Source organism: Streptomyces sp. NPDC021212, assembly GCF_044332925.1.
Lineage (GTDB): Bacteria > Actinomycetota > Actinomycetes > Streptomycetales > Streptomycetaceae > Streptomyces.
The window spans coordinates 395,080-450,509 of sequence record NZ_JBIRPZ010000006.1 but is presented as its reverse complement, the minus strand read 5'-3'; the positions used below and the strand labels follow the sequence as shown (position 1 = coordinate 450,509).

The following is a 55,430-nucleotide window of genomic DNA, read 5'->3' as shown; positions in this document are numbered from 1 at the left end:
GTGTTCCGGCCCGTAGGACACCGCGAAGACGGTCAGCAGGAAGAAGGGCACGCTCTCGCTGAACCGCAGCGACATGATCAGCAGCACGCTCCGCCAGTCGTGGCGCAGCACGTCGAGCAGCGGCGCCTTGGCCTTGCCCTCCTCGTGCTTGACCTGCTCGAACACCTCGGACTCGCCGAGCCGCCCGCGCATCCACAGCCCCACGCCCACCAGCACCGCGCTGCACAGGAACGGCACGCGCCAGCCCCAGGACTGGAACTGCCCGTCGGGCAGGGTGCCCATCAGGGCGAACATTCCGGTGGCCAGCAGCTGTCCGGAGAAGCCGCCGGTATTGGGCCAGGCGCTGAAGAAGCCACGGCGGTGTGCCGGGGCGTTCTCGACGACCATCAACATGGCGCCGCCCCATTCGCCGCCGACCATGAAGCCCTGGACGAAGCGCAGCACCACGAGCAGTACCGGTGCCCAGATGCCGATGGTGTCGTACGTTGGCAGAAGACCGACGGCGAAGGTGGCGGCACCCATCCCGCACAACGTCGTGACCAGCGTGGTCTTCCGGCCGATGGTGTCGCCGAGGTGGCCGAAGACGAAGCCGCCGAGCGGGCGGGCGATGAAGCCGATGCCGAAGGTGGCGAACGAGGCGAGGGTGCCCGCGAACGGGCTCAGACTCGGGAAGAAGAGATCGCCGAACACCAGCGCGCTGGCGAGGCCGTAGAGCAGGAAGTCGTAGAACTCGATGGTGTTGCCGATGAAGCTCGACAACACGGTGCGACGGAGTTGGGCGGACGTGTGGCGTGAGGTCATGTGGTTCTCCTGCTCTGGGCCTCATTGCCCGGATATCAGTTAACCGTTCACGGTTAACCGTGGCGGTGAGTATGGGATCCCGCACCACGCCTGTCAATGGGCGCACCCTTGACGCTCTGCAGGCGACTCCGTACCTTCGGTTCAACTTTTTAAAGATCAAACCCGTCGGACACCCGGAACACCCTCAGAACTCTTCAAGACTCTTCAAGGGGCGAAGAACATGAATGGTGTGCGCAGACGAACGGTCCTCGCCGCGGCCGGCGGCACGGCCATCGCGGCCAAGGCCGCGACCGGCACCGCACAGGCCCGGGAGCGGCCGGGCCCCGGCGAGGGACCCGCAGCGGAGCCCGCCCCGTACGAGGCCAGGGTCCAGGCCCTGCTGGGGCGGATGACGATCGAGGAAAAGCTGGGCCAGCTCCAGCAACTCGCCTGGACCGGCGACACCGGGCCCGGCGGCGGACAGACCGCCGAGGCGGAGAAGGCGGCCCGCCAGGGGCGGCTCGGCTCCGTCCTCAACATCTACGGCGCGAAGACCACCAACACGCTCCAGCGGATGGCGGTCGAGGAGTCCCGCCTGGGCATCCCCCTGGTGTTCGGGCTGGATGTCATCCATGGCATGTGGACCACCTTCCCCATCCCGCTGGCCCAGGCCGCGAGCTTCGACCCGGCGGTGGCCGAACGGGATGCCGAGGTGTCCGCGAAGGAGGCCCGCTCGGTCGGGGTGCACTGGGCCTTCTCCCCCATGATGGACGTCACCCACGAACCGCGCTGGGGGCGGATCTCCGAGGGCAACGGCGAGGATCCGCATCTGGCGGCCGCCTTCGCCGCCGCCAAGACCCGCGGTTACCAGGGCGATGACCTGCGGTCGAAGGACCGGCTCGCGGCGTGCGCCAAGCACTTCGTGGCGTACGGCGGCGCCGAGGGCGGGCGCGACTACAACACGGTGGACGTCTCCGAGGCCCGGCTGCGCAACCTCTACCTCGGGCCCTTCCTGGCGGCCGTGGACGCCGGGGTGGCCACCGTCATGGCGAGCTTCAACACCATCAGCGGCGTCCCCGCCCATGGCAACGCGCACACCCTCACCGACATCCTCAAGGGCGAGTGGGAGTTCGGCGGCGTCGTCGTCAGCGACTACAACGGCGTTCAGGAAATGACGGTTCACGGTTTCGCCGCCGACCACGCCGACGCCGGACGGCTGGCGCTGAACGCCGGGGTCGACATGGAGATGGCCAGCACCACCCTCGCCGACCACGGCAAGCGGCTGCTGCGCAGCGGCGCGATCACCACCGCCCGGCTGGACGACGCGGTGGCCCGCATCCTGCGGCTCAAATTCCGGCTCGGGCTCTTCGAACACCCCTACGCGGACGAGGACTCCGCGATCGAGGAGCCCACGAAGGCATCCCGGGCGGCGGCCCGCGAGACGGCCGCGCGCACCCTGGTGCTGCTCAAGAACACGCCGGCCCGGAAGGCGGACAGGGCACTCCTGCCCCTCAGCCCGTCGGTCTCCTCCCTCGCCGTCGTCGGGCCCTTCGCCGACTCCACCGATCTGCGCGGCTCCTGGGCCGGGCCGTGGGCGGACGCGTTCCCGCCGGTCACCGTTCTCGGCGCGGTCAAGCACGCCGCGCCGAAGGCCCGGGTCGGCCATGCCCCCGGTGTCGACCCGGCAGGCGAAGACACCGGCGGCATCGCGAAGGCCGCCGCGGTCGCCAAGGCGGCCGAGGTGGCGATCGTCGTGGTCGGGGAGGCCGCGGCGCTCAGCGGGGAGGCGGCCGTACGCAGCGACATCAGCCTGCCCGGACAGCAGGAGAAGCTGATCGCGGCGATCGCGGACACCGGCACGCCGTTCGTCGTGGTCCAGGTCAGCGGGCGCCCGCTGACGATGGGCGGCTGGCTGGACTCGGCGCCCGCCGTGCTCCAGGCGTGGCATCCGGGCATCGAGGGCGGAAACGCCATCGCGGACGTCCTGTTCGGCACCGTGAACCCGGGCGGCAAGCTGCCCGTGTCCTTCCCACGCTCTGTCGGGCAGATCCCCCTCTACTACAACCACGAGAACACCGGGCGCCCCTACGACCCGGACAACAAGTACACCTCCAAGTACCTCGACCTCGCCGACGGCCCGCAGTTCCCCTTCGGCCACGGCCTCGGTTACACCACCTTCGACATCGGCGAACCGAAGCTGTCCGTCAGCCGGATCACGGCCGACGCGCTGCGCAAGGGCGACACCGTCGAGGTGGCGGTCGCGGTGCGCAACACCGGAGAGCGCGAGGGGGACGAGGTGGTGCAGGTGTATCTGCGCGACCCGGTGGCGAGCCTCGTACAACCGGTGCGGCGGCTGTGCGGCTTCCGCCGGGTCACCCTCGGCCCGGGCAGGTCCACCACCGTCCGCTTCCGGCTGGGCGCCGAGGACCTGGGCTTCTGGACCCATGACCGGGACGGCACGTTCACGGTGGAGAAAGGGGAGATCCAGATCTACGCGGGAAACAGCTCTCTGGCGAGGAGTGAAAGCACCCTGGCGATCACATAGTGGGACGGCGTCCGGTCTTCTGCACAACCCGCCGGGGTTAGTTGTAGGGTGCATGCTGACAACTCCAACCCGGGAAGACGACGGAGGCACCGTGGGCGGTGTGATCACCGGCTTCGGTGTCATCGCGAGCATCATCGTCACCGGATATGTGCTCGGCCGCCGCGGGGCTTTGGGCGGGCAGGGCCGGGAGGTGCTGACCAAGCTCTCCTTCAACGTCGCCTCGCCCGCCCTGCTGTTCTCCACGCTCGCCCACGCCGACCTCTCCGTCGTCGTCTCGACCGCGCTGCTCGTCACGGCCCTGAGCACCTTCGTGGTGGCGGGCGCGTTCGTCGCGGTCGGCGCGGTGCGCAAGTGGAGCGTGGGCCGCACCACGATCGGCGCGCTGTGCGCGAGTTATGTGAACGCGGGCAACCTCGGCATCCCGATCGCCGTGTACGTCCTCGGCGACGCGTCCCTCATCGCCCCGGTGCTGCTGTTCCAGCAGCTCGTGATGACCCCGATCGCGCTCACCGTCATCGACCTCAGCCGCCCCGCGGAACACCCGCCCTCGGTACTGCGCCGGCTGACCTCCCCGTTCCGCAATCCCGTCGTGATCGGCTCCCTGTCCGGAGTCGCGGTGGCCGCCACGGGGTGGCGGGTCCCCGGGCCCGTCATGGAACCGTTCTCCCTGGTGGGCAGCATGGCCGTACCCGCCGTGCTGCTGGCCTTCGGGATCTCGCTGCCGGGCAGTGAGCTGCCCGGGCGTGGCAAGGAGCGCGGCCCGGTGCTGCTGTCGGTGGCGCTGAAGTCCTTCGGCCAGCCGGTGGTGGCGTGGGCCATCGCGGCCGGTGTCTTCGGGCTCGGCGGCGCCGCCCTCTTCGCGGCCGTCGTCACCTCCGCACTCCCCGCGGCGCAGAACTTGTTCACCTACGCCGTGCGCTACGAGACGAGCACCATCCTGGCCCGCGAATCCATCCTGCTGTCCACGGTGCTGGCCGCGCCGGTGCTGATCACGGTGACGGCGCTGCTCGGCTGAGCAGCCGGGTGGGGTTTACCCCCGGAGGCCCCGGGCAGGCGGATATTCGTGCTTCGGACCGGAGGCACGCACCGCGGGAGCAGTCTGACCGCTCCAGGGTGCGGCCACCGGTCCGTATCCCGCACGCTCCCGCATGGCAGCGACCACGGTCCCAGGCGACCCGTCAGCCCATTGCAGGAGGTGTGTGACATGACGACTGCAGCGCAACACACGGCACGTCCCCGGTCCGGCTCTTCGAAGCACCCGCATGACGATGCTCCCGACACCAGCACGGAGTTCGACGAGATGGCCCGCCTCCCCGAGGGCCCTCGCAAGGAGGCGCTGCGGCAGCGGGTGGTCGAGGCGTGGATGCCGATGGCGCGGCGCCTGGCCCGCCAGTACCGCAACCGGGGCGAATCCCTGGAGGACCTGGAGCAGGTGGCCGCGCTCGGCCTGGTGAAGGCCGTCAAGCGGTACGACCCCGAGCACGGCACGGCGTTCGCGGGTTTCGCGGTGCCGACCGTCGTCGGCGAGATCAAGCGCCACTTCCGGGACCACCTGTGGGTGCTGCACGTGCCGCGCCGGGTCCAGGAACTGCGCAACCGGGTGCGGGCCGCACACCGCGAGCTGTCCCGCTCCCTCGACGACACCACGGTGCCCACCGAGGCCATCGCCGAGCGCACCGGCCTCACCGAGAAGGAGGTGCGCATCGGCACGGAGGCCATGGGCAGCTTCACCCCGTTATCCCTGGACGCCCAGCTGACCGGCGCGGACGACGGCTACTCGCTGGCGGACACGCTCGGCGGCCAGGAGCCCGCGTACGACCGGGTGGTGGACCGCGAGGCGGTGCGCCCCGGGATCGGACGGCTGCCCGCCCGGGAGCGCCAGATCCTCTACATGCGGTTCTTCTGCGACATGACCCAGAGCCGGATCGCCGAGCAACTGGGCATCTCCCAGATGCATGTCTCCCGGCTCATCAACCGCACCTGCTCGACGCTGCGCGCCCAGGCCATGGCCGAGCCGAGCGCCAACTGAAACAGCGCGCCGCCCGCCGCTCCCCCGCGTTGCGCCGCGTTGCGCCGCTGGAACGATGTGCATCGCCTCAGCGGGTGACCGTGACGCCGTGGGGGGCGAGGGGATCAGCTCCGGGCTGCGAAGGTCGGGGCGCGCTACCCCCGGACGCCCGACGAAGGAGAACACTCATGACCACCCCCCAAGGCCCGCCCACGGTGTCCGACCTCAAGCTCCTCAGGGGCCAGAAGGCGCTGGTGACCGGCGCCAACTCGGGCATCGGCCGGGCCACCGCGATCGCCCTGGGGCGCGCCGGCGCGGACGTCGTCGTCAACTACGTCTCCGACCGGCCGGCCGCCGAGGCCGCGGTGAAGGAGATCGAGGGCCACGGTGTACGCGCCTACGCCCACCAGGCGGATGTGTCGCGGGAGGACCAGGTGGCCGACATGGTGTCCACCATGGTCGACCGGCTCGGCACGATCGACGTCCTGGTCGCCAACGCGGGTCTCCAGCGTGACGCCCCGACGGTGGAGATGACGCTTGCGGACTGGGAGAAGGTGCTCTCCGTCAACCTCACCGGTCAGTTCCTGTGCGCCAGGGAGGCGGTCAAGGAGTTCCAGCGGCGCGGTGTCGTTCCGGAGGTGTCGCGGGCGGCCGGGAAAATCATCTGCATGAGCTCGGTCCACCAGATCATCCCCTGGGCCGGCCATGTGAACTACGCGTCGTCGAAGGGCGGCGTGGCGATGATGATGCAGACCATGGCCCAGGAACTGGCGCCCGAGAAGATCAGGGTGAACGCGATCGCGCCGGGCGCCATCAAGACCCCGATCAACCGCGACGCGTGGGACACCGAGGACGCCCGTACGGCTCTGCTGGAGCTGATCCCCTACCGGCGGATCGGTGACCCGCAGGACATCGCGAACGCCGCCGTCGTCCTCGCGTCCGACCTGTGCGACTACGTCGTGGGCACCACGCTGTACGTGGACGGCGGGATGACCCTCTTCCCCGGCTTCGCGACGGGCGGCTGACCAGGGCTTTCAGGCCGCCATCGGGCGATAAGGCGCGGGCGGAGCGACGATAGAGGTGTCACTGTTCCCTCAAGGAGGTGGACGACGATGACGTTCCCCTCGGGTAACCCGGACAACTCGCGTGACGCCGGTCAGCGGAATGAGCGCCCCACCGGTGCGGGCCAGCCCTTCCCCGGTCTCCTGGGCACCCTGTCGGACGCCGCCTGGCAGGTGCTGCTGACCACGGGCCTGGTCGCGATCGTGCTCGGGCTGCTGGTGCTGGTGTGGCCGACGGCCACCCTGGCGGTGGTCGGCGCCCTCTTCGGCGTCTATCTGCTGCTCGTCGGCATATTCCAGCTGGTCGCGGCCTTCGGGGCTCATGTGCCGCGGTCGATGCGTGCCCTGAGCTTCATCAGCGGCGCGGTGAGCGTGTTCCTCGGTCTGCTCTGCTTCCGGGGTCCGGCACAGTCGATCCTGCTGCTCGCCCTGTGGATCGGATTCGCCTGGCTGCTGCGGGGCGTCATGCACACCGTCATGGCCATCCAGGACGAGGGGATCCCCGCCCGCGGCTGGCAGATCTTCCTCGGTGTCATCAGCGCCCTGGCCGGAATCGTGCTGATCGTGTCGCCCTTCGGCTCCATCGCCGCCCTCACCCTGGTGACCGGCGTCTGGCTGCTCGTTCTGGGCATCATCGAGGTCATTCACGGAATCCAGCTGCGGGCCCGGCTCGGAGGCCACGCCCCCCGCAAGGCACATCACGGCTTCCGCTTCCGCCATCAGCCCCATCCGCAGGCATAAGGGGTCACGACAGCCGCCCCGAGCGGCTGTCGCGACGCTCAGGGGGCTAGTGTGTCTGCACCCACCACGCCATCATGCCGATGGCCGCGGTGCCGCATGCATACGACGCGCCCCGCACGAAATTCGCGGCGGCGAGCCGACCGTATCGACGCCATCTACTACTCGAACGATTGTGTACCGGTGGGCGAACCTCCATCGTTTGCATGTGGAGCCCCTTTCGTGACCGTACGGACAGTAACTGTCCGTCAGGGGGAACGACGCGCTGTAGAAAGCATACAAAAGTGTGAACTTTCCCCCTGTGTCTGACTCGCCGAGAAAATAGCTTTCGACATGCTTTCAGATGCGCCGCGCGGAACGGCTCCTGACGGTGTTCAGCCCTGCCCGTGCCAGCGCAGCACCGCGCCCAGGCCGCCGGCCGGTCCGGACACTCCCTCGGGGACCAGCAGCACCTCGGTGTCGGCCGCCGCCGCGGACCGCATCAGCGCGTCGTCCGCGCGCGCCGGTTCGGGCGAGCTCACGCCCAGCGCCCGCACCTGGGCCCGCTGCACCGCCACCTGATCGACGCCGGGGCCGATCCACACCTCGTGGCGCATGTCGCCGCCCTCCTGCCCCAGCAGCAGGGTGGCCGCCTGATGGCTGCGCACCGCCTCCACCACCGCGGGCACCCCCTCCGCCGCCCCGCTCGGCGCGGTGCCGTCGTGGCCGGTCGCGGCGTGCCCGCCGGGGCGGCCGCGCCCGGCGCGGAAGAGATCCAGTACGGCTTCCAGATGGGCCCGGGCGTGATCCGCGCGGGCGTGGTCGATCTCCGCCTCCAGGAGTTCCCGGGCGGATCCGGGCGCCCGGCTGCCGTGCCGGGCCTCCACCGCCCGGTCCCGCAGCGGCTCGGGCAGCCGGTCCCGCACCGCCCTGCGCTCGCGCGGATCGCCCGCCAGGACCAGCAGCGGCGCCCCGCTGTCCGGCCACTGCCGCACCAGCTCCTCGGCGACGAGGTCCGCGGTGTGCTCCCAGCCGTTCTCGACCCGGTTCCGGTAGTGCCACTCGTACCGGTCGGCGGGCACCGACCGGTGGCCGCGGCGCCGCGGCGCCCCGCCCTCGGTGCGGCACACCGGGCGGGCGCCGCCCTCGTCGCGCAGCTCCAGGTCGGCTCCCGTCCGGTCGACGTACACCACCAGGCACGACGGCCACTCGCCGCGCAGCGAGGCCAGCGGCGCCACCCGGGGCAGCGGCGACCAGGACGTCAGAACGTCGGCCGGGGACGCGGCCAGCGGCAGGTCGAGCACCACCTCGCCGTCCGCCGCGAACAGCGCCCGTCCGGCGGACGCGGTGGCCGCCCGCTCACCGGCCAGTCTGCCCACCAGGGCCTCACGGGTGCGGGGGTCGGCGCCCTGGGCGGTCAGCTGACCGGCCACGAACCGCTCCCGCAGCCGGCGCCGCGTGGGGACGTCCTCCGTCGCACGCGAGGTGTCGAGGTAGACGCACGCCCACGGACCGGGACGATCGAACAACGGCTTCAGGAATCCAACGTCCATGACCTCCCCCAAACCGGGGAAACACACGACCCGGACGGGCGTCCGGATCGCCGCGCCACTCTCACTGCCGTCACCGCGTCGGCCACGTCGGCCACGTGGGTTGCGTCGGCCACGTGGGGCGCTTCACGAACCAAGGATCCCTCCAGCTCTCCGGGATCGCCAGGGCCGTCCGGCCGTCCGGCGACTAGAATTTGTCCCATGGCTCGCTCCAACGAGGAGGTCGAAGCCCTCCTGCGCGAGTACGCCGATCTCCTCCTGATCACGGGCGGGGACGCGTTCAGGGCGCGCGCCTACGAGAAGGCCGCACGGTCGATCGGCGGCCATCCCGCCGATGTCGCGGGGCTCGATGTGAAGGGGCTGCGGGAGATCCCCAACGTCGGCAAGTCGATCGCCGAGAAGGTCGTCGAGTATCTGCGCACCGGCCACGTGCCCGCCGTCGAGGAGGCCCGCGCCGCGATCCCGGCCGGGGTGCGGGAACTGACCGCGATCCCGGCGCTCGGGCCGAAGAAGGCCATGGTGCTGTACGAGGAGCTGAACATCGCCTCGATCGAGCAGCTGGCCACCGCGATCGAGGAACACCGGCTGCGCGACCTCAAGGGCTTCGGGCCGAAGTCCGAGGAAAACATCCTGCACGGCATCGGTCTGCTGCGGGCCGCGGGCGGCCGGGTCCCGCTCGACGAGGCCATGGGCGTCGCCGACGACATCGTGGCCGCGCTGTCGCGGGTGCGGGGCTGTGAGCGGGTGGCGTACGCCGGGTCGCTGCGCCGGATGCGGGAGACCGTGGGCGATGTGGACATCCTGGTGGCGGCGGCCGAATCGGCCCCGTTCATGGACGCGTTCACCGCGCTCCCGTACACCGCCGAGGTCATCGCGCACGGCGAGAAGAAGACCTCCCTCCGCACCACCAAGGGGCTCCAGGTGGATCTGCGGGTGCTGCCGCTCGACTCCTGGGGCGCGGGGCTGCTGTACTTCACCGGATCCAAGGCCCACAACATCCGCGTCCGCGCGATCGCGGTGCGCCACGGTCTGAAGCTCTCCGAATACGGCCTCTTCGAGACCAAGAGCGGAAAGAAGATCGCCTCGCGCAGCGAGGAGGACGTGTACGCACGGCTCGGCATGGACTGGATCCCGCCGACCCTGCGCGAGGACCGCGGCGAGGTGAAGGCCGCCCTGGAGGGCCAACTGCCCGCCCTGATCGGCGAATCCGATCTCCGCGGCGATCTGCACACCCACACCGATCTCACCGATGGCCTCGAACCGCTGGAGAACATGATCGCCACGGCGGAGCGGCGCGGCTACGCGTACTACGCGGTCACCGACCACGCTCCGAAGCTGTACATGCAGCAGATGACGAAGGACAAGATCCTCGCCCAGCGGGAGCGGCTGCGCGCCATGGACCGCGGGCGCGGCCGCCGGGACATGCGGCTGCTGCACGGCGTGGAGCTGAACATCGACGCCGACGGAGAGGTGGACTGGCCCGACGACTTCCTCGAGGGCTTCGATCTGTGCGTGGCCTCGGTGCACACGCAGTTCGGCCAGGACCGGGACACGATGACCCGGCGGTTCCTGCGGGCCTGCGAGAACCCGCACGTCAACATCATCGGCCATCCGACGACCCGGATCCTCGGCAAGCGGCCCGGGGTCGACGCCGACCTGGACGCGGTGTTCGCCGCGTGTGCCCGTACCGGCACCGCGCTGGAGATCAACGCGCATCCGAACCGGCTGGACCTGTCGGACGAGAACATCCTGCGGGCGAAGGAGTACGGCGTGGTGTTCGCCATCGACAGCGACGCGCACTCGACGCTGGACCTCGCCAATCCGCGGTACGGGGTGGGCATGGCCCAGCGCGGCTGGCTGACGACCGACGATGTCATCAACACCTGGCCGCTGACCCGGCTGCGGCGTTTCCTGCGCAAGGGATCGGGGCACCCACGCGACGTATGACCGCTACGGATTCCGCTCCCGAACCCGCCCGCCGGGCGCCCGGCGCCCCCACCCTCGCCGAGCTGGACGAGCGGGTGAGCCGGTGCCGCGCCTGTCCACGGCTGGTGGCGTGGCGGGAGGAGGTGGGCCGTACCAAAAGGGCCGCCTTCGCCGACTGGGACTACTGGGCCCGGCCGGTGCCCGGCTTCGGCCCTCCGGACGCCGCGCTCGCGGTGGTGGGTCTCGCCCCGGCCGCGCACGGCGGCAACCGCACCGGCAGGATGTTCACCGGCGATCGCTCCGGTGACTTCCTGTACGCGGCGCTGCACTCGGTCGGCCTGGCCAACCAGCCCACCGCCACCCACCGTGGCGACGGCCTCGCCCTGCGCGGGGTCCGGGTCACCTCGCCGGTGCACTGCGCCCCGCCCGCCAACCGGCCCACCCCGCAAGAGCGGGACACCTGCCGTCCGTGGCTGGAGAGGGAACTGCGTCTGCTGCGGCCGACCCTGCGCTCGGTGGTGGTCCTCGGGGCGTTCGGCTGGCAGGCCGCGCTGCCCGCGCTGGCGGCCGCCGGATGGACCGTGCCCCGGCCGCGGCCCGCCTTCGGACACGGTGCGCGGATCACGCTGGAGGCCGCCGACGGGGGCGCCCCGCTGCACGTGTTCGGCTGCTATCACGTGAGCCAGCGGAACACGTTCACCGGCCGGCTCACCCCGGCCGTACTGCACGATGTGCTCGGGGCGGCGGCGGAGGCGGCCGGGCTGCTGCCCCCACCCGCCGCGCCGCCGGCTCCCGGCTGATCGGTGCGTGGGAGAGAAGGTGAGACCCCGGGCACTGGGGCAGGAGGGCGCCCGGGGCCTCGTTCAGGGGGTGGGCGGGGTCAATTGACCCCGGCCTCACTGGCGGCGTCACCGGCTCCGGCGCCGCTCTGGTCGCCCGTACCGGCGCCCGCGCCCGCGTTGGCGGCGGCCCCGGCGTTCGCGGCGCCCGCGGCACCGGCGTTGGCAGCGCCCTCGGCACCCGCGCCCGCGTTCGCGGCACCCTCGGCACCGGCACCGGCGTTCGCGGCACCCTCGCCGCCCGCACCGGCGTTCGCGGCACCCTCGCCGCCCGCACCGGCGTTCGCGGCACCCTCGCCGCCCGCACCGGCGTTCGCGGCGCCCGCGGCACCGGCGGCGCCACCGGCATCGCCCGCGCCACCGGCGTCATCGGCGCCGATCACCGCGCCCGTGGCCTCCAGGGCACCGGTCACCGGCTGGAAGAACGTCTCGCCGCCCTGGGTGCAGTCGCCGCTGCCACCGGAGGTGAGGCCGACCGCCGCGTCCCCGGCGAACATCGCGCCACCGCTGTCGCCCGGCTCCGCGCACACGTTCGTCTGGATAAGGCCGTTGACGATGTCGCCGCCGCCGTAGTTCACGGTGGCGTTGAGGCCCGTGACCTCGCCATCGCTGACGCCCGTCGTGCTGCCGGAGCGCTGCACCTTGAGGCCCACGCTGGCCTCCACGGCCCGGCCGATCGCCTGGTTGGTGCCGTCGGCGAGCTTGACCGCGCTCTCCGGCTGGGTGTTCGCGTCGTCGTACATCACCAGCGCGAAGTCCGTCTCGGGGAACTTGGTGTCCTGGACCGTGCCCAGCGCTTGCGCACCCGCCTGGTCCGCGGTCCAGGTCTCGGACTCGTTGCCGCAGTGGCCCGCGGTCAGGAAGCCGGGGGCTCCGTCGACGCTGACGTTGAAGCCGAGGGAACAACGGGCGCCACCGCCGAAGATGGCATCGCCGCCGACGACACCGCCGGTCGCCGCGTCACCACCACCCGCGCCGCCGGCAGCCTCACCGGCACCGCCCGCGGCGTTCCCGGCCCCACCGGCGGCGGCGTCGCCCGCAGCGCCGTCGCCCGCCGCGTCACCGGCGCCCGCGCCGCCGCCGTTGGCACCCTGCTGCTCCGTGTCGCCGCCGTCGAACCGCTTGAACTCGCCCTTCGTCCGCTGGACCGACACCATGCCGTCCATCGCGTCCGTGGCCTTGGTCAGCGTGTCCCACTTGGCGCCGGTCACGGTCTTGTCCGCGGTCACCCGGACCTTGTTCGTCACCGGGTCGATGGACCAGGCGGTACCGGCCACCGAGGCGTCGCTGCTCAGCGTCTTGGTGGCGGCCTTCAGCTCGGCCATGCTGTTCTGGACGATCTTGGCGACGGCGCCCCGGGCTTCCACGGTCTTCGCCGCGTCCTCGGTCATGACGTTCATGACCAGTTGGCTCGTGTCGTTGTTGAAGTACCAGCCGGCACCGTTGTCACCGAGGTCTGAGGCGAGGCTCCTCGCGAGTTTCACTGCCGACGGGGACGAGAAGGTTTTCGCGTCCGTCGTCTTGTCCTGGCTCGCATTGGCATTGGGCAGCAAAAGGGCGGCTGCTCCGAGCGCGACAACAGCAGCTCCGGAAACGGCGAGAGTCCGCTTGTTCACACGTCGGTGGTGGCTCAACACTGACCTCCAGTAGGGGGGCGCGGGGCATGTGCGGAGCGCCTGTTGCGTTCCGCCACGCCCTTGCGCAGGGCCACCACCGAGTACGGGAGGCGTTTACTCCGTTCTCACCATGACTCACAGTGTGATGAATGGCTGCGCCGATCGATGCGGAGCGGTAGGGTCCGCCGGTTCCGCACCCTCAGCCCGCGTCGCTCCCAGCGGCCTGGGCGCGCAGTTCCCACACCTCCCCCAGGGCCATCTGCGCCGACCCCTCGACCGGGGAACCCGCCGTGGTCTCGAAGTGGTCGACATAGGCGCCGATGAACTCCTGCCAGCGGTGGTTGACCGGGTCCTCGTCCAGCGCTGCCATCACGGCGGCGAAGTCCTCGCAGTCCACGAGGTGGAAGAGGTGGCGTCCGCTGCGCCAGATCCGCCAGTTGGTGATCCCGGCCCGCCCCAGCGACTCCAGCAGATCCGCCGGAACCGTGGCATGTTCCCGTTCGTAGCCCGACTCCTGGCCCTCTTTGAGGACCGAATGCAACGCCACGCGCATCGGTGGCTCCCTTCATCCGCTGTCATCGTCGGTCATGGTCCATGGGCACAGGCCCGGAGCCACTCTGCCCCGTCCGGCTCCGGCCGCCAACGGTTCCCCGGCGGGCGATCTACGATGCCTCGCGGAGCGGCGCTACCGTCGGACGCACCGCACCCGCCGATGACGACCACGGAAGGACCCCAACGCCATGGCCAACACCCCCGTGCGCGACCGTTCCACGATCTTGGTTCTCAACGGGCCGAACCTGAACCTCCTCGGACGCCGCCAGCCGGAGATCTACGGCACCGACAGCCTGGCCGACATCGAGAAACTGGTCGCGGAGACGGCCGCCCCGCACGGGCTCACCACCGACTGCCGGCAGAGCAACCACGAGGGGCAGCTGATCGACTGGATCCAGGAGGCCCGGGAGCGGCACGCCGCCATCATCATCAACCCGGCCGGTTACTCCCACACCTCGGTGGCCCTGCGCGACGCGCTGGCGATCTGTGACGACATGCCGATCCTGGAGGTGCACATCTCCAACATCCACCAGCGCGAGCCGTTCCGGCAGCACTCCTACGTCTCCGCGCTCGCCAGTGGCGTGATCGCCGGATGCGGCATCCAGGGCTACGCCTTCGCGGTGGAGCGGGCGGCCGCGCTGCTCGCGGCCATGAAGAAGTAGGCATCGGGCCCGTCAGGCCCGGATGACACGGACACCGGCCTCGGTGTACGGGGCGATGGCCGCCTCGGTGGCGCCGGTGTCCGTGACCAGCACCTCGATCTCGTCGAGCGCACAGATCCGGGCGAACGCCCGGCGGCCCAGCTTGGAGCTGTCGGCCGCCACGACCACCCGGGCCGCGCGACCGGCCATGAGGCGATTGATGCCGGCCTCGCCCTCGTGGTGGGCGGCCGCGCCCCGCTCGGGGTCCAGCGCGTCCACGCCCAGGACGGCCAGATCGAGGGAGACCTCGGCCAGCACCCCGGTGGCCAGCGGGCCCATCAGCTCGAACGACTGGGGGCGGGCCACCCCGCCGGTGAGCACGATCTTGATGTGCGGGCGTACCGCCAGCTCATGGGCGATGTTCAGGGCGTTCGTCACGACGGTGACGACCGGGCCGCCGCCCTCGGAGCCGGACAGTTCGCCGCGGGTGGCGATGGCGCGGGCGATTTCGGTGGTGGTGGTCCCGCCGTTGAGGCCGACGACCGCACCGGGCTCGACCATGCGGGCGACGGCGGCGCCGATCCGCTGCTTCTCCGACGCGCGCCGGGCGGTCTTGTAGCGCAGCGGAAGGTCGTACGACATGTTGTGCGCGACCGCGCCGCCACGGGTGCGGGTGAGCATCTGCTGCCGCGCGAGCTCGTCGAGGTCCCGCCGGATGGTGGCGGCAGACACCGCCAGCTCGGCGGCGGCCTCGTCGACCTCGACCTTGCCGTCCCTGGCCAGCAGCTCCAGCAGGGCGTTCCAGCGCTCGGGCCGTTTCACGCCGTCTCCTCGACCCCCGTCGTACCGTCGCGGTTCACCCTACCCCGGGTGTGCGCACCCTGGACTTCGCTGCAATATCGTGCGCATTATCAGGCCGTAAGAAGCATCTTCGAGCATTTCTTCAGTCCGCTGGAAGCCGAGCCGGGGAGCCCCATGAGCCACACCGAGAACGAGATCGCGAGCCAGCCCGACTGCTGGCGCCGCGCCATCGAACTGGCCCGGGATCCGGACGGTCCGGTGCGCGAGGCGCTGCCCCGGACCGGTGAACGGGTCGCCGTCGTCGGCTGCGGCACGTCGTGGTTCATCGCCCAGGCGTACGCGACGCTGCGCGAAGCCAGGGGGCAGGGCGAGACGGACGCGTTCCCGGCGTCGGAGATGCCGACCTGGCGCGCCTACGACCGGGTGCTCGCACTGTCCCGGTCGGGCACCACGACCGAGGTGCTGTCTCTGCTCGGCCGGATGGACGGCGGGGTGCGCACCACCGTCATCACCGCGGTCCCCGGCTCCCCGGTCACCGGCCTGGCGGACGCGGCGGTCGTGCTCGACTTCGCGGATGAGCGGTCGGTGGTGCAGACCCGCTGGGCGACCAGTGAACTGGTCCTGCTGCGCGCCCATTTGGGGCATCAGCTGGACGGTCTCGTCGAGGACGGGGCGTCGGCGCTCGCCGCGCCGCTGCCCGACGGGCTCGCGGAGGCGGGCCAGTTCACCTTCCTCGGGCGCGGCTGGACGTACGGCGTCGCGCAGGAGGCCGCGCTCAAGATGCGCGAGGCCGCGGGCGCGTGGACCGAGGCGTATCCGGTGATGGAGTACCGGCACGGGCCGATCAGCGTCACAGGTCCGCGCAGCGTGGTGTGGTGGCTCGGCGAGGGCCCGTCCGGGCTGGCGGAGAAGGAGGTCACCGGGCCCGGTGGCCGACTCGTCGGCTACGGTCGCGACCCGCTGGCCGAACTGGTGCTGGTGCAGCGGCTCGCGGTGGCGATCGCGGGGCGCCGCGGACTCGACCCGGACCGGCCCCGGAACCTCACCCGCTCGGTGATCCTCGGTTGAGCGGGCGGAGCGGCGAGGGAGGGGAGGCGGGCCATGCCGCTGGTGGCCACAGGTGAGATCGTCGGGCCTGCCGTACGGGGCGGACTCGGCGCGGGTGCGTTCAATGTGATCCAGATCGAGCACGCCCAGGCGATCGTGGCCGGGGCGGAGGCGGCCGGGGCTCCGGTCATCCTCCAGATCAGCGAGAACGCGGTGCGGTATCACGGCGCCCTGGCCGCGATCGGCCGGGCCACCGTCGAGGTCGCGCGCGCCGCGCGGATCCCGGTCGCGGTGCATCTGGACCATGCCACCGCACCCGGGCTGGTGCGGGAGGCGCTGGGGCTCGGCTTCGGTTCCGTGATGTTCGACGCCTCCGCACGCGATTACGACGGCAATGTGGCCGCCACCGCGGCGGTGGCGGCCGACTGCCATGCGGCCGGGGTGTGGGTCGAGGCGGAGCTGGGTGAGGTGGGCGGCAAGGACGGGGTGCACGCGCCGGGCGCCCGGACCGATCCGGCCGAGGCCGCCGCCTATGTCGCGGCGACGGGCGTGGATGCGCTCGCGGTCGCGGTGGGCACCTCGCACGCCATGGTGGTAAAGGAGGCGGTGGTGGACCTGGAGCTGATCGCGGCGCTGCGCGCGGCCGTGCCCGTACCGCTGGTGCTGCACGGCTCCTCCGGGGTGCCCGAGGCGGATCTGACCCGTGCGATCGCGGCGGGTCTGACGAAGGTGAACATCGCGACCCACCTCAACGTGGCCTACACCCGGGCGATCCGCGACCACCTCGCCGACCACCCCGAGGTGGTCGACCCGCGCCGCTATGTCGCGGCGGCGCGCGAGGCGGTGGCCCGCGAGGTGACCCGCCTGCTGTCCCTGGTACGCGCCGTGCCGCGCTGAGACCGCACGGCGTCTCGCACCGCATCAGGCGCACCGATCGGCCGCGCCGCGCGGCTCGTGCGGCGCCTCCGCACTGTTGACATGACCTAATCAGGTCGCCACGATGCGGGGGAGGTTAGGAAAGGTTCCTAACAGAGGGGTGTCCCATGCGCACACGACTCGCGTTCGTACTGGCCGGCGCCGGGCTGCTGGCCGGTTCGCTCACCGCAGGCGCCCAGGCCACCACCCGGGGCCCCGCGCCTGCCCCCGCCCCCGGCTCCGCCTCGGCCAAGGAAGGCTCCGTCACGGCCGCGCAGTTACTCGCCAAGGTCAAGAACTGTTCGCAGATTTCCAGCGGCAAGTACCGCACCGACGACGAGACATCGGCCACCGTGCCGGTCTGCGGCGCCAATGGCGCGGTCTTCTGGAAGGCGGACATGGACGTCGACTGCGACGGCCAGGTGACCTCCAAGTGCAACGAGGACACCGACCCGTGGTTCCAGGACGACACGGCCTTCCACCAGTCGAACGGCAAGCCCCTGATCGCCGACAAGCTGCCCTATGTGGTGGTGCCCAGCAAGAGCTCCACGTGGGACTACTCCGCGTCCGGCATCAAGGGCGGCGGCGTGGTCGCCGTCGTCTACAACAACAAGGTCGAGTACGCGGTGGTCGGCGACACCGGCCCGACCAAGATCATCGGCGAGGCGTCCTACGCCACGGCCGGCGCGCTCGGCATCGACCCCGACCCGGAGACGGGCGGCGCGGAGTCGGGCGTGACGTACATCCTGTTCAAGAACTCCTCGGTGTCCCCCATCGAGAACCATGACAAGGCGGTCTCGGTCGGCGACGGCCTCGCCAAGCAGTTCGTGCAGAACAACTGACCTCCCGCCCCGCGTGTTGTGCACCCGGCCGCCGGGCCCGCCCTCGGGCCCGGCGGCCGCGGGCGTCACGGCAAGGCTTCCAGCAGCGGCAGCATCCGGCCCGGAATGGAGCCCGAGGGGGCGGTGCCGATGCGCCGCGCCCCCATGGCCAGGTAGAACGGCTCGGCATGCGGATCGGCGTCGATGGTCAGCCGGGTGAAGCCGAGGTGGCCCCCCGTCTCCAGCACATGCCGGTACAGCAGCCGCCCGACTCCGGAGCCGATCGCGGGCGGGTCGACGAACAGCATTCCCACCCATCCGTGCGGGGCGGCGCCTTCCAGGGTGGAGAACCCCAGCACCCGCCCGCCCTCCTCGGCGACCGTGGTCCGACGGGCCGCCAACTCTCCCTCGCTCATCGTCAGTTCCTCCCGGCAGGCGGTCAGGAACTCCTCGTCGTACCCCCAGTGGCCCTTCGACCGCAGCGCCAGCTCGGTCAGCGCCGCGGCCTCTTCCTCTCGCCCGGGTCTCAGCCGTCGTGTCGTCATGCGCCGATCGTGGCACCCGGTCCCCCCGGGCGGCGATGATTTTTCCCGCCCCGGAGGGTCCCTTCTGATGCGCGCGCGTGTCACCGCGCGCCCCCACAACTGGAGGTGGACGTTGACCGGTCCCGAGCCCGAGAACTCGCCCGCGCTTCCCCCGGCCGTCCTGGTCCTCGACCGGCCGCCGGAGACCCGCGCCGAGGTGGAGCGGCTGTGCGGACGACTGCGCGAGCTGGTGTCCCGCAGCGCCCCCGGCCCCGTCACGGTGGACGTGGGCGCGGCGCACCGGCCGGATCTGGCCATGGTCGAGGCCCTGGCCCGGTTGCGGCTGACCGCCCGCCGCCTGGGGCGGGAGATGCGGCTGCGGAACACCGGCGGTGAGCTGGCCGAGGTGCTCGCCCGGGCCGGGCTGGACGAGGTGCTGACCGCGCCCGCGACGTTACGGGTCGAGCCGGGCGGGGAGGCCGAACAGGGGGAACAGCCGCTCGGTGTCCAGGAAGGAGTTGAGCCCGGTGATCCGCCCGGCTGATATCTCCAGGACCTGGAGCGCCCAGGGCTCATGGGCGCCGCCCGGTCCGCCCGGCCGGTACTGGCCGAAGGCCGGTGCCCCGTTCGCCACGGTAGGGACCAGCCGGGAGCCGCGGCAGCCGATGCCGTGCCCCAGCAGCCAGGTGCGGATGTCGTCATGGCCGCGCAGCCACAGCTCGTAGGGCGGCATGGACAGGGTGGCGTCCTCGTGGAGGAGCGAGGTGAGGGAGTCCAGGTCGTAGCGCTCGAAGGCGTCGACATAGCGGGCGAGCAGGGCGCGCTGCTCCTCGTCCAGCGGCTTGATCGGATCGGTGTCGCTGATCTCGCTCGCGGCGAGTGTGGCCCGGGCGCGCTGGAGCGCGCTGTTGACCGACGCGACCGTGGTGTCCAGCAGCTCGGCGACCTCGGAGGCCTTCCAGGCCAGCACCTCCCGCAGGATGAGCACCGCGCGCTGGCGCGGCGCCAGGTGCTGGAGGGCGGCCACGAACGCCAGCCGCACCGCGTCCCGCTGGGCGGCGACCTCGGCGGGGTCCCCGCCGTCGGCCAGCACCTGCCCGTCGGGCACGGGGCCGATCCAGGTGGCCTCCGGCTGCGCGGTGAGGGTGGCGGGGGTCGCCGTGGACACGGAGGTGAGGTCCATCGGGCGCGCCCGGCGCTTGCTTCCGTTCAGCATGTCCAGACAGACGTTGGTGGCGATGCGGTACAGCCACGAGCGCAGCGCCGACCGCCCCTCGAAACGGTCCAGGCCCCGCCAGGCGCGGACCATCGTCTCCTGCACGGCGTCCTCCGCCTCGAACGCCGAGCCCAGCATCCGGTAGCAGTAACCGGTGAGCTGGACCCGGTACGGCTCGAGCTGGAGCTCGGCACCGGCCGTGCCATCCACTGCCGCGACATCACTCATCGACGCACCTCGATCGTTCTGCTTCTGCGGACTCCCATGGGAGGAAAGCTAGCGCGCGGCACTGACAAATCCCCTGACCTGTGAAAAACCGCTCAGGTCACCAGGCGTGCGCGGACCGTCGAGGCGTGCACCTGGTGCCCACCGCTGGCGAGCATCCGCACCTCGGCGCGGTCGCTGATCTCGGCCCGCACGATGCCGGTGTCGTCCGCGTAGACGGGGTGGCCGCCGGGACCCCTGGAGTCCGTGCGGTGCACCATCACGATGTCCTCGGCCTCCGGCTCCGGGGCGACCGGATCGGCGAAGATCAGCTCGTATCTCTCTCGTCGCGGCATCACGCACTCCTCCCGCACGGACCCGCCCTCAATTCCCAAACCGGGACAATCAACACTATCGAACAGGCGCGCCACCGCAAGAGGGTCGGGAAAGTCTGGGAGCGACAGGGCGGGCGGAACGCCGGCTACCGCCCGTCGTCAGCTCCAGGGACGCCCGCTCAGGACTCCGGTGCGAGCGCGCCGCGGGCCAGCGGTGTCATGACCGAGCCGATGACGGTGGCCGCGGCGATGGAGCCGAGGGTGATCCCCCAGGCGAGCGGGCCGAGCGGGGTGCAGTCGAAGAACTGGCTCACGCCCGGCGTCTGGATGATGCCGGCGAGGACCGCGGCCGAACCGATTCCGGCGACCAGCACATGCCGGTCCAGGCCCCCGGTGGCCAGGGTCTGCGCCAGCTGCGTACCGACCAGCGCGACGAGCGCCACCGTACTGGCCCGGCGCTTGCGGCCGGTGAGCCGCGCACCCGTCCACGCCACGCCCGCACCGGCGGCCGTGATGATGCCGCGCAGCATCATCTCCCGGTTCAGCGCGGTGCCCAGGGAGCGGCTGGGGCCCTCCTTGAGCAGCCGCTCGCCGGTGCGCCCGGTGGGTTCGCGCACGGCGATGGCCAGCGCGGGGGCGAGGTCGGTCAGCAGGTTGACGAGCATGATCTGCCGGGCGGTCAGCGGAGTGCTGCCCGCGATGGCGGAGGTGAGCACGCTGAAGGTGACCTCGCCGAGGTTGCCGCCGATGAGGATGGCGAGCGCGGCCCGGACCGAGGCCCACATCGCCCGCCCCTCCATCAGGGCCGACACGATCGTCTCCAGGCGGTCGTCACTGACGACGAGGTCCGCGGCGGCGGTCGCGGCGGGGGTGCCGCGCCGTCCCAGGGCGATCCCGATGTCCGCGAGCCGGATCGCCGGGGCGTCGTTGGCGCCGTCGCCGGTCATCGCCACCACCCGGCCCAGACGCTGGTACGCCTGCACGATCCGCACCTTGTGGTGCGGGCTGCACCGGGCGATGACGTCCACCGAGGGCAGCAGTTCGTCCAGCTCGGCGTCGTTCATCTCGTCCAGGTCGGGCCCGGTGCACACCTTCAGCTCGGTGGCCTCGATGACGGTGGCCGCGATGGACTCGGCGGTCGCCGGGTGGTCGCCGGTGAGCATCACGGTGTGCACGCCCGCCTCGCGCAGCCGCGCGGTCGCGGGGGCGGCGCTGGTACGGACCGGGTCGGCCAGCGCGATGAACCCGCGGAAGACCAGGTCCCGTACCGACTCGTCGGTGAGCTCCTCCCCCGCCCGCATGGGGCGCTCGGCCACGGCCAGGACCCGGCGCCCGGCGCCGGCCAGTTCCTCGGCGGCCGCGGTCAGCTCGGCGACGCCTCCGTCGTCCAGGGCGGTGCTCGCCGCCCCGCCGGACGGCTGCCGCCGGACGCAGCGCTCCAGCACGCTCTCCGGGGCGCCCTTCACGCTCAGCAGGGTGCCACGCGCGGTGGCCCCGGCGGTGGCGTGATAGGCGCGGGAGGGCTCGAAGGGCAGCGCGTGGGTGCGCCGCCAGCGCGGTGCGCCCCGGCGCACCGCGACCCCGGCCCGGCGCGCCCCGGCCATGACCGCGCGATCGGTCTGGTGGGCCATGGGCTCGGCCTGGCGGGCGGGCGGCGTGGCCCGCAGGGCGGCCGCGAGCACGTCCTTGCGCGGGGTGTCGAGCCGGTCGGCGGGCTGCGGGCCGGCGCCGTCGCTGACCGCCGCGAGCTGGAGAGTGCCCTCGGTGAGGGTGCCGGTCTTGTCGAAGCACAGCACGTCGGCGCGGCCGAGCGCCTCGATGGTGCGCGGATTGCGGACCAGGGCGCCGAGGTCGGCCAGCCTCCGGGCGGCGGCGAGCTGTGCCGCGTTGACGAGGAACGGCAGGCCTTCGGGTACGGACGCGACGGCGAGGTTGACCGCCGAGGCCAGGTTCTCGGTCAGCGGGAGGCCGTGCAGCAGCCCGGCCCCGGACACGGCGGCGGCCGATCCGATCGCGATGGGGACGCTGGAGCGGGTGAGCGAGGTGAGCCGCGCCTCGACGCCGGTCACGGGTGCGGCGCGGCGGGCGGTGGCCAGGCTGCGGCCGACCTCGGTGGACGGCCCGGTGGCCACGACGACGGCCTGTGCGCGCCCGGCGGAGACGGTGGTGCCCTCGTAGAGCATCGAGCGGCGCTGGGTGATCTGCGCGGCGACCACCGGCGCCGGGTTCTTGGGCACCGGCAGGGATTCGCCGGTCAGCGAGGACTCGTCGACCTCCAGACCGTCGGCCTCCAGCACCCGGCAGTCGGCCGGGACCACGTCCTCCGGGCCCAGCGTGATGATGTCCCCGAGGACCAGGTCCCCGGCGGTGACCAGGCGTTCCGTACCGCCGCGGCGCACCCGGGCGCCGACCGCGGACCTGGCGAACAGCTCCGCGAGCGCCCGCTCGGTCCTGACCCGCTGGAAGCCGCCGACGAGCGCCGAGGTGGCGGTGATGGCCGCGACGAGCGCGGCGTCGGTGCGCGACCCGACGGCGGCGGCGAGCGCGGCCCCGGCGGCGAGGACGGGGGTGAGCGGGTTGGCCAGCTCCTCGATGAACGCGGCCGGGAGGCTGGTACCGGTCGGTTCTCCGGTGCGGGTGGGCGCCTTGCCGGCCCGGGTGGCGGCCTGCTCCGGGGTCAGCCCCCGGTCGGGGTCGGCCGACAGGCGCTCCAGCACCCGGGGGACGGGCATCAGATGCCACGGGGTGGTGGTCACCGGGGGCACCAGCGGGCGGGAGAGCAGCTGCCGGGCACGCCAGTTGCCGAGGCCGAAGGCGATGACCCCGGCCGTGGTGCCGGCCGCCGCGCCGCGCGCGGTGGCCTGGGCCCGGGGGGCCTTGAGCGCGGCGACCGCGCCGATGCCGCTGCCGCTCGCCGAAAGCAGGGCGCTCTCCCGGTCCACCTGGGCGGCCACGCCGACCGCGTCCACGATGATTCCGGCCGACTCCAGGTCGGCGCCCACGAGCAGATGGGCGCCCCAGGCGGGGGGCTCGCCCTCGTGGTGGATCCCGATGCCGCAGTCGGACGCGCCCAGGGCCCGGCGGTTTCCGGACAGCAGCATGACGACCGCGCCGTCGGCCTGGAGGGCGCGTACGGAGGCCACCAGACGGCGGCCCGCCGGTGCCACGGCGTCGGCGAAGGTGAAGGCCGTCGGGTGCGGCCGGTCGGTGGCCAGGACGATGCGCGCGCCGGCCCGGCGGGCGGCCGCCGCCACCGCCTCGGCGCCCGGGACCGCCTGGGCGGCGAGCCCGGCGACCGCCTGGAGCCGGTGTCCCCTGGCCAGGCCCAGGGTCCGCTCGCCGCCCTTGCGGCGCAGCCTGGCCGCGGCCTGCCGGCCGGTGCGGCCGGTCAGCTCGAGCCGGTCCAGCGGCCCCAGCACCCATCCGTTGTCGCGCCGGACCTCCAGGGGCTCGTCCGGGTCGAAGAGGTCGAAGAGCCGCTCGGCGACCTGCCCGGGGTCGGCGCCGCCGAGAAGTTCCAGGTCGATGGGTTCGTACCGGTCGCCGCGCAGCGCCGCCTCGTCGAGCACCACGGTGTCGACCTGGCCGAGCCGCCGCAGGGCGCTGCGGTCCATGGCCAGGACGCCGCGCAGGGCCAGGAACCGGCCGAGGCTGGTGGCGAATCCCTCCCGCCCGGCGCCGGGCGCCTTCGGTATGGACGAGAACGCGACGGCCAGCCCGCGACGCGGTCCGGCGAAGGGGGCGGTGAGGGCGCCGACCGCCGCACCGACGGCCATGGACCGCTCCGCGAACCGCTCCATGCTGTCCTTGGGGGTGGGTCCGGGGCGCTCCACCACGATGGGTTCCGCGGCCACGTCCTGGGGCCCGTGCACCAGATGGGGCTCCATCGCCGCCCATGCCTCCCCCTCGGCCCTGGCCTCCCGCCACAGGGCCATGCGCTGGGTGAGGTCGAGGGCGAGCCCGCCGCCGCGGGTGGCCACGCCCTGGGTCAGTGCGCTCAGCACGGGCAGGGTCGCCTCGGTGGGCTCACCGCGGGTGATGGCCAGGGCCAGCCGGCGCAGCCGGGGGTGGTTCTGGATGGCGGACAGGGCCGCGCTCGCCTCGGTCGGGAGCCTGAGCCACGGGACCATCCGCAGGGCGGTGGCGACGCTCAGGCCCAGGACGTCCGCGGCGACCACGGCGAGGGACTGGGCGTCCCGCGGCCCGCCCGAGGGGTGGCGCGGCTCCGGGGCCCATTCGTCGAACTCCTCGGTGGGCGCGGCGGGACCGCGGGTCTCCGCGCGCTCGATCAGGGCGACCAGTTCCGCCTCGCGAGGGACCGGTTCCGTGACGGCGACGACGACCCGCTCGGAGGGGGAGTTCACCCGTGCCCACAGCACGCCCGGATGTTCTTCGAGGGCCTGTTCCACCCGGCTCGCCACCTGCTCCCCGCCGATGCCGTGCACACCGTGCACCTCGATGTAGTAGCGGCCCGGGTACGACCACACCCCGCGGCTGGGCGGGTGGACCAGCCGGTTGACCGCGCCGGCGGCGTCCCGTACCCGTGCGGCCACTCCGTGGGCGAGGGGCTCCAGCATCGGGGGTTTCGTCAAGTACAGCCCAGGCAGCGTCGTCATCGGTGAGACCTCCGGTGTGTCGGCGATCCGCGGCGCAGTGGCCCTGTGGGGCGGTTTCCGCGCGCGGCGGTGTCCGTGTGCAGGGGTTTCCGCGTGGAGCGGCCTGTCCGGTTGATTCCGATTACCCTGAAATGAGCAGAAGATTCCGGACGTCAATCATGTGTGGACGTGAGATCAGTGACCACTCCCACCAGCTCCCGCAAGCGCAGCACTTCCGCGACGGCACGGTCGTCGGCGCGCGGCGCCGGCAAGTCGACCCGGAGCCAGGCCACATCGAAGGGCCGGGCCCCGTCGAAGACCGCGGCCGCCGCCAAATCCGCGCAGCCGGGGAAGACGAAGGCAGCGAAGAGCACACAGAGGTCGAAGACGGCCAAGGCGGCGAAGGCGGCGAAGCCCACCCCCAAGAAGGGTGATCACCGGCTCACCGTCACGATCCCGAGCCTCAGCCACGTGGCAGAGGCGACGCGACTCGACCGCGCCGCGAGCGCGACGCATCTCGACCGCGTCGACGGCGACCGCATCGGCCGCGCGGCGAAGAGCGCGGCGAACGTGGCGCTGATGCCGATCGCGGCGGCCCGCAGGGTGCTGCCCGCCAAGGGCGGGCTCCCGCTGTACGCGGGGCTCGGCGTGCTGGGCGTCGCCGAGGTCATCGAATGGCCGGTGGCCGTGGGCGTCGGAGTCGGCTACGCGGTGCTGCGGCGCGGCGGGGTCATGGCGCCACCGTCCGAGACCCGCAAGGTCTGAACACGGCGGACCCGGCCGTCCCCGGGCGACGGTGTCACGCACGCCGCGCGGGGACGGTCGGGGGTGCGTGGATCCGGCGCGAATCTCCGGTATCCATGAACGGGGGAACGGGACAGACTAGGGAATCCCCGAGACTTCATGATGCGCTACCGATGCCCGCTTTCCCCGATCAGCGGTGTCTTTGACCGTTTCATCAGGCCAGACGGGCAAGAAACGGGCAGAAGTTGACCACAAACGGACTGCGGCAAGCAGTCGAAACGTTGGTATATACCATGAAGCGCATCTAACACCCGTCACCGGAGCCGTCGCACCACCTGGTTCCGGCGCCGGTCCGGTGGCTGGTGGCAGGGCCGCGACCTCAGCTTTTCTCGGTTTACGCACGACCATGCCGTTGTTGAGACAACAGAAAGCGGTGCTCTCCATGGCTCACCCCCACCCCACTCAGACGGCCCGCCGTCTGCCCGCACAGGCATCATCCGCCTTAACCCATGACCGGAACCGGGCCCGCGGCGTGACCGGACGCCACGCGACCGGCATGGCCACCCTCGCCCTTGACCTCCAAGTCCTCGCCGGGGACGAGGACTTCTTCCGGCACTTCGGCGGCACCTCGGCCGAGCTGTGCGGGCGCAATCTCTTCGAACTGCTCGACCCCAGCGCGCCCGCCGTCCTGCGGGAGCACTTCCTGCGGCTGCACGACGGCAGGCGCACCCGCTTCACGGAGCGCGTGGTCGGCCACCGCTCGGGCGGCCGGGTGTTCTCGGGCGAGTTGACCGGTACGGCCGTCCAGGGCCCGTCCGACACGCTGTCGGCGATCGTCGTCCTGGTCAGGCCGGATGACGAGAGAACCGAGGACGACGCCACCGCCCAGCGCCGCAACCTGCTGTCACCGCTGGAGGCGCAGATACTCGAGGGCGTGGCGACGGGCGCCTCGACCGTGCAGATGGCCGCCAAGCTCTATCTGAGCCGCCAGGGCGTCGAGTACCACGTGGGGTCGATGCTGCGGAAGATGAAGGCGCCCAACCGAGCGGCCCTGGTCTCGCGCGCGTACGCGGCGGGCATGCTGACCGTCGGCACCTGGCCGGCCCGGGTCCGCCCGGATTTCGTCAAGTGACTCCCACGCCATGTGACTTCCATGCCATCTGACTCCGACGTCACGTGACGTCACCCGTCACCTGACGTCCTTGTGAACTGACACTTCGCCAGGCGATGTCCGCGCCCCTGGTGGCCGACGAGTTCGGGGGTTCCGTCGGCCACCCCCTCAACCGCCGTGTGCTGCGGCCGGTCAGGGGCGTTCCGGCTGGCAGTTCGGACACCACGTGCTGGTCCGCCCGGCGATCTTTCCGCGGCGCAGCGGACGGCCGCAGCGCGGACAGTGCGGATCCGGGTCGTCGCGGTGGCCGGTGAGCCAGGACGGCCGGGGCGGCACCTGCCCCGCCCGCACCGAGGTGCGCAGCACCCCGCGCAGCGCGGTGTGCAGCCGCCGCCGCTCGTCGGGGCCCAGATCGCTCGCCCGGCTCTTGGGATGGACCCGCGCCCGCCACAGGATCTCGTCGCCGAGCAGATTGCCGAGCCCGGCCACGACGGACTGGTCGGTCAGCGTGGCCTTGACCCGCCCGCGCCGCCCCTCCAGCAGGGTGTCCAGCTCGGCCCGGCCCAGCGAGAGCGCGTCCGGGCCCTGCTCGCCGAGGATGCGATCGACGTCGGCGTCGGTGGCGGCGAGCCACAGGCCCCGCAGCTTGCGCTGGTCGTGGTAGCGGAGCTGATGGCCGTCGTCGAGGGTGAGGACGACACGGCCGAACCGCTCGGGCGGATCGCCCTCGGAGCGGCACACCAGCCCCCCGGTCATGCCGAAGTGCAGGATGAGCGTGGGGCCCCCGGCCGGGGCGATCAGCCACTTGCCGTGGCGCCGCGGCGCGGCGAACCGGCGGCCCTCCAGCTCGCGCTTCAGCCGCTGCGCGGTGACCCCGCGCAGCACCCCCGGATCGGCCACCTCGACGTGCTCGATCCGGTGCCCCTGCGCACAGGAGGCCAGCGTGCGACGGAAACCTTCGACGTCCGACAACTCGGGCATAGCGCCAGATTACGCCGGGTCCTGACGAAGGGCTCGGGAGACGAATCGCGTGGTGGTCGTCACCATCGAGCTGACGCCCGCGCACGTGCTCTACACCGGCCCCCTTCTCGCTGGCCGCGGTGACCATGGGCCCGGTCGGCACCGGGGGTGTGGTGGCCCCGGCCGCGGCGATCAGCGCGCTCACCGCCACCCACAACGACGCCTGGGGCACCCAGGAGGCGGCCGCTGCCCGTCCGCCTAGGGGGTGCGCACCGCCAGCGTGTACATGGCGGCCGAGCGCGAGGCGCAGATCGGCGGCGATCTGTACGAGGCGGTGGGCACCCGCTACGGGGTGCGGCTGATCGTCGGGGACGCACGCGGCAAGGGGCTGGCCGCGGTGCGGTCCGCCGCGGCGGTCCTGAACGCCTTCCGGGAGACCGTGCACTACGAACACGATCTGATCGACGTGATGTGGCGGTGCGCGGCGGCGCTGGACCGCGCATACGAGCTGCTGGACCGGTCCCTGCCGCAGGACTGGGACGAGCGGTCCGAGCAGGTCCAGCTGATCAACCGTGGCCACCCTCCGCCCCTGGTGCTGCACGACCGCACGGTGCGGACGCTGGGCCCTGCGGCCGCTGCCGCCGCTCGGCCTGGACGAGTTCCTGACCCCGCGGGCCACGGAAACCGAGCCGGGGTGGCGCTCCGCTCCATGAGGGGCCGGCCGCCGCTACGGGGCCGGGGCGCCGAACTCCTCCAGCACGGCCGCCACGATCGCCTCCAGGCGGGCGTGGTGGGCGCCGCGCCAGTAGACGCGCTCGCAGGCGGCGCAGCTGGCGAACACGTCGTACGTGCTGCGCGTGCCGTGCTCCAGCCGCTCGCGGACCGTGTCCTTGTCGGCGTCCTCCAGGGGACCGTTGCACGCCGTGCAGCGGGTCCACGGGGCGAGGGGCGGGGTGAAGCGGCCCAGGACGTCGCGCAGTTGCTCATCGGGCCGGTCGCTGTAGACATACGCCCCGGCCCACAGCTCGCGCCGCCGCAGCAGCCCCCGGTCGCGCGAGAGGAGCACCCGGCGCTGGGCCGCGGAGCGGGCGGCGAGGGCGGGGTCGCCGATGTCCTCGCTCTCGTACGCCGCGTCGACGCCCAGCAGCCGCAGGCGGCGCGCGAGGGTGCCCAGGTGAACGTCGAGCAGGAAGCGCAGCGGCGCGCCCGGCACCCGCTGCGGCCGGACGACCGGGTGCACCTCCACGGACTCCCCCGCCCCCGGCACATGGGAGACCGCGGTCTCCCGGCCGTCGACGAGCAGCCGGCCGACCTCGGTGAGCGGGACCCCGAACGACTCGACGACATGACCGAGGGTGGACGCGCCGTCGGTGACGACGGCCGTGCGGTCCCGACGCCGTTCGGGAGCGGCGAAAAGCCGCAGTTCAGGGGCGAGGCTGAGATGGATCTCCGGTCCGTTCACACCGCCAGCATGCCAGGCGTGACCGGCCGCGGGCGACGCGGTTTCGGCCTCCCGGACCGGGCCGGGGGCCGTCCGTCAGGGACCGCCGGAGCGCTCCAGGCGGCGTCGCTTGCGTCGCCAGGTCACCAGCCGCAGATACTCCTCGTGCAGCAGCCGGCCGACGAGCGCGCCGCCGAACACCACGAAGCCGACGCCGACCAGCCAGGACTGGACGACCAGCACGGTGCCGACCGGGCCGTAGGACACCGCGCTGGAGGCGATCAGCGGCGAGAACACCAGCCGGGAGAAGATTCGCAGCCCCCACAGCCCGACGCCGGTGGCCAGGGCGCCCGGCAGCAGGGCGCCCCAGCTGATCCGCCCGCCGAGGAGCAGCCGCTGCGACCACCAGAAGAAGAGCACCGTGGCGACGACGGCCACGGCCACCCGGGTGGGCCCGGGGCCGAGGTGGGACGACAGGAGGAGGTAGGCGATGAGCACGATGAGCCAGACCAGATGGCGCCACGCGGTGTGCCAGCGGCCGGGGGGCAGCTCCCACACCTTCTCGTAGCCGGTCTGCACCACGCCGCAGAAGGTCAGCCCGAAGAGGGCCAGCGTGGCCAGACCGAACGCGGTGGTGGTCTCCAGCGATCGCCTCGGCGGGGCGAACAGGTCCAGGACCTCGTCCCGCGAGGTGGCGGACACCCCGAGCCCCTCGGCCAGCCACTGGGCGAAGCCGTGCCGGTTCACCGGATCGGCCGCGGCGACGACGATCAGCAACGGCACCAGCGTGAGGAAGCCGAGCGCGGCGAACCCCAAGGCCCGGTGCATCAACTCGAATTCGCTGCCCCGGCGCCACCCCCGGCCGGCCGGGGACCGGTGGAACGCGTGGTGCAGCCACCGGAACCGCGAGCGGCGGCGGGAGGAGTCGGGGGACTGCTCGGACATACCACTCCCACTCCCCCACCACCGGTTCATGCGATATGCCCCAGTACGTCACGCATCGTCCAGCGTACTCAGTGCGGATGCCCGTGCAACCCACGGTGTCGGCGGCCCCTCGTCCGGCGGCGGCACTGTGCCAGAATGTGAGAGGAAAGCTGACTCGATGAACGGGCCCGGGAAACAGCGGACACCGGCCGGGGAGCTGTTCGCCGAGGGCGGTGCGCTCGGCAGGGTGATGAGCGGAATCGACTGGTCGGCGACGCCCCTCGGCGCCACTGACGCATGGCCTTCGCGGCTGGTCGAGGCGTTGCGCATCGTGCTGTTCACCGAACAGCCGATGGCCGTGTTCTGGGGTCCCGAGTACACGATGTTGTACAACGAGGGGTACGCGGCCATCATCGGCTCCAAGCATCCGGGGGCGCTGGGCCGGTCCGGCGAGGACGTCTTCCCCGAGAACTGGGAGCTGTCCGCCGCTCCGCTCTTCGAGACCGTGCGGGAGAGCCGCAAGCCCTCCCTGGTGACCGACCGGTCCTTCGCCATCCAGCGCCGAGGTTTCCTGGAGCAGTCCTACTTCGACGTCTCCTTCCAGCCGCTGCTGCTGGAGGGCGGCACGGTGGGCGGGGTGCTGTGCGTCGTCACCGAGACCACGGCACGGGTGCTCAGCGAGCGGCGGCTGCGGCTGCTGGCGGGGCTCGGAGCGCGGACCGCCGGGCTGCGCACCCCGCAGAACGTCGCCCGGACCGTCGCGGAGATGCTGGACATCCACCGGGACGACGTCCCGTTCACCGCCTTCTACCTCGTATCCGGGCCCGGCAGGCTCCAGCTCGCCGCGTCCGCCGCCCTTCCGGCGGAGGCCGTCGAGGCTGTCCGGGAGGTGCGTCTGGACCGGATCGAGGAGACGGCGGGCCTGGCGGCGCGGCTGGCGGCCGTCGTGGGCGACGCGGCACCGGCCCGGCTGCCGGGCGCGCTGTTCGCGATGCCCGGGGAGGAGGCGCTGGCCCATCCGCTGGTCCGGTCGGGCGCGGTGGAGGGCGTGCTGGTGATGGGCGTCAATCCGCGGCTGCCCGCCACCGCCCCTTACCAGGACTTCTTCGAGGTGCTGGCGACCACCGTCGGGGCGGCCCTGTCGGCGGCCCACACCCAGCACGAGCAGCGGCGGCGTGCGGAGACGCTGGCCGAGCTGGACCGCGCCAAGACGGTGTTCTTCTCCAACATCAGTCATGAGTTCCGTACGCCGCTCACCCTGATCCTCGGCCCGATCCAGCAGGCGCTGGCCGACGAGGACCGCCCCGCGCGGCGGTCCCAGCTGGAGCTGGCCGAGCGCAGTGCGCTGCGGCTGCTGAAGCTGGTCAACACCCTGCTGGACGTCTCCCGGGTGGAGTCCGGAGGGCTCAAGGGCACCTTCGAGCCGGTGGACCTGTCCCGTGTCACCGCCGAGCTGGCGGCCGTCTTCCGCTCCTCCTTCGACATGGCCGGGCTGGCCCTGGAGGTGGACTGCCCGCCGCTGCCCGAGCCGGTGCACGTCGACCGGGAGATGTGGGAGAAGATCGTTCTCAATCTGATCAGCAACGCGCTGAAGTTCACCTTCACCGGCGGCGTCACGGTACGGATGACCACCGCCGACCGCCACGCCCGGCTCACCGTGAGCGACACCGGCACCGGGGTCCCGCGGGAGGAGCTGCCCCATCTCTTCGAACGCTTCCACCGGGTGCGCGGGGCGCGGTCCCGGTCCCACGAGGGCAGCGGCATCGGACTGGCGCTGGTCAAGGACCTGGTCGAGCTGCACTCGGGCGCCATCTCGGTGACCAGCGTCCCGGCCCGGGGCACCGAGTTCACGGTGGAGATACCGTTCGGCACCGCGCATCTGGAGGACGTGACGCGCGGGGCGCCGTCCGCACAGGGCACGACGGGCGGGGCCGAGCGCGCCGCCGCGTACGCCCAGGAGGCACGCCATTGGCTCGACACCGCCCCGCCCGAGCCCCTGGCGGCGGAATTTCCGGCGGAGGAGATCCCGGCGGAGTCTGCGGAGTCCGCGGAGTCCTACGAAACGGAGGGCGGCCGCGCCGAGCCCGCTCCGGGCCCGCCGGAGCCCGCCCCGGCCACGCGGCCGCGGGTGCTGGTCGCGGACGACAACGCCGACGTACGGTCCTATCTCGGCGAACTCCTCGGCCGCGAGCACGACGTCCTCCTCACGGCCGACGGCCGTACCGCGCTGGACACCGCCCTGGCGCACCCCGTCGATCTGGTGCTGACCGACGTGATGATGCCGCGCCTGGACGGCTTCGGGCTGGTGCGGGCGCTGCGCGCCGATCCCCGGACCACCCGGCTGCCGATCATCATGCTGACCGCACGGGCCGGGGAGGAGTCCACGGTACGGGGGCTGGGCACGGGCGCCGACGACTACCTCGCCAAACCCTTCTCGGCGCGTCAGCTCCTCGCCCGGGTCGGCGCCAACCTGGAGCTGTCCCGGCTGCGCGAACGGGTGCTCAGCGACAGCCGCCGGCAGGCGGACATGCTCACCTCACTGTCCCAGGCGAGCCTGCAGCTGTCCGACACCCTCGATCCGCCGCAGGTGCTGGACACCGCCCGGGAGCTGCTCATCCCGGCCCTGGCCGACGAGATACGCGTCCGCCTCGCCGACCCCCGCGCCGAGCGGCCCGTGTACGCCGCCGGGGAGCCCGTGGCGCCGGACGACCGCCTGGACCGGGCCCTCGCCGACACTCTGCTCGCGGGCGCCGCCCCCGACACGCCCGCCACCGGCGACACCCTGCTCTCCGTACCCCTGCTCGCGCACGGCCGGATGCTGGGTGCCCTGGCCATCGCCCGGCGCGAGGGCGCGTACACGACGGCCGACCGGGAGTATCTGCGGGGCGTGGCCGGCCGGCTGGCCCTGGCGTACGACAACGCGGCCCGCTTCCGCAACGAGCGCCATCTCGCGATGACGCTCCAGCGCGCCCTGCTGCCGCAAACCCTCCCCCAGATGCCGGGGCTGCGCACCGCCTCCTACTACGAGGCGAGCGCGAGCGGCGCCGAGATCGGCGGCGACTGGTACGACGTCATCGCGCTGCCCGACGGCGAGATGGGGCTGACGATCGGGGATGTGATGGGCCATGACGTGGACGCCGCCACCGTGATGGGCAGGCTGCGCTCCACCCTGCGCGGCTTCGCCCTGGACGGCGCCTCCCCCGGCGTCCTGCTCGGCAAGCTGGACGCCTACCTGCGCTCCCTGGACGTCGACCACTTCGCGACCTGCCTGTACGCGGTGTACGAGCCGCGCACCCGTCGGCTGCGGTACGCGGCCAGTGGCCATCTGCCGCCGCTGCTGGTGGCGGACGGGACGACGAGCTTCCTCGACGTCTGCCCGAACGCGCCGCTGGGCCTCGCGCACGAGCCCCCGGTCGGCCACGAGACGCGGCTGCCGCCCGGCGCGGGGCTGCTGCTGTTCACCGACGGGCTGGTGGAGAACAGCCATCTGCCCCTCGACGACGGCCTGGCGGCGCTGCGGCGCGCCTGCGAAGGGCTCACCCCGCCCGTCCTCGCCGACCCGCAGACGATCATCGACCGGGCGCTGGGGCTGCTGGACATTCCGGGCCGGGTGGACGACGACACGGCGCTGCTGGCGGCGTCAACTCCGTAGCGGGCGCCGTGGCTCTGTCGCCGGCCGCCACTGGCTCGCCGGTGTCGGCGTCGAGGACGCTCACCCGCACCGCGGGCTCCCGCACCCCGTCCCGGCTCGCCCCCGCGTCCAGCGCGAAGAGCACCACCACCGGTCGTGCGGTGCCGCCGCGCGCGTGGACCCCGGCGTACTGGAGGATGCGCCAGCCGTCCTCGTCCCAGTGGTCCAGCAGCGCCGACCGCACCAGGGGCGAGGTGGTCTGCCAGGCGAGCGAGTGTTCCAGCAACTCGACCGTCGCGGCCACCGGCACCCGCGCCCCGGCCGGGGCTCCGGCCGGGGCTCCGGCCGGGGCTCCGGCCAGCGGGTGTCCGGTGAGGCGGATGCGGAGCCTGCGCCACGGCGTCCGCCACCGGCGGTCGGCCGAGAGGGCCACCAGCCCGGCCACCGCCGCGAGGGCGCAGCACCCGGTGGCGGCCGGGTGGCGCGAGGCCGTGACCCACCAGGGGTGCCCGGCCAGCGCCACGGCGACACCGCCCGCCGCCACGACGGCGGCGCGGGCGAAGGCCCTGACGCCCACCGGCCTGTCGTCCCGCGCCGTGCAACCGCACGAGGTGCCGGGCGCGGTCGCGCGGGCGTACCCGAGATAGCCGAGGAAACCGGCGCCGAGCGCGGCGGCCGCCGTGCCCGTGGCCACCGACGGCGGCAGCGCCGACAGCGCGGCGCACAGGAGGAGTTCGAGGGCGCCGAGGGCGCGCAGGGCGAACGCCGCCCGGCCGCCGCCGCGCAGCAGCCGGGCCAGCGCGGTCCGGTGCGCCAGGCGGGCCGTGCCGTGGCCGAAGAGCTTGCCCGCACCGGCCACGCCCAGCACCCCGGCGAGCAGCGGCGCGGCCAGATCGAGGACGGCCGGATCGAGGACGGCCGGATCGAGGACGGAGAGTGGGTGGGCGGCAGCACTCATCGGCGGTGTCCCGGGCCCGGCCCGACCGCCACCCGCACGATGTCCACGGAGTCGTCGGACGGCCGCCAGGCGCCCAGGACTTGAGCGCCCTGACCGATGCGCAGCCCGGAGAGGTCGGTCGTGGGCGCGGAACCGGAGTACGAGGCGCTGGAGGTCTCCGGGAGGAGGTTGCCGACGATCTCGTGGGATCCGTGCGCGAGGTGCAGCCGGGTCTTCTCGATGCCGCGGATGGTGGTGTGGAGGTTCACGATGTTCACCCACACCGCGTCGGCGGCGACCGTGCCGTCGGGCATCGGGACGCCGCGTGCGTAGAGCCCGTCGCCGGTCTCGATCGACGCGGCGGTGGTGGCGCGTACCTTCCACACGCTGGTGGCGCCGGTGAGCCGGATACGGGCGTAGTCGCCGTAGGAGCCCGCCACTTCCAGCACGCTGCCGTCGATGGAGGTGATCCGCCCCTCCACGAAGGCGCCGGCGGGGACCGCGGGGTCCAGGGGACGGCGCAGGGGCGCGGCGAAGACGGCGTCGGCGTCCACGGCACCCAGCGCGGTCGCGCCGATGACGCCCGTACCGACGACGGTCGCGCCGCGCAGCGCGGCGGCGGTGAGGAAGCGGCGGCGGTCGAGGGGGTCGGAGATCCGGTGTGCGCTCATGGCCGCGGGCCTCACTCGTAGAGGGAGACCGGCAGGGTGCCGGAGCTGAGGCTGCCGATGGCGGAGAAGGCCGCCGGGGTCAGGTCGATGACGCGGTTGCTGCGGCAGCGGCCGTCGCAGCAGCTGGACTCACCGCAGAAGCTCCGGGTGCGCGGACCGCAGTCGCTGACGGTGACGCAGACGGACGCGCCGGAGCACAGGTGGCGCACCTTGATGGTCGAGCCGCAGCCGCGCCGCGGCAGGTTCTCGCCGCACAGATCCGGCCGGGTGATGTCCCAGCACGCCTTCGACGCGTGGGGCCAGGCGGCCTGCAGGGCGCTGGACTTGCAGGTGCCGCAGGCGCCGCCGCCCGCGGCGGCACACGGGCCCCAGGCGTTGCCACAGCAGAACCAGGTGGCTTCGCCGTTCCCGAGGCTGGTCGATCCGCACGCCATGCGGCCATCATGCGCGGGGCCGCAGGTGGCCGCCACGCGGAAGCGTCCGAACCGGCGGCACGGCGGGACTCCGTCCGCCGAGCGGGGGCCGACCACCGCCTCACAACCGCTCGACGATCGTGACGTTCGCCTGCCCGCCCCCCTCGCACACCGACCCCACCCCTCACGGCACCCTCGCACCGCTCGGCCCCGGAGGGCCTCACCGGCTTCGGCCGCCTGCGCCGGACTCCGTCCGCCGAGCCGGGGCCGACCACCGCCTCACAACCGCTCGACGACCGTGACGTTGGCCTGCCCGCCCCCCTCGCACATCGTCTGCAGCCCGTAACGCCCACCCGTGCGCTCCAGTTCGTGCAGCAGGGTCGTCATCAGCTTGGCGCCGGTCGCGCCCAGCGGGTGGCCCAGGGCGATCGCGCCGCCGTTGACGTTGACCCGCTCCGGGTCGGCGCCGCTCTCCCGCAGCCAGGCCAGCACCACCGGGGCGAACGCCTCGTTGATCTCCACCAGGTCGATGTCGGCGATGGTCATGCCGGTCTTCTTCAGCGCGTACGCGGTGGCCGGGATCGGCGCGGACAGCATCCGGATCGGGTCCTCGCCGCGCACCGACAGATGGTGGATCCGGGCGCGCGGGGTCAAGCCGTGTTCCCGCAACGCCCGTTCGGAGGCGACCAGCAGCGCCGCGGCGCCGTCGGAGACCTGGGAGGAGAGCGCGGCGGTGAGCCGGCCGCCCTCCATGAGCGGGGCGAGCGCGGCCATCTTCTCCAGGCTGGTGTCCCGGCGCGGCCCCTCGTCCACGCGGACGTCCCCGTACGGGACGACCTCGCGGTCGAAGCGGCCCTCGTCGATGGCGCGGAGCGCGCGCCGGTGGGAGCGGAGCGCGAACTCCTCCATCTCGGCGCGGCCGATCCCCCACTTCTCGGCGATCATCTCGGCCCCGTAGAACTGGCTGACCGGCCGGTCGCCGTACCGCGCCCGCCAGCCCTCCGAGCCCGCGAAGGGCCCCTCGGTCAGCCCCAGCGGCTCGGCCGCCTGACGGCTGGCGAAGGCGATCGGCACCTGCGACATGTTCTGCACGCCGCCCGCGACCACCAGGTCCTGGGTGCCGGAGAGCACCGCCTGCGCCGCGAAGTGCAGGGCCTGCTGCGAGGAGCCGCACTGCCGGTCGACGGTCACGCCCGGCACCTCCTCGGGCAGCCCGGCGGCCAGCCAGCAGGTGCGGGCGATGTCACCGGACTGCGGGCCCACGGTGTCCAGGCAGCCGAAGACCACGTCCTCGACGGCGGCCGGGTCGGCGCCCGAGCGCTCCATCAGGGCGCGCAGGACGTGCGCGCCGAGGTCGGCCGGGTGGACGGACGCCAGCCCGCCCTTGCGGCGGCCGACGGGGGTCCGTACCGCTTCGACGATGAATGCCTCGGCCATGGCTGCTCCTCACAAGTCCGATGAAGGTCACTCCCGGGGGGTGATGCCGTCCAGGACCATCGACACGTACTGGCGGGCGATCTCCTCCGGGCTGTGCTGTCCGCCGGGCCGGTACCAGGACGCGGCGACCCAGACGGTGTCGCGCAGGAAGCGGTACGCCAGCCGGGCGTCGAGGTCGGCGCGGAACACCCCGTCGGCCACGCCGCGCTCCAGCGTGCCCAGCCAGGCCCGTTCGAACCTGCGCTGCGAGTCGGTGAGATAGCCGAAGCGGGGCAGGGCGGCGAGCTGCCGGGACTCCTTCTGGTAGATCGCGACGGCGGCCCGGTGCCGGTCGATCTCCCGGAAGGACTCGGTGACGAGCGCCTCGATGGTCTCCCTGGGGCCGAGCCCGGCCCGCAGCACGTCCTCGTACCCCGCCCACAGCTCGTCGAGGAAGGCGGAGAGGATCTCGTCGACCATCGACTCCTTGGAGTCGAAGTGGTAGTACAGGCTGCCCGCGAGCATCCCCGCCTCGTCCGCGATCCGGCGGACGGTGGTCGCGTTGTAGCCCTGGGCGGCGAACACCTCGGCCGCCGTCGAGAGCAGTTCGCGACGCCGCTCGGGGGACGGGCTCACAGTGGTCTTCTTGCTGTTCCCGCTGATTTTCGGCACGTTCCCATTCTCGCCTCACCGCCGCCGCGCTCATGGGTGCCGACTGCTGACGGAGACCGTCTCGCCCGTCATGTACGACGCATAGCCGCTGGCCAGGAAGACGATGACGTTGGCGACCTCCCACGGCTCGGCGTACCGGCCGAACGCCTCGCGCGCGGTCAGCTCGGCCAGCAGCTCGGGCGTGGTGACCTTCACCAGGTGCGGATGCATGGCGAGGCTCGGCGAGACGGCGTTGACGCGCACCCCGTACGCGGCGGCCTCGACGGCGGCGCAGCGGGTGAGCGCCATGACCCCGGCCTTGGCGGCGGCGTAGTGGGCCTGCCCGGCCTGGGCGCGCCAGCCGACGACCGAGGCGTTGTTGACGATGGCGCCGCCGCCGGGCCCGTCCGCCGGGCGGGCCTTCATGCGGCGGAGGGCGGCGCGGGTGCAGCGGAAGGTGCCGCCCAGGGTGACGTCGATGACCTTGTGCCACTGCTCGTCGGTCATCTCGGTGAGTTCGGCGGTGCCGCCGAGACCGGCGTTGTTGACCACGACATCCAGCCGTCCGTGGTGTTCCTCGGCGAGGTCGAAGAGCGCCGCCACCGTGTCCTCGTCGGTGACATCGCAGGTCAGCCCGGTGACGCGGTCCGCGCCGAACTCCTCGGCGAGGGCGGCGGCCGTCTCCTCCAGGCGGCGTGCGTGGGCGTCGCCGATGACGATCCGGGCGCCCTCCTCCAGGAACCGGCGGGCCGTGGCGCCGCCGATCCCGGCGCCCGCCGCGGCCGTGATGACGGCCGTGCGGCCGGCGAGCAGGCCATGGCCGGGAACGTACGACGGCTTGTTGTCCCTCACGGCGCCACGGTAACCTACCAAACACTTGTTAGGGAAGGAGCCGGGGACCCGATGGATCTCGACCTGACCGAGCGGCAGGAGGCGTTCCGGGCCGAGGCCCGGCGGTGGCTCGCGGCCCATGTGCCCGCCGCTCCCCTGCCGTCGCTGGAGACCGCCGAGGGGTTCGCCGCCCATCGCGACTGGGAGCGAACGCTGGCCTCCGGCCGCTGGTCGGCGGTGACCTGGCCCGAGAAGTACGGCGGGCGGGGCGCGTCGGTGCTGGAGTGGCTGCTGTTCGAGGAGGAGTACTACGCGGCGGGCGCGCCAGGGCGGGTGAGCCAGAACGGCGTCAGCCTGCTGGCCCCCACTCTCTTCGACCACGGCACCGCCGCACAGCGGGCCAGGATCCTGCCGCCGATGGCGCGCGGCGAGGTCGTCTGGGCGCAGGCGTGGTCCGAGCCGGAGGCGGGCTCCGACCTGGCCTCGCTGCGCTCCACCGCCCGGCGCGCGGACGGCGGCTGGCTGCTGACCGGCCAGAAGACCTGGTCCTCCCGGGCGGCCTTCGCCGACCGGGCCTTCGGGCTGTTCCGCAGCCACCGCGAGCCCGGGGCCCCGCCCCACCGCGGGCTGACGTATCTGATGTTCCCGCTGGACGCGCCGGGCGTGACCGTACGTCCCATAGGCCGCCTCGACGGGAAGCCCGCCTTCGCCGAACTCTTCCTGGACGAGGTGTTCGTGCCCGACGAGGACGTCATCGGCGAACCGGGGCAGGGCTGGCGGGTCGCGATGAGCACCGCGGGCAACGAGCGCGGGCTGACCCTCCGCAGCCCCGGGCGCTACACGGCCGCGGCCCGCCGGCTGGCCGCCCTGTGGCGGACCCGCGCCGCCGCCGGGGACGAGGCGGCCGCGGCCCTGCGGGACCGGGTGGCCGACGCCGTGATCCGCGCCCGGGCGTACGAACTCTTCGCGTACGCGGGCGCCTCGCGGCTGGCCGCCGGGGAACAGCTCGGGGCCGAGTCGAGCCTCAACAAGGTCTTCTGGTCGGAGCTGGACATCAGCATCCACGAAACGGCCCTCGACCTGCTGGGGCCGCCCGGTGAGCTGGCTGAGGACGGCTGGGCGGAGGGCTATGTCTTCGCGCTGGCAGGGCCGATCTACGCCGGGACGAACGAGATCCAGCGGGACATCGTGGCGGAACGGCTGCTCGGCCTGCCGAAGAGCAGGCGGTGACATGAGATTCCTGCTGGACGAGGCCCAGAGCGAGTTCGGCCGCACCCTCGACCGGATGCTCGGCGCCGCGGACACTCCCGGCGCGGCGCGGGCATGGGCGCGCGGGGAGCACGCGCCCGGGCGGGCGCTGTGGGGGCGGCTCGCCGAGGCCGGGGTGACCGCGCTCACCGTACCGGAGGCGTACGAGGGGGTGGGGCCGCTGCCGGTGGAGCTGGCCGTGGCCTGCGTCGAGCTGGGGCGGCACGCCGTGCCGGGGCCGTGGGCCGAGACGGCCGCGGCGGCGGTGCTGCTGACGGCGTCCCCCGCGGCCGGGGACTGGCTGCCCCGTATCGCCTCCGGGCAGGCCATGGTCACCGTGGCGATGGCCGACGGCGGTCCGTACGCCCTGGACGCGGACGCCGCCGACGCCGTCCTCGCCGTCCGCGGCGAGGAGTTGTGGCTGGCCCCGGGGCACGGCCCGGTGCGGGCCTCCCTCGACCCCGCCCGGCGCCTCGCCCCGCCGCTGCCGGGCGGCGAGCCGCTGGCGCGGGGCGCGACCGTCGCCGCGGCCGCCGCGCGCGCCGCGGACTGGGCCGCCCTCGCCACGGCCGCCCAGTCCCTCGGCGCCGGGCTCGCGCTGCTGGACCGGACCGTGGCGTACGTCAAGCAGCGCACCCAGTTCGGCCGCGCGATCGGCTCGTTCCAGGCGGTGCGGCACCAGTTGGCGGATGTGCTCATCGGGCTCGCGTTCGCCCGCCCGCTGCTCCACGGGGCCGCGGTCGCGCTCGCGGCGGGCGGACCGGGGGCGGGGCCCGAGGTCGCCGCCGCCAAGGTGGCGGCGGGCGACGCGGCGTACGCGGCCGGGCGTACCGCCCTCCAGCTGCACGGCGCGATCGGCTACACGGACGAGTACGACCTGTCGCTGTGGATCCGCAAGGCCCGCGCCCTGCGGGGCGCCTGGGGCGCGCCCTCGCTCTGCCGCGCCCGCGTGCTCGCGCCCTGAAGCCGCTCCTGTCCTGAAGCCGGTCGCGTCCCGGAGCCGGAGGAGTGTCATCCGCTCCGCATCCTGATCCATGCTGTACCGACGAGCAGCGGCGGCGAAGCGAACAGCGAGGTATGCCCGGATGCACCGGCCCCGGCCCACCCTGGAGAGCGTGGCCCGGCACGCGGGCGTCTCGCGCGCCACGGTCTCCCGTGTCGTCAACGGCTCGACCACGGTGGCCGAGGACAGCCGCGCGGCGGTGCTGCGGGCCGTCGAGGAGCTGGGGTACGTCCCCAACCAGGCGGCCCGCAGCCTGGTGACCCAGCGCGCCGACTCGTTCGCACTCGTCCTGCCCGAGGAGCCGGGCCGGGTCTTCTCGGACGACCCGTTCTTCCCCGGGGTGGTGCGCGGCGTCGGCCAGGAGCTGGAGGACGCGGACAAGCAGCTGGTGCTGATGATGGCCCGCTCCCCCGCCGGCCGGGAACGCATCGAGCGCTTCGCCCTGGCTCGCCACGTCGACGGGGTCATGGTCGCCTCCGTGCACGGCGCCGACCCGCTGCCCGCCGCGCTGGCCCGCATGGGCGTTCCGGTGGTCTGCAACGAACGGCTGCTGGGCCCGACCGCGCTGCCGTACGTGGGCGTCGACAACGCCGGGGGCGCGGCCCTCGCCGTGAGGCATCTGCTCGGCTCGGGCCGCACCCGCGTCGCCACGGTCGCGGGCCCGCAGGACATGGTGGCCGGCATCGACCGGCTGACCGGCTACCGGACGGCGCTGGCCGAGGCGGGGCGGGAACCGGTGGTGGCGGCCGGGGACTTCACGCAGGAGTCGGGCGCGGCCGCGATGCGGGAGCTGCTGAGGCGGGAGCCGGAGCTGGACGCCGTCTTCGTGGCCTCCGACCTCATGGGCCTCGGGGTGCTGCGGACCCTGCGGCAGGCCGGGCGGCGGGTGCCGGAGGACGTGGCGGTGGTGGGCTTCGACGATGTGGAGGCGGCGCGCTACGCGGACCCGCCGCTGACGACGGTGCGGCAGCCGATCGCGGAGATCGGGCGGCGGCTGGCGCGTCAGCTGCTGCGGCTGGCGGGTGGGGAGGCGATCGAACCGGCGGTGGTGCTGAACGTGGAACTGGTGCTGCGCGGCTCGGCGTAGCCGAGGCGGTCACTGGGCGGTGTACTGGCGCAGTTGCCCGCGGAAATCCCGCTCGAACGCGTCGTACCGCACCCGCAGGTCGGTGCCCGGCCAGCCTTCCGGCAGCAGTTCGTCCGGCAGCACCGGGTCCGTCAGCAGGTGCCGCAGCACCGCCGCCGCCACCGTGAAGCGGTCGGCCGGGCTCCGCGCCGCGTCCAGGGCGGCGGCGAGGCGGCGGGCCCGGTCCGCCCAGCCCGGCAGGTCCCAGAGCCGGGCCGCGAGGGCGGCCGGGTCGTCCTCCGGGGCGGCGGTGAAGCAGCCGCACTGCTCGGCGACCACGGGCGGGCGGGGGCGGACGAGGTTGGCGGGGCGCAGCCAGGTGCCCTCGCGGAGTTCGCCGAGCCGCAGCGCGGCCATCGCCTGGCGGAGCGCGGCGCGCTCGGAGGCGGGGCGGCGGTCGGAGGTGACGACGGCGATCTCCCAGGTGCCGTCCCAGCGCCGGGTGCGGGGCGCCCGGCTGTCGTCCTGGCGGGCCTGGCGGGCGAGCAGCCGTTCGGTGAGCCGGTAGGCGCCGCCGTGTTGTTCGAGGTCACCGGCGGCCACCATCCGGGTGAGGGCGACCCGCACCGTCCCCTCGGCCGTGCCGAACAGCGCGCCGACGCGGACGAGCGCGCGGACCGGCAGCTGCGGCGGATGGTGGCCCAGCAGGGTGCTGAGCACGATCGAGCGCGCCGTCAGGGGGCGCAGCGTGAGCGTTCCGGTGTCATCCATGGCTGTGCGGAACCCTATCCATCACCGCTCCTCCACCTATCATTACAGTTTTCCATCACGCATACTGGAATCGTAAGGAACCGAAAAACGGTCAAGACGGCCCCGGCCGGCACCGCGGCGACCTCAGGAGACGCTTGCCATGAGCGCGACGCACGAAGTCCTCAACCAGGCTCCGCCCCTCGCCGGCTTCAGCACGGCCGACGACCCCGCCCTGCTGGAGGCCCTGCGCCGGGACGGCGCGGAATGGGCCGAGCCGCGGGTGCGGGAGGTGGGCGCCCGGGCCGGTTCCGCCGAGGTCCAGGACTGGGCGCGGATGGCGGAGGAGCACCCTCCGGTGCTCCACACCCATGACCGCTACGGCCACCGGATCGACGAGGTCGAGTACCACCCCGCCTACCACCGGCTGATGTCCGTCGCCGTGGAGAGCGGCCAGCACGCGGCGGCCTGGGCCGAGACCCGCCCCGGGCGGCACCTGGCCCGCGCGGCCACGTTCTACGCCTTCGCCCAGGCCGAGCCCGGCCACGGCTGCCCGATCTCCATGACGTACGCCGCGGTCCCGGCGCTGCGCGCCGAACCGGAGCGGGCCGCCGTGTACGAGCCGCTGCTGACCGCCCGCACCTACGACTTCGGGCTGCGCGCGCCGCTCACCAAGCGCGGGCTGATCGCGGGCATGTCGATGACCGAGAAGCAGGGCGGTTCGGACGTACGCGCCAACACCACCGAGGCCACCCCCGTGGCCGGGGACGACGGCACGTACCTGCTCACCGGCCACAAGTGGTTCACGTCCGCGCCGATGAGCGATGTGTTCCTGACGCTGGCGCAGGCCCCCGAGGGGCTGACCTGCTTCCTGGTGCCGCGCGTCCTGCCGGACGGCACCCGCAACGCCCTGTACCTCCAGCGGCTCAAGAACAAGCTCGGCAACCGCTCCAACGCCTCCTCCGAGATCGAGTACGACCGCGCCACGGCCTGGCGGATCGGCGAGCCGGGGCGCGGGGTGCGGACCATCGTCGAGATGGTCAACGTGACCCGGCTGGACTGTGTGATCGGCTCGGCGGCGGGCATGCGCGCCGGGCTGCGGCAGGCGCTGCACCACTGCGAGCACCGCCGGGCCTTCGGCGCCGAGCTGATCGACCAGCCGCTGATGCGCAACGTGCTGGCCGATCTGGCGGTCGAGTCGGAGGCGGCCACCACGCTCGCGATGCGGCTCGCGGCGGCCCTGGACCACGCCGAGGCCGGGGACACGGGCGAGGCGGCGCTGCGCCGGCTGGGGCTCGCGGTCAGCAAGTACTGGGTGTGCAAGCGCGGCGCCACCCACACCGCCGAGGCCCTGGAGTGCCTGGGCGGCAACGGCTATGTGGAGGACTCCGGCATGCCGCGCCTGTACCGGGAGGCGCCGCTGCAGTCGATCTGGGAGGGCTCGGGGAACGTCGCCGCGCTCGACGTGCTGCGCGCGCTCGGCCGGGAGACGGGCGCGCTGGACGCCTTCCTCGCCGAGGTGGACGCCGCCGCCGGGGCCGACGCGCGGCTGGACGCGGCCGTGGCCCGGCTGCGCGCGCTGCTGCCGCAGCTCGCCGATCCGCAGCGGGCACAACTGCTCGCGCGCCGCCTCGCCGAGCAGATGACCCTGGTCCTCCAGGGCAGCCTGCTGGTGCGCTACAGCCACCCGGCGGTCGCCGACGCGTTCTGCGCCTCCCGGCTCGACGGGGACTGGGGGCACGCCTTCGGCACCCTGCCGCCGGGGACGGACACCGGCCCGATCCTGGACCGGGCCCGCCCCAAGGACCTCCGGATGTAAACCTCACCCTCCAAAATCTCCCTATTATTTCCCCTATTCGAGCGTATTTTTGGGCGCATACGGCTGACAGCGGCCCGTTCAGCCGAATATCTCCTCGTGAATCGATGGCATCGCGCATGGCGGGCGGGGGCCCTGACCACGGCCCTGCTGCTCGCCTCGACGGGGGCGACGGCCTTGGCCGACGGGGGTGGTGACGGCCAGACGGCCGCCACCACCGCCCCGCGGGGGACGCTCGACGTCCGGGACGGGGCGGGGACGGGGGACGGGGGTGCGGAGCATGGACCGCGTACGAGGGTGAGGCTGCGGCTGCGGGTCCAGATCGGCCCGGGGTTCTGCGTGTGCGTCAGGGCGTCGGTGGCAGCGCGGCGGGACTGGCTCAGGTTCCAGTACGGCTGGTGCCCGCCGCCCAAGCCCAAGCCGACCCCGACGCCTACCCCCACGCCCAAACCGACCCCGACCCCGACGCCCACTCCCACGCCCACGCCAAGCCCCACACCGACGCCGAGCCCGTCACCGACGCCGACCCCTGAGCCGAGGCCGACGCCCACGCCGAGCGCGTCGCCGTCGGCCACCCCGGTGCCGAGCCCCACGCCGACGCGCGCCCCCGCGCCCACGCGGTCGGCAGGGCCCGTTCCCGTGCCCGCCCCGTCCGTGCGGCGCCCCGCGCCGCCGGTCCCGGTCGCTCCGCCGACCAGGCCCCCCGAGCCTCCGGCGCCGCCCACCATGTCGGCTCCCGCGCCGAGCGAGACCCACCGCGTCGAGGTGCACGCGTATCAGAAGCCCGCGCGCCACGCACCCGACGGCGGGACCTCCTTGGTCACGTTCACCCTGCTGCTCACCGCGCCCGCGGTCCTCACGGCCGCCGCGCTCCGCCCCCGCTCGCGCTCCGGGTCGCGCGGCGGACGACGCGGCTGACCCGCCCACACCGCCGGCCGTTCCCGGCCGATCCGTACCGGAGGTTCCCCATGCCCCAATGGCTGACTCTGATTCTTCTGATGGCCGGGATCTGCGCGGCCGTCGTCGTCCTCGCGATCCTCAACGCCCGCCGCCTGGGCGACGACGACGATACGAGCGAGACCCCCGATGTCCTCGACTACATGATCATGATGATCGGCGTGGTCTACGCGATCGTGCTGGGCCTGGCCATCGCCGGGGTCTGGGAGGCCCGCGGCGCCGCCCAGGACGGCGTGCGGACGGAGGCGCAGGCGCTGCACGAGGTGAGCGAGCGGGTGGGCGTCTACCCCCAGCCGGTGCGCGACCGGATCCGCGACGACGTCGACGCGTATGTGAACCACGTGGTGTCCCGGGAGTGGAAGGTGATGGTCGACAAGGGCGAGCTGACCGACCGGGGCACCGATCTGCTGGCCAGGCTGCGGCACGACGTCACCATGGCCAAGCCGCAGTCCGACCTCCAGTCGCAGGCGTACCAGCCGCTCGTGGACCAGGTGGCCGCCGTCGACGACGCGCGGGGCGCCCGCCGGCAGAGCGCGGGGCCGACGATGCCCGAGGTGGTCTGGTTCGGACTGCTGTTCGGCGCGGCGCTGGTGATCGGGCTGGTCTTCACCCTGCAGATCCGCCGCTCGCCACGGGAACTGATGCTGGCGGTGATGTTCACCGCCCTCATCGTCTTCCTGCTCTTCCTGGTGTGGGACTTCGACGACCCCTTCGGGCGGACGGTCGGCGACACGACGACGCCCTTCACCGACCTGTTCCCCGGCGCCCGGCGAGGTCTGTGACCCGTTCGCCCGGTCAGGACACCGCCACCGGGAGCACCCGGCGCAGCGGGTCCTCGGGCACCCGGCCGTGGGCCTTCCACTCGCGCGGGTAGCCGACCGAGACCTCCTGGAACTTCACCCCGTCCTCCACCGTGGTCCGGGGGATGTGGAGGTGGCCGTAGACGACGGTCTCGGCGCGGAACCGGACGTGCCAGTCGGCGGTCAGCTCGGTGCCGCACCACAGGGCGAAGTCCGGGTAGCGCAGCACCCGGGTGGGCAGCCGGGTCATCGGCCAGTGGTTGATGAGCACCGTCTTCAGCGCCGGATCGCAGGCCGCGAGCCGGGCCTCGGTCTCGGCGATCCGGGCGCGGCACCAGGCGTCGCGGGTGGGGTAGGGGTCGGGGTGCAGGAAGTGCTCGTCGGTGCAGACGACGCCCTCGTCGTGGGCGTGGGCGAGGGCGGCCTCCTTGGTGGTGAGGCCGTCGAGGCGGAAGGTGTAGTCGTAGAGCAGGAACAGCGGGGCGATGGTGAGCGGCCCGCCGATGCCCTCCCACACCGGGTACGGGTCCTCGGGCGTGACGATGCCCTTGCTCCGGCACATCTCCACCAGCGCCTCGTAGCGCGCCACGCCCCGGGCCTCCACCGGGTCCTTGGGGTGGGTCCACAGCTCATGGTTGCCCGGCGACCAGATGACCTTGGCGAAGCGCTCGCTCAGCAGCCCCAGTGCCCATTCGATGTCGGCGAAGACCTCGCCGACGTCCCCCGCGACGATCAGCCAGTCGTCCTCGGAGCCGGGCCGCAGCCGCTCCACGATCGCCCGGTTCTCCTCGTAGGCCACGTGCAGGTCACTGATGGCGAGTAGTTCGCCCCGGTGCGTGCCGCCCATTGTTTCTCCTGTCGTACGGTCGGCGGTCATGTTGCGGTAGCGGCGTGGTCACGCCGCAGGACGGACCGGGTGATCACCGGTTCGTCCATGGCGCTAGCCTCGCAGATGTGATGGACAAACTTCCCGCGGCCTTCGAGCGCGGAACTGACGGTCCGAAGGTTATCGTGGCCGGCCTGGACGGCTCGGAGACGTCCTGGCGTGCCGTCGCGTACGCCGCGGGGCTGGCCAGACGGCAGAACGCGCTGCTCGTCGTGGTGTACATACAGCCCGTGATGGCGGCCGGGGCGGCGCTGGGCGCCTCCGTGGCGGACACCACGGGTGAGGTGGCCGAGGAGCTGCTGCAGGAGATGCGGGAGGCGACCGAGCGGCTGCGCGGGGTCTTCGAGGTGCGCTGGGAGTTCCACACCTTCCGCGGCGATCCGTACAACGGCCTGGTGACGGCGGCGGACGAGGTGAAGGCCGACGCGGTGGTGGTCGGCGCGTCCGAGCAGGCGGGGCATCGCATCGTCGGCTCGGTGGCGGTCCGGCTGGTCAAGGCGGGGCGCTGGCCGGTCACGGTGGTGCCGTAGCGCACCGGGCGGGGCGGCCGCATCCGGCTCGCGGACCGGGACGGGGTGAGGCACCGTGGGGAGAGGAACCATCGGACCGCCCCAGGACCGGGGAGACTGCCATGTCCCATACCTATCGGGTGACGGAGATCGTCGGCTCGTCCACCGAGAGCGTCGACGACGCGATCCGCAGCGGCATCGGCCGCGCCTCGAAGACGCTGCGCAATCTGGACTGGTTCGAGGTCGGCGCCGTGCGCGGGCACATCGAGAACGGCCGGATCGCGCACTACCAGGTGGGGCTGAAGGTCGGATTCCGGCTGGAGGACACCGACGAAGGCTCCGGTGATCTGCCCGGCTGATTCAGCCACGGGGGACGACGGCGGACAGCACGGACGGCAGCGGATACCAGTCGGCGGTCGCGAGGCTGGCGTGCCGCGCGGCGAGGTCGTTCACCCGCGCCCGCGCCTGGGCTTCGGTGGGGCGGGTGCCGTCGATGGCGGGCGCGACGTTCTGCGCGTCCGTCATGATCAGGATGTAGTGGCGGGTGTCGTACCAGGCGGTGTCGATGTTCCCGGTGACGTACGCGGAGGCGTCGCCGTCGAAGAACACGAACCACGGGCGGATCGCGGCGTCCTGGTAGCGGGTGCGCGGGTCGCCCGCGGCGGCGGTGTGGACGGCGGGGAAGGCGGCCGCCTCGCGGAGCCTTCCGGCGGCGGCGAGATCGCGCAGATGGGTGGCGTACTCGCGGTCGGTCCACAGGGTGTCGAGCGGGTTGTTCTCCTCGACAGTGCCCGGGATCAGCTCGACGATGAACTTGCCCGCGAGCGCGGACCGGGACGGCCAGGCCCCGGCCCGTACCGCCTCGTCCAGGTCGGGGTGAGCGCCCACCACGTCCGCCGGGCGCAGCAGCGCGTCGCCGAGCGTGCGGGACAGGAGCGCGTCGAGGTCGTCGGGGCCGCGGCCGCTCTTGTCGTAGAAGCCGTCCTTCAGCTCCGTCTTGATGACGATGGGCCGGTGGCCGGGGTGGGCGTCGTGCCACGCCTTCATGTCGGCGAGGCAGCCGGCCAGGCTCTGGTTGCGGGCCTTGGTGCGCAGTTCGGCCGGGCCCGCGGCGTTCTCGCAGTTGTTGTCGTTGCCGAGCGGGTTGCTGTGCGAGACCCGCCACCCGGCGCCGAACGCGTTGGTCCACACGTCGAGTTCGAGGAGGGAGGCGCCGGAGTCGAGCGCGTCGGCGAAGTACGGGTACTTGGCCTTCTCGTACGCGTTGTGCACGCCCACCCCCGTGGTGGCGGCGTACGACGGCTCGGCCGCGGCGGCCGGGCTCGCGCCCGCCGGTGCCGTCAGACACAGTGCGGCGGCCGCCGCGGCGACCGCCACCGTACGCGTGTGCCGCGCCCTGCCGGACGCGGATCCCCCCGAGTTGCCCATCCGACCCCACCCCTGCCGCTGCCATCAGAACTGGGCAGCAGCGTACGGGAGGGTCCCCCGGGTGACGAGAGGAACTTCGTCACATGGGGGTGTTCTGGGGTGGGTTGGGGTTCGTCCCTCCTCAGGACGGCTCAGGCGGCGATGAGTTCGCGGGCCGCCGCGGTGATCGCCTCGGCGTCGATCCCGGCCTGGTTCAGCTGCTCGGCCGGGGTGCCGGACACCGGCATGTTCCGTACGGCGAGCCGCACGATGCGGGGCGCCGGGCTGCCGTCGGCGAAGGCACCCTGGACGGCATCGCCCACACCGCCCTCGGGGTGGTGGTCCTCGATGGTGATCAGACGGCCCGTCACCTCGGCGGCGGTGCGCAGCGCCTCGGCGTCGACCGGCTTGAGCGAGTACAGGTCGATGACGCGGGCGGAGATGCCGTCCTGGGCGAGCCGGTCGGCGGCGGCGATGGCCTCGTGGACGGTGACTCCCGCCGCGACGAGGGTGACGCGGTCGCTCTCGGTGGCGCGCAGGATCTTCGATCCGCCGATGGGGAAGCGCTCGGAGGACGGGTAGATGACGGGCGTTCCGCCGCGCGAGGTGCGCAGGTAGCGGATGCCCGACAGCTCGGCCATGGTGGCGGTCAGCTGGGCCGTCTGGTTGGCGTCGCACGGGTAGAGCACGGTGCTGCCGTGCACCGCCCTCATCGCCGCCAGGTCCTCCAGGCCCATCTGCGAGGGCCCGTCCTGGCCGATGGCGACCCCGGCGTGCGAGCCGATCAGGTTGAGGTTCGCGCGGCTGACGGAGGCCATCCGGACGAAGTCGTAGGCGCGGGTGAGGAAGGCGGAGAAGGTGCAGGCGTACGGGTTCCAGCCGCGCGTCTGCATGCCCACCGCGGCCGCCACCATCTGCTGTTCGGCGATGTAGAACTCGAAGTAGCGCTCGGGGTGTTCCTTGTGGAAGTACTCCAGCCGGGTCGAGTCGCCCACCTCGCCGTCGAGCGCCACCACATCGCCGCGTGCGGTGCCGACGGCGGCCAGCGCCTCGCCGAACGCGTCGCGGGTGGGGACGGTGTCACCGGTGTTGAAGCGCGGCAGGCTCAGCGGGCCTTCGGACGCGGGCCGGGTGGGCTGCTCCGCGGGCGGGCCGAGCACCGGCACCGCCATGTTCCGTACGCCGCCGAGTTCGGCGATGGCCTCCTCGGGGTCCTTCAGCGGCTTGCCGTGCATGCCCTCGTGGTTCTCCACGGAGGCGACGCCGCGGCCCTTCTGGGTGCGGGCGATGATGGCGGTGGGGCGGCCGACGGTCGACGTCGCCTCGCCGTAGGCGCGGTCGATCGCTTCGATGTCGTGCCCGTCGACCTCGATGGTGTGCCAGTCGAAGGCGCGGATGCGGCGGGCGTAGGCGTCGAGGTCCCACTGGTGGCGGGTGGGTCCGCGCTGGCCGAGCCGGTTGACGTCGATGATGGCGGTGAGATTGTCGAGCCGTTCGTGGCCCGCGTGCTCGAATGCCTCCCACACCGAGCCCTCGGCCATCTCGCTGTCCCCGCACAGCACCCAGACCCGGCTGGAGACATGGTCGAGCCGCTTTCCGGCCAGCGCCATGCCGACGCCGTAGGGCAGCCCCTGGCCGAGCGATCCGGTGGCCACGTCCACCCAGGGCAGTTCGGGGGTGGGGTGGCCCTCCAGCCGGCTGCCCAGCTTGCGGAAGGTGAGCAGTTCCTCGTCCTTGAGGGCACCGGCCGCCTTGTAGACCGAGTACAGCAGCGGCGAGGCGTGCCCCTTGGAGAAGATCAGGTGGTCGTTGCCCGGGTGCTCCGGCTTTTCGAAGTCATAGCGCAGATGGTTGCCCATGAGGACGGCCATCAGGTCCGCCGCCGACATCGACGACGTGGGGTGGCCGGATCCGGCGGCTGACGAGGACCGCACGGAGTCCACCCGGAGCTGCTGCCCGAGCTCGCTGAGCTGTTCGTGTCGCATTGTTCTCCTTCCAGGTTTTCCAGCGGCTCAGCCTTCCGGCGGCTCGGCCTTCGGGCGGTTCAGCCGTGGCTGTGCCGCGCGACCTCGGGTGATTCGGTGTCCAGCGGCACCGACCAGGACGGCACCAGGCCGAACTGCACCGCCTGCGGCGGCAGCGCCGCGTCCAGCAGCCAGTCGGCGGCCACCCGGACCCGGTTGCCGGGCATGGCCATCAGGTGGTAGCCGCGGGTGACCGCGTTGGCCGCGGGGCCGGCCAGCGGGATGTGCAGCGGATCCGCCGCCGCCTGTACCCCGCCGAGGTCGACCGTGAACCCCAGGTCGTGGTGTTTGTACGGGCGCGGGGCACCGCGCCCGAGGGAGGCGAGGATGTTGTGGGCCGCCACCTTGCCCTGGCGCTGCGCGTGCTGCGCGGTCATCGCCGTGAACTCGCCCGGCCGGGTCAGATCCGGCACCGCGGCGGCGTCCCCGCAGGCCAGCACCTCCGGATGGCCGGGCACGGTCAGGTACTGGTCGACCCGCAGCCGTCCCTGTTCGGTGGCCAGCCCGAGGTCCTTCACCAGCGGGTCGGGGCGTACGCCCACGCACCAGATCAGCGACCGGGTGTCGATGAACTCGCCGTCGTCGAGCAGCACCCCGTCCGAGGTGGCCTCCTTCACCGAGGTGCCCAGCCGTACGTCCACCCCGCGCCGCCGCAGCACCCGGTCCGCGGTACGCGACAGCCGTGTCTCGAGGCCGGGCAGCACCCGCTTGGCCACGTCGAGCAGCATCCAGCGGGGCTTGGGCCCGTTGCGCAGCGCGGTGTTCCGCCGGGCGAGCGCGTCGGTGAACAGCGCGCCGTGGGCCGCGACTTCGGTTCCGGTGTATCCGGCGCCCACGACGACGAAGGTGCGGCGCGCGGCCCGCTCGCGGGGGTCGTCTGCGTTGCCCGCCATCTCGATCTGGCGGGTGACGTGGTCCCGCAGGTACAGGGCCTCGGGCATGCCGCGGAAGCCGTGCGCGTGCTCGGCGACGCCCGGGATGGGCAGCAGCTTGTTGACGCTGCCGACCGCCAGGACGAGCCGGTCGTAGCCCATTTCGCCGCGGCTTCCCTCGGGGTCGGTCCACGTGACCCGGCGGCCGGTGAGGTCGACGGAGTCGACGTTGCCCAGCACCAGCCGGACGTGCGGCAGGGTGCCGGTGAGGGACACCGACACCCGGCGGGGCTCCAGGACACCGGCGGCCACCTCGGGGAGGAGCGGCAGATACAGAAAGTAGTCGTTGGGGTTGATCAGGACGATCTCCGCCGCGCGCCGCAACGAGCGCGACAGCGTGCGGGCGGCCTGGTAGCCGGCGAAGCCGGCCCCCACGATCACGATGCGTACTGGGCTCACACGGAACTCCCGGGCGTGACGAGGGCAGAGCGCTCCAAGTGCCCGTACAGGCCGAGGCCAAACCTGGGGTGGCGGCCGGCCTCGGCCCGGTGGACAATCCGGCCTGTTATGCGCGGACCGGCTCGTCCCAGTCGATGCGGTAGCCGGTCAGCCAGTCGTCGCCGGTGCTGCCCGCGCGGTCGAGCCTGCGGGGCATCGTGGCGTCCCGCAGGGCCCGCTTGACCGGCCCGGGGGCGTTGCGGCGGGCCAGCCCCGCGCTGTTCGCGGCCACCTTCTCGACCCGTTCGCGGCGCAGCCCCTCGTACGCGGCGAACGCCGACCGCGGGCCGGGCAGATCGCGCAGGCACTTGGCCAGCACCACGCCGTCCTCGATGGCCATCGAGGCGCCCTGGGCGGCGTTGGGCGCACAGGCGTGGGCCGCGTCCCCCACGATGACCATGCCCTCCTCGGACCAGATGGGGGTGGAGACGAGGTCGTACGCGGCGGTGGCGACGATGCTCTCGCCGGTGGCGCGGACGATGTCGGCGGCCGGGGTCTGGTCCTCGGCGAACAGCTCCGTCAGCCGCTCCCGCCACTGCCCGGGGGTGACGGCGGCCAGCTCCGCCTTGGACAGTTCGGCCGCCGGCGCGTTGGAGAACCACCACACCTCGCCGTCGGGCGCCGCGGTGCAGCCGAAGAACGCCTGCTTGCCGAAGACCATCGTGTAGGTGTCCGGGGCGGGCGGCGCGGTGGCGTCGCGGGTGTAGCCGCACACCGTGTGCTGTCCGGTGTAGCGGGGCCGGGGCGCGCCCGCGTCGATGGTCCGGCGGATGAGGGAGTGGATTCCGTCGGCGCCGATCAGGACGTCGCCCACGGCCCGGCCGCCGTCCGCGAAGGACCCCACGACGCGGCCGTCCGGGCCGGTCTGGGCGGCCAGCAGCCGCTTGCCGTACTCGATGCGCACGCCGCGGCGCCCCGCCTCCTCGCGCAGCACCCGGGCCAGTGTGGCGCGCCTGATCGTGACCGCCCCGAGGCCGCCGTCCCGCACACCGGCCATCGGCTTGTCGCCGAGCCGTTTGCCGGTGTTGCTGATGAACTCGACGCGGGTGGCCGGAAAGGCGTGCTCCAGGACCGGTTCGTGGGCGTCGATGGTGCGCAGCGCCTCCAGGCCGTTGTTCGCGACGACGAGGAACGCACCGCCCGTGTCGGTGGCGTCCGGAGGGTACGCCTCGTGGACGACCGCGTCGATACCCGCCTTGTGCAGGGCCATCGCGGTGACCGTACCGGCGATGCCGCCACCGATGATCAGAGCCTTGGTCATGGTGCTCCGTGACAGAGGGTCGGTAAAAGGTGACAGCACCATAGGGCCCGGACGCGGGTCCCGGGGAGGGTTCGCCAAGGCCGGTACGGCAGTGCTATGCGCGGCGGGCCGGTGCGAGCGGGCCCCTGCGTGCGGGCCTATTTGAGCAGCCGCGACATCCGGCGGTCGGCGAGCGGTTTGCCGCCGGTCTGGCAGGTGGGGCAGTACTGGAGCGAGGAGTCCTTGAAGGACACCTCGCGGACGGTGTCGCCGCACACCGGGCAGGGCTCGCCGGTGCGGCCGTGCACCCGCATCCCGCCGCGCTTCTCCGCCTTGAGGTCCCCGGCCGCGAGGCCCTGGGAGCGTTCGACGGCGTCGCGCAGGGTGGCGCCCATCACCTCGTACAGAACGGTGATCTCCTCCTCGGTGAGGTCCGAGGCGAGCCGGTAGGGCGACATGCGGGCGGCGTGCAGGATCTCGTCGGAGTAGGCGTTCCCGATCCCGGCGATGACGCTCTGGTCGCGGAGCACCCCCTTGATCCGGTGGCGTACGCCGCGCAGCAGCCCGGCGAACGCCTCCGGGGTGAAGGAGGCGTCGAGCGGGTCGGGGCCGAGGCGGGCGATGCCCGGCACCTCGCCGGGGTCGCCCACGCAGTACACGGCCAGCCCCTTGCGGGAGCCCGCCTCGGTGAGGTCGAAGCCGGAGCGCTCCGGTCCGGAGAGCAGCAGCCGCAGCGCCAGCGGGCCCCGGCCGGGGCGCGGCGGGGCCTCGGGCAGCCCGTCCTTCCAGCGCAGCCAGCCCGCCCGGGCGAGGTGGATCACCAGGTGGGGGCCGTCGGTGGCCAGGTCGAGGAACTTGCCGTGGCGGCCGGCCGCGGTGACGGTGCGGCCTTCGAGGCTGGTCAGCGGCGGGTCGTACGTCTTCAGCACGCTCACCGCGACGGGCAGGACGCGGGCGATCTCCCGGCCCACGGCGCGGTCGGCCAGGATTCCGGCGAGGGCCTCCACCTCGGGCAGCTCCGGCATGCCACCAGTGTGCCGCGGCACCGGCCGGCGCGCGCCCGGCCGCCCTCGCCCCTCCCCCGTACCACTCCGGGCTGCGGGGTGCGACCCCCTCCCCTACTGTCTCTCTTATCCCTCTACACGCTTGATGCCTTGTTTGCCCCATACATCTCATTGCCCCGCACGGAGAGTCCCCATGCCCGACACCGGACAGCGTGAGCGGTCCGTACCGCAGTACGAGCCGTACGAGGCCCATGAGGCGTACGAAGGGGGCAGCCCCGAGGCCGAACGGCTGCTCTTCGACAAGCTGGCGCGCGAGCTGCTGGGCGTCCAGCGGGCGCACCAGCAGGCGTCGGGCGCCGCCCAGCTGCTGCGCACGTTCCACGCGAAGGCGGCGCTCGGCGTGGAGAACGCGCGGCTGCGCTTCCACGACAGCCTTCCGCCCGAGCTGTGCGTGGGGTACGCCCGGCCGGGCGCCACCTATCCGGCCGTGGTGCGGCTGTCCAACGAGAGCGGCACCGAGCGCCACGACGCCACTCCCGATCTGCGCGGGATGGCGGTCCGGGTCCAGGCCGCCCCCGGGGAGAGCCACGATCTGCTGGCCACCAGCTTCCCGGTGTCGCACGCCGCCGACGCACGGGAGTTCGTGGCCTTCGCCAAGGCCACGGCGGGCGCGGACACCACCGTCGAGAGGGCGTTCGGGCTCTTCGTCAGGCTGCCGCTGGCCGTCGGCTGGGGGGCCGCCGACCGGATGCGCCGCAACGTGCACACCGCCACCCGTTACGCGGTCGGCTCGCTGGCCCGCGAGACCTTCTGGAGCCGGGGCGCGATCCTGTGGGGCGCGGCCGGGCCCGTGCGCTACCAGCTGCGCCCGGCCCCCGGCGGCACCCCCGCGCCGTTCCCCGACAGCTCCGACCCGGACTACCTCCGCCA

At 73.0% G+C, this 55,430-nt stretch carries 51 protein-coding genes and 1 pseudogene (2 of these 52 only partly in view); 26 read left to right on the top strand and 26 right to left on the bottom strand.

The genetic code is table 11. The features are described 5' to 3' along the window. On the bottom strand, positions 1-801 hold the 5' portion of the coding sequence (locus ACH4SI_RS19190) for an MFS transporter (protein WP_398296991.1). 579 nt of this gene lie to the left of the window's left edge; only the first 801 of its 1,380 coding nucleotides appear in the window; its start codon is at positions 799-801; its stop codon lies off the left edge, out of view. Positions 802-1,021: 220 nt separating this feature from the next. Here ACH4SI_RS19190 and ACH4SI_RS19185 point away from each other — a divergent pair, with 220 nt between their 5' ends. The 5 genes from ACH4SI_RS19185 (at position 1,022) to ACH4SI_RS19165 (ending at position 7,135) form a co-directional block, all read left to right on the top strand. After that, the gene (locus ACH4SI_RS19185) at positions 1,022-3,325 is read left to right on the top strand and encodes a glycoside hydrolase family 3 N-terminal domain-containing protein (RefSeq protein WP_398296989.1); all 2,304 of its coding nucleotides are present in this window, start codon (positions 1,022-1,024) and stop codon (positions 3,323-3,325) included. A 91-nt stretch (positions 3,326-3,416) separates the two neighbouring features. Further along, positions 3,417-4,340 carry an AEC family transporter gene (locus ACH4SI_RS19180; RefSeq protein WP_398296987.1) on the top strand — a complete coding sequence of 308 codons (924 nt, stop codon included), beginning with the start codon at positions 3,417-3,419 and terminating at the stop codon, positions 4,338-4,340. Positions 4,341-4,529: 189 nt separating this feature from the next. After that, positions 4,530-5,354, top strand: coding sequence for a SigB/SigF/SigG family RNA polymerase sigma factor (locus ACH4SI_RS19175; RefSeq protein WP_398296985.1), 825 nt, complete (start codon positions 4,530-4,532; stop codon positions 5,352-5,354). A 167-nt stretch (positions 5,355-5,521) separates the two neighbouring features. After that, positions 5,522-6,358: an SDR family oxidoreductase gene (locus tag ACH4SI_RS19170; RefSeq protein ID WP_398296983.1), complete on the top strand. Its 837-nt coding sequence runs from the start codon at positions 5,522-5,524 to the stop codon at positions 6,356-6,358. 87 nt (positions 6,359-6,445) lie between these two features. Next, on the top strand, positions 6,446-7,135 hold the full coding sequence (locus ACH4SI_RS19165) for an HdeD family acid-resistance protein (protein ID WP_398296981.1): 690 nt from the start codon (positions 6,446-6,448) through the stop codon (positions 7,133-7,135). Between the two features lie 371 nt (positions 7,136-7,506). Here ACH4SI_RS19165 and ACH4SI_RS19160 read toward each other — a convergent pair whose 3' ends face one another. Next, a complete protein-coding gene (locus ACH4SI_RS19160; RefSeq protein WP_398296979.1) occupies positions 7,507-8,664 on the bottom strand; it encodes a hypothetical protein in 1,158 nt (385 codons plus the stop codon). Positions 8,665-8,862: 198 nt separating this feature from the next. Between ACH4SI_RS19160 and polX the strand changes: the two genes are divergently transcribed. Continuing rightward, entirely contained in the window at positions 8,863-10,608 is a 1,746-nt protein-coding gene (polX, locus tag ACH4SI_RS19155; RefSeq protein ID WP_398296977.1) for a DNA polymerase/3'-5' exonuclease PolX, read from the top strand. After that, positions 10,605-11,387: a uracil-DNA glycosylase gene (locus ACH4SI_RS19150; RefSeq protein WP_398296975.1), complete on the top strand. Its 783-nt coding sequence runs from the start codon at positions 10,605-10,607 to the stop codon at positions 11,385-11,387. The genes polX and ACH4SI_RS19150 overlap by 4 nt, the downstream gene beginning before the upstream one ends. An 80-nt stretch (positions 11,388-11,467) precedes the next feature. On the opposite strand, the gene ACH4SI_RS19145 is transcribed toward ACH4SI_RS19150, so the two are convergent. Both ACH4SI_RS19145 and ACH4SI_RS19140 read right to left on the bottom strand, forming a co-directional pair. Next, the gene (locus ACH4SI_RS19145) at positions 11,468-13,042 is read right to left on the bottom strand and encodes a S1 family peptidase (RefSeq protein ID WP_398296973.1); all 1,575 of its coding nucleotides are present in this window, start codon (positions 13,040-13,042) and stop codon (positions 11,468-11,470) included. A 199-nt stretch (positions 13,043-13,241) separates the two neighbouring features. After that, entirely contained in the window at positions 13,242-13,595 is a 354-nt protein-coding gene (locus ACH4SI_RS19140; protein ID WP_398296971.1) for an L-rhamnose mutarotase, read from the bottom strand. Positions 13,596-13,782: 187 nt separating this feature from the next. Between ACH4SI_RS19140 and aroQ the strand changes: the two genes are divergently transcribed. Further along, the gene (gene aroQ, locus ACH4SI_RS19135) at positions 13,783-14,256 is read left to right on the top strand and encodes a type II 3-dehydroquinate dehydratase (RefSeq protein ID WP_398296969.1); all 474 of its coding nucleotides are present in this window, start codon (positions 13,783-13,785) and stop codon (positions 14,254-14,256) included. A gap of 12 nt (positions 14,257-14,268) precedes the next feature. Here aroQ and ACH4SI_RS19130 read toward each other — a convergent pair whose 3' ends face one another. Next, entirely contained in the window at positions 14,269-15,057 is a 789-nt protein-coding gene (locus ACH4SI_RS19130; RefSeq protein WP_398296967.1) for a DeoR/GlpR family DNA-binding transcription regulator, read from the bottom strand. 153 nt (positions 15,058-15,210) lie between these two features. Here ACH4SI_RS19130 and ACH4SI_RS19125 point away from each other — a divergent pair, with 153 nt between their 5' ends. The 3 genes from ACH4SI_RS19125 to ACH4SI_RS19115 all read left to right on the top strand — a co-directional run bounded on the left by ACH4SI_RS19125 (position 15,211) and on the right by ACH4SI_RS19115 (position 17,840). Continuing rightward, positions 15,211-16,104, top strand: a complete 894-nt coding sequence (locus tag ACH4SI_RS19125) for an SIS domain-containing protein (protein ID WP_398296965.1) — start codon at positions 15,211-15,213, stop codon at positions 16,102-16,104. 33 nt (positions 16,105-16,137) lie between these two features. Then, positions 16,138-16,980 (top strand): ketose-bisphosphate aldolase, encoded by an 843-nt coding sequence (locus ACH4SI_RS19120; RefSeq protein ID WP_398296963.1) that lies wholly within the window; start codon positions 16,138-16,140, stop codon positions 16,978-16,980. Between the two features lie 146 nt (positions 16,981-17,126). Next, on the top strand, positions 17,127-17,840 hold the full coding sequence (locus ACH4SI_RS19115) for a glycoside hydrolase family 75 protein (RefSeq protein WP_398296961.1): 714 nt from the start codon (positions 17,127-17,129) through the stop codon (positions 17,838-17,840). Between the two features lie 65 nt (positions 17,841-17,905). Here the strand turns inward: ACH4SI_RS19115 and ACH4SI_RS19110 are convergent, their stop codons facing one another. Next, the gene (locus ACH4SI_RS19110) at positions 17,906-18,364 is read right to left on the bottom strand and encodes a GNAT family N-acetyltransferase (RefSeq protein ID WP_398296959.1); all 459 of its coding nucleotides are present in this window, start codon (positions 18,362-18,364) and stop codon (positions 17,906-17,908) included. A gap of 112 nt (positions 18,365-18,476) precedes the next feature. Here ACH4SI_RS19110 and ACH4SI_RS19105 point away from each other — a divergent pair, with 112 nt between their 5' ends. Continuing rightward, positions 18,477-18,887, top strand: coding sequence for an STAS domain-containing protein (locus ACH4SI_RS19105; RefSeq protein WP_398296957.1), 411 nt, complete (start codon positions 18,477-18,479; stop codon positions 18,885-18,887). On the opposite strand, the gene ACH4SI_RS19100 is transcribed toward ACH4SI_RS19105, so the two are convergent. From ACH4SI_RS19100 to ACH4SI_RS19085, 4 genes are all read right to left on the bottom strand, one after another. Further along, positions 18,798-19,787: a sigma-70 family RNA polymerase sigma factor gene (locus ACH4SI_RS19100; RefSeq protein WP_398296955.1), complete on the bottom strand. Its 990-nt coding sequence runs from the start codon at positions 19,785-19,787 to the stop codon at positions 18,798-18,800. The two genes, ACH4SI_RS19105 and ACH4SI_RS19100, sit on opposite strands and share 90 nt — an antisense overlap. Before the next feature lie 92 nt (positions 19,788-19,879). Then, positions 19,880-20,119 carry a DUF6296 family protein gene (locus ACH4SI_RS19095; protein ID WP_398296953.1) on the bottom strand — a complete coding sequence of 80 codons (240 nt, stop codon included), beginning with the start codon at positions 20,117-20,119 and terminating at the stop codon, positions 19,880-19,882. 158 nt (positions 20,120-20,277) lie between these two features. Next, entirely contained in the window at positions 20,278-24,714 is a 4,437-nt protein-coding gene (locus ACH4SI_RS19090) for an HAD-IC family P-type ATPase (RefSeq protein WP_398296951.1), read from the bottom strand. Positions 24,715-24,866: 152 nt separating this feature from the next. Beyond that, positions 24,867-25,112, bottom strand: a complete 246-nt coding sequence (locus ACH4SI_RS19085; RefSeq protein WP_398296949.1) for a hypothetical protein — start codon at positions 25,110-25,112, stop codon at positions 24,867-24,869. A gap of 52 nt (positions 25,113-25,164) precedes the next feature. Between ACH4SI_RS19085 and ACH4SI_RS19080 the strand changes: the two genes are divergently transcribed. Both ACH4SI_RS19080 and ACH4SI_RS19075 read left to right on the top strand, forming a co-directional pair. Then, positions 25,165-25,458 (top strand): hypothetical protein, encoded by a 294-nt coding sequence (locus ACH4SI_RS19080; RefSeq protein ID WP_398296947.1) that lies wholly within the window; start codon positions 25,165-25,167, stop codon positions 25,456-25,458. Between the two features lie 511 nt (positions 25,459-25,969). Then, positions 25,970-26,569 carry a LuxR C-terminal-related transcriptional regulator gene (locus ACH4SI_RS19075; protein ID WP_398296945.1) on the top strand — a complete coding sequence of 200 codons (600 nt, stop codon included), beginning with the start codon at positions 25,970-25,972 and terminating at the stop codon, positions 26,567-26,569. 171 nt (positions 26,570-26,740) lie between these two features. Here the strand turns inward: ACH4SI_RS19075 and ACH4SI_RS19070 are convergent, their stop codons facing one another. After that, positions 26,741-27,529: an Fpg/Nei family DNA glycosylase gene (locus ACH4SI_RS19070; RefSeq protein WP_398296943.1), complete on the bottom strand. Its 789-nt coding sequence runs from the start codon at positions 27,527-27,529 to the stop codon at positions 26,741-26,743. Between the two features lie 265 nt (positions 27,530-27,794). Between ACH4SI_RS19070 and ACH4SI_RS19065 the strand changes: the two are divergent. Continuing rightward, positions 27,795-28,070 (top strand): annotated as a pseudogene (locus ACH4SI_RS19065) (SpoIIE family protein phosphatase); the annotation flags it as partial. A gap of 165 nt (positions 28,071-28,235) precedes the next feature. Here the strand turns inward: ACH4SI_RS19065 and ACH4SI_RS19060 are convergent. Together ACH4SI_RS19060 and ACH4SI_RS19055 are read right to left on the bottom strand one after the other, a co-directional pair. Then, positions 28,236-28,970: a Mut7-C RNAse domain-containing protein gene (locus tag ACH4SI_RS19060; RefSeq protein WP_398296941.1), complete on the bottom strand. Its 735-nt coding sequence runs from the start codon at positions 28,968-28,970 to the stop codon at positions 28,236-28,238. Positions 28,971-29,045: 75 nt separating this feature from the next. Beyond that, positions 29,046-29,894 carry a ribonuclease BN gene (locus ACH4SI_RS19055; protein WP_398296939.1) on the bottom strand — a complete coding sequence of 283 codons (849 nt, stop codon included), beginning with the start codon at positions 29,892-29,894 and terminating at the stop codon, positions 29,046-29,048. Positions 29,895-30,051: 157 nt separating this feature from the next. Between ACH4SI_RS19055 and ACH4SI_RS19050 the strand changes: the two genes are divergently transcribed. After that, positions 30,052-33,525, top strand: coding sequence for a SpoIIE family protein phosphatase (locus tag ACH4SI_RS19050; protein WP_398296937.1), 3,474 nt, complete (start codon positions 30,052-30,054; stop codon positions 33,523-33,525). Here ACH4SI_RS19050 and ACH4SI_RS19045 read toward each other — a convergent pair. The 6 genes from ACH4SI_RS19045 to ACH4SI_RS19020 form a co-directional block, all read right to left on the bottom strand. After that, the gene (locus tag ACH4SI_RS19045; protein ID WP_398296935.1) at positions 33,443-34,462 is read right to left on the bottom strand and encodes a MauE/DoxX family redox-associated membrane protein; all 1,020 of its coding nucleotides are present in this window, start codon (positions 34,460-34,462) and stop codon (positions 33,443-33,445) included. The genes ACH4SI_RS19050 and ACH4SI_RS19045 overlap by 83 nt on opposite strands. Beyond that, the gene (locus tag ACH4SI_RS19040; protein ID WP_398296933.1) at positions 34,459-35,112 is read right to left on the bottom strand and encodes a cell wall protein; all 654 of its coding nucleotides are present in this window, start codon (positions 35,110-35,112) and stop codon (positions 34,459-34,461) included. Before ACH4SI_RS19040 ends, ACH4SI_RS19045 begins: the two co-directional genes overlap by 4 nt. An 11-nt stretch (positions 35,113-35,123) precedes the next feature. Then, positions 35,124-35,546 (bottom strand): septal ring lytic transglycosylase RlpA family protein, encoded by a 423-nt coding sequence (locus tag ACH4SI_RS19035; protein WP_398296931.1) that lies wholly within the window; start codon positions 35,544-35,546, stop codon positions 35,124-35,126. A 258-nt stretch (positions 35,547-35,804) separates the two neighbouring features. Continuing rightward, positions 35,805-36,962, bottom strand: a complete 1,158-nt coding sequence (locus ACH4SI_RS19030) for an acetyl-CoA C-acetyltransferase (RefSeq protein WP_398296929.1) — start codon at positions 36,960-36,962, stop codon at positions 35,805-35,807. Positions 36,963-36,989: 27 nt separating this feature from the next. After that, positions 36,990-37,613 (bottom strand): TetR/AcrR family transcriptional regulator, encoded by a 624-nt coding sequence (locus ACH4SI_RS19025; protein WP_398296927.1) that lies wholly within the window; start codon positions 37,611-37,613, stop codon positions 36,990-36,992. A gap of 30 nt (positions 37,614-37,643) precedes the next feature. Then, entirely contained in the window at positions 37,644-38,444 is an 801-nt protein-coding gene (locus ACH4SI_RS19020) for an SDR family oxidoreductase (RefSeq protein WP_398296925.1), read from the bottom strand. A gap of 51 nt (positions 38,445-38,495) precedes the next feature. Here ACH4SI_RS19020 and ACH4SI_RS19015 point away from each other — a divergent pair, with 51 nt between their 5' ends. From ACH4SI_RS19015 to ACH4SI_RS19005, 3 genes are all read left to right on the top strand, one after another. Continuing rightward, complete coding sequence (locus ACH4SI_RS19015; RefSeq protein WP_398296923.1) at positions 38,496-39,653, top strand: acyl-CoA dehydrogenase family protein; 1,158 nt, start codon at positions 38,496-38,498, stop codon at positions 39,651-39,653. Between the two features lies 1 nt (position 39,654). Beyond that, on the top strand, positions 39,655-40,635 hold the full coding sequence (locus ACH4SI_RS19010) for an acyl-CoA dehydrogenase family protein (RefSeq protein WP_398296921.1): 981 nt from the start codon (positions 39,655-39,657) through the stop codon (positions 40,633-40,635). Positions 40,636-40,756: 121 nt separating this feature from the next. Next, the gene (locus tag ACH4SI_RS19005; protein ID WP_398296919.1) at positions 40,757-41,761 is read left to right on the top strand and encodes a LacI family DNA-binding transcriptional regulator; all 1,005 of its coding nucleotides are present in this window, start codon (positions 40,757-40,759) and stop codon (positions 41,759-41,761) included. Between the two features lie 9 nt (positions 41,762-41,770). Here ACH4SI_RS19005 and ACH4SI_RS19000 read toward each other — a convergent pair whose 3' ends face one another. Beyond that, positions 41,771-42,511, bottom strand: a complete 741-nt coding sequence (locus tag ACH4SI_RS19000; protein WP_398296917.1) for a PaaX family transcriptional regulator C-terminal domain-containing protein — start codon at positions 42,509-42,511, stop codon at positions 41,771-41,773. A 139-nt stretch (positions 42,512-42,650) separates the two neighbouring features. Between ACH4SI_RS19000 and ACH4SI_RS18995 the strand changes: the two genes are divergently transcribed. The 4 genes from ACH4SI_RS18995 (at position 42,651) to ACH4SI_RS18980 (ending at position 46,042) form a co-directional block, all read left to right on the top strand. Then, positions 42,651-44,306: an acyl-CoA dehydrogenase family protein gene (locus ACH4SI_RS18995; protein ID WP_398296915.1), complete on the top strand. Its 1,656-nt coding sequence runs from the start codon at positions 42,651-42,653 to the stop codon at positions 44,304-44,306. A gap of 395 nt (positions 44,307-44,701) precedes the next feature. Next, entirely contained in the window at positions 44,702-44,836 is a 135-nt protein-coding gene (locus ACH4SI_RS18990; RefSeq protein WP_398296913.1) for a hypothetical protein, read from the top strand. A gap of 193 nt (positions 44,837-45,029) precedes the next feature. Continuing rightward, positions 45,030-45,221 carry a hypothetical protein gene (locus tag ACH4SI_RS18985; protein ID WP_398296911.1) on the top strand — a complete coding sequence of 64 codons (192 nt, stop codon included), beginning with the start codon at positions 45,030-45,032 and terminating at the stop codon, positions 45,219-45,221. A gap of 50 nt (positions 45,222-45,271) precedes the next feature. After that, positions 45,272-46,042 carry a DUF4239 domain-containing protein gene (locus ACH4SI_RS18980; RefSeq protein ID WP_398296909.1) on the top strand — a complete coding sequence of 257 codons (771 nt, stop codon included), beginning with the start codon at positions 45,272-45,274 and terminating at the stop codon, positions 46,040-46,042. Between the two features lie 13 nt (positions 46,043-46,055). Here the strand turns inward: ACH4SI_RS18980 and ACH4SI_RS18975 are convergent, their stop codons facing one another. Then, complete coding sequence (locus ACH4SI_RS18975; RefSeq protein ID WP_398296907.1) at positions 46,056-46,907, bottom strand: metallophosphoesterase family protein; 852 nt, start codon at positions 46,905-46,907, stop codon at positions 46,056-46,058. Between the two features lie 110 nt (positions 46,908-47,017). On the opposite strand from ACH4SI_RS18975, the gene ACH4SI_RS18970 reads away from it, so the two are divergent. After that, the gene (locus ACH4SI_RS18970) at positions 47,018-47,476 is read left to right on the top strand and encodes a universal stress protein (RefSeq protein WP_398296905.1); all 459 of its coding nucleotides are present in this window, start codon (positions 47,018-47,020) and stop codon (positions 47,474-47,476) included. A gap of 101 nt (positions 47,477-47,577) precedes the next feature. Further along, entirely contained in the window at positions 47,578-47,814 is a 237-nt protein-coding gene (locus tag ACH4SI_RS18965; RefSeq protein ID WP_398296903.1) for a dodecin, read from the top strand. 1 nt (position 47,815) lies between these two features. Here the strand turns inward: ACH4SI_RS18965 and ACH4SI_RS18960 are convergent, their stop codons facing one another. The 5 genes from ACH4SI_RS18960 to ACH4SI_RS18940 all read right to left on the bottom strand — a co-directional run bounded on the left by ACH4SI_RS18960 (position 47,816) and on the right by ACH4SI_RS18940 (position 54,521). Next, positions 47,816-48,883: a phosphatidylinositol-specific phospholipase C domain-containing protein gene (locus ACH4SI_RS18960; protein ID WP_398296901.1), complete on the bottom strand. Its 1,068-nt coding sequence runs from the start codon at positions 48,881-48,883 to the stop codon at positions 47,816-47,818. 131 nt (positions 48,884-49,014) lie between these two features. Next, the gene (locus ACH4SI_RS18955) at positions 49,015-50,847 is read right to left on the bottom strand and encodes a transketolase (protein ID WP_398296899.1); all 1,833 of its coding nucleotides are present in this window, start codon (positions 50,845-50,847) and stop codon (positions 49,015-49,017) included. A gap of 59 nt (positions 50,848-50,906) precedes the next feature. Next, positions 50,907-52,217 (bottom strand): NAD(P)/FAD-dependent oxidoreductase, encoded by a 1,311-nt coding sequence (locus ACH4SI_RS18950; protein WP_398296897.1) that lies wholly within the window; start codon positions 52,215-52,217, stop codon positions 50,907-50,909. 106 nt (positions 52,218-52,323) lie between these two features. Continuing rightward, the gene (locus ACH4SI_RS18945; RefSeq protein ID WP_398296895.1) at positions 52,324-53,517 is read right to left on the bottom strand and encodes an FAD-dependent monooxygenase; all 1,194 of its coding nucleotides are present in this window, start codon (positions 53,515-53,517) and stop codon (positions 52,324-52,326) included. Positions 53,518-53,654: 137 nt separating this feature from the next. Next, entirely contained in the window at positions 53,655-54,521 is an 867-nt protein-coding gene (locus ACH4SI_RS18940) for an Fpg/Nei family DNA glycosylase (protein ID WP_398296893.1), read from the bottom strand. A 172-nt stretch (positions 54,522-54,693) separates the two neighbouring features. On the opposite strand from ACH4SI_RS18940, the gene ACH4SI_RS18935 reads away from it, so the two are divergent. Beyond that, positions 54,694-55,430: the 5' portion of a hypothetical protein gene (locus ACH4SI_RS18935; RefSeq protein ID WP_398296891.1), read on the top strand. It continues 553 nt past the right edge of the window; the window shows 737 of its 1,290 coding nt (coding positions 1-737); the start codon lies at positions 54,694-54,696; the stop codon falls past the right edge of the window.

Excerpts from the sequence above, each read along its gene's own strand:
- ACH4SI_RS19185 (WP_398296989.1), top strand. The coding sequence starts at position 1,022 with ATGAATGGTGTGCGCAGACGAACGGTCCTCGCCGCGGCCGGCGGCACG.
- ACH4SI_RS19175 (WP_398296985.1), top strand. The coding sequence starts at position 4,530 with ATGACGACTGCAGCGCAACACACGGCACGTCCCCGGTCCGGCTCTTCG.
- ACH4SI_RS19170 (WP_398296983.1), top strand. The coding sequence starts at position 5,522 with ATGACCACCCCCCAAGGCCCGCCCACGGTGTCCGACCTCAAGCTCCTC.
- ACH4SI_RS19165 (WP_398296981.1), top strand. The coding sequence starts at position 6,446 with ATGACGTTCCCCTCGGGTAACCCGGACAACTCGCGTGACGCCGGTCAG.
- ACH4SI_RS19160 (WP_398296979.1), bottom strand. The coding sequence starts at position 8,664 with ATGGACGTTGGATTCCTGAAGCCGTTGTTCGATCGTCCCGGTCCGTGG.
- polX (WP_398296977.1), top strand. The coding sequence starts at position 8,863 with ATGGCTCGCTCCAACGAGGAGGTCGAAGCCCTCCTGCGCGAGTACGCC.
- ACH4SI_RS19150 (WP_398296975.1), top strand. The coding sequence starts at position 10,605 with ATGACCGCTACGGATTCCGCTCCCGAACCCGCCCGCCGGGCGCCCGGC.
- ACH4SI_RS19140 (WP_398296971.1), bottom strand. The coding sequence starts at position 13,595 with ATGCGCGTGGCGTTGCATTCGGTCCTCAAAGAGGGCCAGGAGTCGGGC.
- aroQ (WP_398296969.1), top strand. The coding sequence starts at position 13,783 with ATGGCCAACACCCCCGTGCGCGACCGTTCCACGATCTTGGTTCTCAAC.
- ACH4SI_RS19125 (WP_398296965.1), top strand. The coding sequence starts at position 15,211 with ATGAGCCACACCGAGAACGAGATCGCGAGCCAGCCCGACTGCTGGCGC.
- ACH4SI_RS19120 (WP_398296963.1), top strand. The coding sequence starts at position 16,138 with ATGCCGCTGGTGGCCACAGGTGAGATCGTCGGGCCTGCCGTACGGGGC.
- ACH4SI_RS19115 (WP_398296961.1), top strand. The coding sequence starts at position 17,127 with ATGCGCACACGACTCGCGTTCGTACTGGCCGGCGCCGGGCTGCTGGCC.
- ACH4SI_RS19110 (WP_398296959.1), bottom strand. The coding sequence starts at position 18,364 with ATGACGACACGACGGCTGAGACCCGGGCGAGAGGAAGAGGCCGCGGCG.
- ACH4SI_RS19100 (WP_398296955.1), bottom strand. The coding sequence starts at position 19,787 with ATGAGTGATGTCGCGGCAGTGGATGGCACGGCCGGTGCCGAGCTCCAG.
- ACH4SI_RS19095 (WP_398296953.1), bottom strand. The coding sequence starts at position 20,119 with ATGCCGCGACGAGAGAGATACGAGCTGATCTTCGCCGATCCGGTCGCC.
- ACH4SI_RS19090 (WP_398296951.1), bottom strand. The coding sequence starts at position 24,714 with ATGACGACGCTGCCTGGGCTGTACTTGACGAAACCCCCGATGCTGGAG.
- ACH4SI_RS19070 (WP_398296943.1), bottom strand. The coding sequence starts at position 27,529 with ATGCCCGAGTTGTCGGACGTCGAAGGTTTCCGTCGCACGCTGGCCTCC.
- ACH4SI_RS19055 (WP_398296939.1), bottom strand. The coding sequence starts at position 29,894 with ATGTCCGAGCAGTCCCCCGACTCCTCCCGCCGCCGCTCGCGGTTCCGG.
- ACH4SI_RS19050 (WP_398296937.1), top strand. The coding sequence starts at position 30,052 with ATGAACGGGCCCGGGAAACAGCGGACACCGGCCGGGGAGCTGTTCGCC.
- ACH4SI_RS19045 (WP_398296935.1), bottom strand. The coding sequence starts at position 34,462 with ATGAGTGCTGCCGCCCACCCACTCTCCGTCCTCGATCCGGCCGTCCTC.
- ACH4SI_RS19040 (WP_398296933.1), bottom strand. The coding sequence starts at position 35,112 with ATGAGCGCACACCGGATCTCCGACCCCCTCGACCGCCGCCGCTTCCTC.
- ACH4SI_RS19035 (WP_398296931.1), bottom strand. The coding sequence starts at position 35,546 with ATGGCGTGCGGATCGACCAGCCTCGGGAACGGCGAAGCCACCTGGTTC.
- ACH4SI_RS19030 (WP_398296929.1), bottom strand. The coding sequence starts at position 36,962 with ATGGCCGAGGCATTCATCGTCGAAGCGGTACGGACCCCCGTCGGCCGC.
- ACH4SI_RS19015 (WP_398296923.1), top strand. The coding sequence starts at position 38,496 with ATGGATCTCGACCTGACCGAGCGGCAGGAGGCGTTCCGGGCCGAGGCC.
- ACH4SI_RS19010 (WP_398296921.1), top strand. The coding sequence starts at position 39,655 with ATGAGATTCCTGCTGGACGAGGCCCAGAGCGAGTTCGGCCGCACCCTC.
- ACH4SI_RS19005 (WP_398296919.1), top strand. The coding sequence starts at position 40,757 with ATGCACCGGCCCCGGCCCACCCTGGAGAGCGTGGCCCGGCACGCGGGC.
- ACH4SI_RS19000 (WP_398296917.1), bottom strand. The coding sequence starts at position 42,511 with ATGGATGACACCGGAACGCTCACGCTGCGCCCCCTGACGGCGCGCTCG.
- ACH4SI_RS18995 (WP_398296915.1), top strand. The coding sequence starts at position 42,651 with ATGAGCGCGACGCACGAAGTCCTCAACCAGGCTCCGCCCCTCGCCGGC.
- ACH4SI_RS18985 (WP_398296911.1), top strand. The coding sequence starts at position 45,030 with ATGTCGGCTCCCGCGCCGAGCGAGACCCACCGCGTCGAGGTGCACGCG.
- ACH4SI_RS18980 (WP_398296909.1), top strand. The coding sequence starts at position 45,272 with ATGCCCCAATGGCTGACTCTGATTCTTCTGATGGCCGGGATCTGCGCG.
- ACH4SI_RS18975 (WP_398296907.1), bottom strand. The coding sequence starts at position 46,907 with ATGGGCGGCACGCACCGGGGCGAACTACTCGCCATCAGTGACCTGCAC.
- ACH4SI_RS18970 (WP_398296905.1), top strand. The coding sequence starts at position 47,018 with ATGGACAAACTTCCCGCGGCCTTCGAGCGCGGAACTGACGGTCCGAAG.
- ACH4SI_RS18965 (WP_398296903.1), top strand. The coding sequence starts at position 47,578 with ATGTCCCATACCTATCGGGTGACGGAGATCGTCGGCTCGTCCACCGAG.
- ACH4SI_RS18960 (WP_398296901.1), bottom strand. The coding sequence starts at position 48,883 with ATGGGCAACTCGGGGGGATCCGCGTCCGGCAGGGCGCGGCACACGCGT.
- ACH4SI_RS18955 (WP_398296899.1), bottom strand. The coding sequence starts at position 50,847 with ATGCGACACGAACAGCTCAGCGAGCTCGGGCAGCAGCTCCGGGTGGAC.
- ACH4SI_RS18945 (WP_398296895.1), bottom strand. The coding sequence starts at position 53,517 with ATGACCAAGGCTCTGATCATCGGTGGCGGCATCGCCGGTACGGTCACC.
- ACH4SI_RS18940 (WP_398296893.1), bottom strand. The coding sequence starts at position 54,521 with ATGCCGGAGCTGCCCGAGGTGGAGGCCCTCGCCGGAATCCTGGCCGAC.